The sequence below is a fragment of the Vibrio sp. 1069 genome (assembly GCF_033340555.1).
Genome location: NZ_JAWOWP010000010.1, coordinates 115,343 through 173,013 on the forward strand (window position 1 = coordinate 115,343; position 57,671 = coordinate 173,013).

Below are 57,671 nucleotides of genomic sequence, written 5' to 3' on the forward strand. Positions count from 1 at the left end.
CGGTCATCGCAGGGAAAGCGGTATCTTTTGTGATGCCAGCGTTGTTTACGACGCCATAGTAAGCGCCGTGTTCGGCGATATCGGCTTCTAGCTTCTCACGACAATCTGCACGGTCACTGATGTCGAATTGGATAAGACGACCGCTACCACCATGCTGTTCGATGGTGTTTAGGGTGTCTTGCGCGCCTTGTTGATCGCCCATGTAATGGATAATGACTTGGAAACCATCTTTGGCTAATTGAACGGCAATGGCTTTACCGATGCCTTTGCTGGCACCTGTAACGAGGACTTGTCGGGTCATTGTTGACTCCTGATTTTCATTTCTTGTAATTTTTCTTCTGATGGAACGTAAACGTTCAATTGGCAAGTCGCTACAACAGTTCCTTGTAGCTCAATACGGGCTGAAAAAACCGCCATACCGTTATCTTCCATAACTTTTTCAGCATACACATCGAGCACCTGTCCGCGAGAAAACGTATCGCATTCAGACGTGTATCGACGGCTACCAAGCAAAAAGCCAATCGGTGGCGCTTGTTCCTTCATTAATGCGTGGTAACCAGACCACGCCGCGACAGATTGCGCCATAAACTCAATGCCAACGTAAGCTGGCACAGTTTGAGAGGCCGAGTCGAAGAACGGGTTGTGTTCTGCGATATCAACCTGGCAGTGAATCGTATCTTGTTGAACATCCAAAGCACGATCGACCAAGATCATTGGTTTGTCGTGTGGCAAAAGTTGTTCGATGGGAGGAAGTTTAGTCATGAGCGTAACCAAAAATAAGACTAATATTATTGCCACCAAAAGCAAAAGAGTTGCTGAGAATCGCTTTGTTACCCAGTTTGGTTGGCGTCTCAACTAACGATATATGGATATCGTCTGCTTTGGTTTCGCAGTGTTGTATTGGCAAATCAAGGTTGTACTTGAGAATATGCCAAGCGATCGCGGCTTCCGTTGCACTTGCTGCGCCTAATGTGTGTCCGGTAAGTGGCTTTGTCGAGCTTACGGGAACGGAGTCACCAAAGCAGCGATGAATGGCTTTGCTTTCCATCGCATCGTTTAACGGCGTTGCTGTGCCATGCGCGTTGATGTAACCAATGTCTTGCGCTGTAAGTCCTGCATTGGCCAACGCTTTTTTCATCGCTTCTTCTGCGCCTAACCCTTCTGGATGTGGTGCGGAAATATGGTGTGCGTCTGAGCTGTCGCCAGCTCCGAGAAGAGCAACGGGCGCAGGTGTTTTGCTTAGCAACATTAATGCTGCGGTTTCACCGATATTGATGCCGTTGCGATGTTGGTCAAACGGCTTACAAAGGGTATCGGATAGAGCTTCTAAACCGTTAAAGCCGTTTAGTGTGAGGCGACAAATGGTATCCACACCACCCACAATAACTGCATCAACAATGCCAGAGCGAATCAGGCGTTGCGCGGTTAAAAAGACACGGCCACTAGAAGAACAGGCGGTTGAAACTGAGTAATGTGGGCCGCTCAAATCAAAGTAGGCGGCAATAAAATCGCTGCAGTTGCCAAGCTCTTGTTTGGTGTAATGGTAGTCGGCAGGAAAATTACCCTTTGCCAGCTTTTCACCAAATGCGATTTCGCCATCTGAAATGCCAGATGTGCTGGTGCCGATCACGACTGCGATACGGTCACGACCATATTTAGCAATGGCGTCACGCACGTCGCCTTCGATTTGCTGCAAAGCCGAAAGTGCGAGGCGGTTGTTTCTCGTATCAAACTGGCTGAGTGCGGGTGGTAATTGCGGTAACGTCTGTGCGATTCGACCGATTACTGTTTGGCGGCCTGAATTTAAAATATCTCGGTCAACCACCATGTTGGATGGCTTCGCTCCCGATAAACACTGGTGGATGAGCGCATCATCTTGTCCCATGGCAGAGTGAAAGCCACAGGCCTGAATATACAAAGGTTGAGAAGAGCGAATAGGCATATTGTTATTCTAAATTGTTCTTAATTAATCTGATGTTGCAGTGTTTGAATAGAAATTGAAAACTGATGTTTGAGGTGATGAAAATCAATCTTACCCTCTAACTTGTTAGAAGAGCTGTATTGAATCTCAATGATCTTTTCACCGTCGCTATCAAAGATGGCGCGAGAATTATTTTTATCAATAATTCGCCACCTTACCTCATTTAACGATCCTTCCCAAGCGGAACTCGGCCAGAGCGTGATCATCAGGTTAAATAATACCTGTTCTGGCTGCGGTAGCGAACCTTGTAAACCGTTGAGCACTTCGGTTTGAATTTGTTCTCCATCGTAAGACAGTGAGAGTACTCTTGTCCCCCAGGATGAAAAGCCTGCCAACACCACTTCGTTGTTGGTCACTTGCAGTTGTACCGGAAGTTGCTCAGATGTGGTTTTACCATCTATTGCCCAAGAAGCCGTAATTAACTGACTGGCAGACAACTGATAGCCCAAGCTTGCGGGAGTGGGCAAGCTAACTTGGGTGTGCTCGGCAATGTCGACCAGAGGCGTCGATTGGTGAGGGACCAAGCTGCATGCACTTAAAAACAGACTCAGTACGATTAACGTCGCGCAGCGAAAAGCATGGTTAAAAATCATGACGTCGTTTCCTCTGTTTTAATCGCAATCGGAGAGAGCAGCCAAGCAACAAAAATACCACTTAACACCGTAATGCCGAAACTGTGAATCGCGTGAGTTTGGCTGAGTGATAGCAACCCAAATGACAGCACAGTGGTTATTGCCGAAAGGGTGATCGCCAATAGTGTGCTCACGCTGCGGGCTTTCTCGGCAAAGAACAGAGTGTAATCGATCCCGATACCAAGAATGAGCACCAAGCCAAGCAAGTTGAATAGGTTTAATGTTGTTCCCATCGCGACTGCCGTTGCCAGACCGCAGGCGCAAGCAATCAATGATGGCAGTAAAACTCGCCAACTGTGTTGCAGACCGTACCGCTTGATTAATACCAGAAAGATCACAGCACTGGCGGCTGCCAATAGTTCCATGATTTTGATTCGGTATTCACCAAATAGGGCGGATATTTCCTCAGCTTTGTTTAGATAAACAACATCAGACTGCGATTTGGCAAATGCCTTAACAACGGCGGAGTCTTGCAATTGGTTTAACACCACTACCGTTGCAGATTTTCCTTTGATCTTACCCAAATGGAGAAAACGCACAGGCGCTGATACTGGGTTTTGCAAGTACTGATCAACCGTGACAGGGATAAAGTCGGCGTCCATTTTAGGCTTTTTACTTAAGCTCAGTCCGGAAGCTAGTGGGCTGGATTGTGTCGCGTAAAGATCGCGAATCAATTGATAGTCTTGTTGCTGACGCTCCACCGAGCTCAAGTAGCGGCTCAGACTTTGGTAGCTTTCGATGGTGCTGTCCGCTTTCCACGCTTCTAATGTTGGCGTCAAAGACTCCAGCTTTTTCATTAGGTTTTCGTCATCGTCGGCGGTAACGACCAACATTTGCTGCGAAGATTGCATGCCACTAAGCGTCGTAATCAAGGTTTCTTGCTGCTTGAGATCGTTCGGCATCGTTTGCAGTAGACGAATGTCGTCATCGTAGTTCAATTGCAGCAAGAAAAAGCCACTCGCAACCACACATAACATCGGCAATCCGACTTTAATTCGAGGTTGATTCCAAAGCGTTAACCATTTCGCCAACAGTGATTGTCCCGGTAATGTCGAAATGGATCGCGATGGGTTACGAGCCAGTATCGGATACCAAGCCACCACGGTGACGTAAGCGGCAATCAGACCAATGGATGAAAACAGAGCAAGCTGCTGCAAACCAGGAAACGGTGCCACTAACATGCCCAAATAGCCGATCAAGCTGGTGATTAAGCCAAGTGTGATAGCTATGAAAATATGCTTTAATCCTTGCTCGCTATCCCATTCATTTCCCGCCGCAAGACGTTCGGTTAGGTAGTGGAATGCGTAGTCGATAGACACGCCGATTAAACTTGCGCCAAACACTAAACTGAACAGATGGACTTTTCCAAAAATCCACGTTGTCACTGACAACGCAACGAGCAAACCAATGGTGATGGAAAGCAGTGCCAGAGACAGCGGCATCACACTCCGAAAGACCAGCAAGAACAATGCAATGATACCGAGTAGAGAGAATACACCGATGGTGCTGATCTCCGATTTTGCACTTTGCGTACCAAAGTCGGCGTAAAATAGAACGCCAGTATGTGCGACTTCAGCGCCATATTTCTGCGCGACGCTTTGTTCTAGCGCTTGAATATCAGGGACTGCAAGCTGCCCAGTTAGGCTATAAGGCGAGTCTTTTAGTTCGGCAGTAATAAGCAAGTATTGAGCATCGCCTTTTTCGACGGACAGATAGCCGTTATCCAATCGGAAAGAGGACGATTGCTGGGTAACTTGGCTTAAATAATCACGAAATAGCAAGAAAGGGTCATTTTGTAACTCTTGCCCAGTCACCCCAGAAAACGGGTTGTACAGCGACTGAATCACATGCTGCACTTGCTGTTCTGGATTTTGGCTTAAACGCTCTCGTTGTTCAGGCGTCAGCAATTGGAAGCGGTGCTTAAAGTAGTAACTCGCCCAAGCTTGCTGTTCTTGAGGTGAGATTTTTCCTACCACATCGCGAAAATGATTACTTTGGCGTAACCCCTTATCAAATTCAGCGGCCGCTGCAAAAAGGGCATTTTTGTCCGGCGCTGTGATCACGAAAATGACTTTGTCGCTCATACTTGCCGAGACCGACTCAAAGGCTTGCTCAGCCACCGGGTTTTGTTGGTTCTTCGGCAGCAGTTTTAAAATGTTGGTCTCAATCGGAGATTCTGCACTCCAAACCCATTGTTTGAGTAGCAACGCGCCCGCTAAAACAACGAGATTGAGCCAAACCAGAGCAAAGGTGTGAGTGCCAAGACTGAGTTTAGAAACGGAATTGAGCGTCTTCGGCATCCGTGAGTTCCTGAGGTAGAGAGGTCTGGTTCGTAAACGTGATTTCGGTTTTATCGCCGCGCAGCTCTTGTAGGGTTAGGCGATCAATGTGCGTTTTACCGGAAAGAGTGATGGATTGAAACACCGCATTTAATGGCGACTGTTTGGGCACTAAAACGAGCTGCCAATGATTGTTCTCAACTGAAAAATCGAGTGTGAATTGTTCTTGCAGTGCAGAAGTATCCCCGTGGAACACGGATAAAAACACATGGCTAAAGTAGAACGCCATTGGGTTTTCTTCTGCAGAGATCGTTTTCGGAGCTTGGTCGGCAAAAGTCTGACGAAGTTTGTTTTCCGTCAATACCAAATTGACTGCGAAAGGTTCTGTTTGTTGCCACAACAAGCCATGTGTTTTGCTCAGTGTGAACTGACCTTTAGAGGTTAAAGGTTGACTAAACATTTCCAGATGACGCTGCTGCGTAAAATCTCCGCGTACGATTTCATGCTGAGACAACTGCTGTTGAAGCGACGCCAAATCCGTTACGTTTGCTGTCGGTGTGGCCAGTGCTGGAACAGAAAATATCAACAAAAAAGAGAGTAACCACTTTTGCATTAGTTCCGGCTCCCATGGTTGTGCCATTGCTCTACTTTATCTAAAAAGACTGCTGGAGACACAAAGCACATCTCTTGCTTTTCAATGGATACGGCGACTTGCGTTGTATGCGCTTTGCACATACGTTGATTCGTTTCGGCGTCGTAAATCACGTAATCCACACGTAAGCGGTTTTCCCACTCCGTGAGTTGCGCGGTAATACGAATGGTGTGATTAAACGGAATCGCCTTCACGTATTTAACGCGCGTATCGATGATCGGCCACATGTACCCAGAGTCTTGCATATCGCGATAGCTGTATTGGAGCTTCTCCATCAGCACACGACGCGCTTCTTCAAAATATCGAAAGAAGTTGCCGTGATAAATCACACCCATCGGGTCAGCATCTTGGAATGAGGTGACCATAGTCACCTCCGCTTCTAATGGGTAGAGAACCTGCTCTTGCATTATACCTCCACGTAGAGTGGCCAATGACGTTGCTGAATGCGTTCAATGAAATGACGCAAATCTTGTTCTAACGGGCGATCTTCAATCACAAACTCAAACTCGCTCAGTACGGCGTCACGAATTACTCGCAAACTCTGACTCATGTGGTGTTCGTCCAATTCGTTATGACGGCGACGAATCTCAACCGCTTGAACGCTTGCTAGGAGTGAAGCCGCAGCAACTTGCTCTGTTAACTCAAGTACGCGTAAGCAATCACGAGCCGCGATGGTGCCCATGCTCACTTTGTCTTGGTTGTGACATTCGGTTGAGCGAGAAAAAACGCTTGCTGGCATGGTGTTTTTCAACGCTTCTGCCGTCCAAGCTGAGATACCAATCTGAACCGCTTTAAAGCCGTGGTTGATCGGTTTACGCTCGCCTTCTGCACCGGTTAAGTTAAATGGCAGGCCGTTATTGAACTTGTAATCCATCAATTGCGCCATCTGACGATCCAGCAAATCAGCTAAGTTGGCAATGTTCACTTTCAACGTATCCATCGCCATTGCGATATGACCACCGTAGAAGTGACCGCCGTGCAGAACGCGCTCATTGTCGCCATCGATGATTGGATTGTCGTTGGCACTATTTAGTTCATTCTCAATCAATTGACGTAGCCAAGGCAGTGAGTCTTGCACCATGCCAATGACGTGTGGCGCACAACGTAGCGAGTAACGATCTTGCAGTCGGTCGCTATTGCGTGGCGGACGCTCAGCATTGAGATCATCACGCAGCCAAGCCGCAACTTGCTGTTGACCAGGATGAGGTTTTACCGCAAACAACGCTTCATCAAAGTGGAAGTCATTACCTTGCATACCCACAGAGACCATCGCGGTAATCTTGGTGCACAGCTGCGTTAGGTATTCTGCGCGTTTGTAGGCAAGACAGGCGAGGGCAGTCATCACGGATGTACCGTTCATTAACGCCAAACCTTCTTTTGGTTTTAGGCGAATTGGCTCAATGCCCAGCTCTGCAAACACTTCTTGTGTTGGTCGCACATCGCCTTTGTAAAGCACTTCACGCTCGCCAATTAAGGTCGCTGCTAGGTAAGACAGAGGCGTTAAATCGCCACTTGCGCCCACAGAGCCTTCTTGTGGAATACGCGGCGCAATATCGTGATTGATAAGCGTAACGATTTGGTTCAACAGACCGTGAGACACGCCAGATACGCCTTGCGACAATGAACATAAACGTGTCGCCAACACCGCACGAGCTTGCTCATGAGAAAGGATTTGACCTAAGCCACAGCCATGGAAGCGCGTAAGGTGCAACGGAAGTTCATCCACAAGAGCAGGTGGAATCGCCACAGTGCATGAATCGCCGTAACCCGTGGTCACGCCGTAAATAACGCCTTCTTCCTTCAGTAATCGTTCCAGAAACGCCACGCCACGATCAATTTTCGCGGTAAATTCTGGCGAGGTGTTCATGTGTGCCTTTGCACCTTGAGCAATGGCAACGACATCTTCGATGGTTAAAGATTGGGCACCAAAAGTGATGTTGTGATTATTGTTGTTTGTCATGTGGCTGATTACTTAAAGTCCAGAAGTTAAAAAAGTTGTACCACTGTAACGGCGCTTGCAGTGTGTGGTGTTCTAATCTTTGTGCGTACTGTTGAACAACGTGTTCTAGTGCCTGCTGACGTTCCTTGCGCGGTAGCGTGATTTGGTCACTAAAGTGTTCAAAGTACACATTAAAATGCGGAGTGTTTGCTTCATCGTCGCGTAGGCCGAAGAGTAGATAAACCGGCGCTTTTAATACCGAGGCCAGCATGAATGGGCCTTGCGGAAATGGCGCTGGTTTACCAAGAAAATCTGCCCAAACGACACGATTTTCTTTGCTGGTAGAAGTGCGATCGCCAACGATCACCACCCATTCGCCTTGCTCGATTTTTTGTTGAAGCAGAATCGCGGTGTCTGGTCCCATTGAGCTGACTTGAATCAAATTCAGTTCCGAGTTTGGGTTTACCGCCTTCATTACCGCATTAAATTGTTCAGCGTGTTGGGTAAATACCAAGGCGTTGATTTTGACATGAGAGTGTCGACGACCAAGCGCGCGGCAGAGTTCGATATTGCCAAGGTGCGAGCCTAAAATGAGCACGCCTTGTTTTTTCTGCGCCATCTCTTCGAAATGATGCTGGCCGTGAATGGTTAGGTTATCGACGTTAAAGTCACCTTGCCAGGCAGCCAGTTTGTCGAGCATGGTTCGCCCAAAGGAAAGCAGATGATGATAGCTGTCCAACTGCTTTGGCAGTGCGATGTTCTGCTGCGCTGCGTAGTGCTGTAAGTTGTTCAGGTAAACCTCAGACGCTTCACGGGCAGATTTACCCGTGAAGTGGTAGTAGCGCATGACTAGCTTTAAAATCAGGTCGAACGCTTTTCTACCGAACAAGCGGTAAACCGCGAGCAAGGTTTTGATGCCTAAAATCGTGCCTTGTTCTTTTCGTTTCGACCAGTGGGCATTGCTGTCGTCTGTGTGACGGCGCTTTCTGGCGAGTAGCGAGGGTATACGCGGCAACATGCCAAAAAATAGGCGAGTGTGCATCCAGCTTATCTTGACGTTATCCCACAATGCGTCGAAGTGGGAAATGCCACCTTCAGGGTAGATCACGCGCGTTGGAACAAAATCAATATCGACGCCTTCCCAGTACATTCGCACCAGAATCTCGATATCAAAATCCATGCGTTTGCCGATGTTGTACTTGTTCAACACGGCGACCGTTTTCGCCACTGGGTAGGCGCGAAAACCGCACATGCTGTCTTTGATAGACAGTGACAAGGTTTCTATCCACACCCAAATGTGCGTAGCGTAGCGACCATACAGACGGGCTTTAGGTACGCTCGCGTCGTATATCGGTTGGCCAGAAATCAGGTTATCTGGTTTTGTTTCGCTGGCGCTGAGCAATTTTGGTAGTGCTTCTAGGTCGTGTTGACCATCTGCGTCGATTTGAATGGCGTGCGTAAAACCAAGTTGGTGAGCTTGATGTAGGCCAGCCATCACCGCGCCACCTTTACCTTGGTTTTCGCTCAAACTAATCAGTTTTATCAGCCCTTGCTCACTCAACGCTGAAAGCGCTTGTTTGGTGTCTTCATTGCTGCCGTCGTCCACGACAAGCACTGGCAAATCGAAAGAGGATAACGACGCAACCACGTCTGCAATTGTGCTGCCGTGGTTGTAGCAAGGAATTAAAAAGCAGGGACGGTAATCACTCACGTGACTCACCCAGTTTCATTTTGCCTGAAGAGTGAGTCACCAAGGTTTCACCGTTTTTCGATGTGTACTTAAAGGTCAATTTCTCGCGCTCATTGTCCCAAGAGAGTGAGAGACAAACGTCGGCGTTTGGCAGAATCGGCTCTTGAAATTTGATGACTTCCATTCCTTTAAATACCTTGGGAGTGTTCAAATATTGAACGGCGCAGAACAACGCCCAGTCAATTTGAGTGACGCCGGGTAAAAGAGGAAAGTGACTGAAATGACCTTGGAAATCTAAGATGTCAGCATCCACACGCAGCGAAAGCTCCGCGGTGTGGTCACTCACTTCAATATTCTGAATGGTTGGTTTTCTTTTATCCATGTTACTAGCTTTATTGGAATAGTTTTTCAATTTCAGCAACTTGGCGTTTGCCTTGGCTGTTCAATGGAATTTCGTCGACCACTCGGAATTTTCTCGGGATAGCGATCGGTTCTAGCCAATTGCGCAGTGCCTTGCGAAGCTCAAGCCAAAATTTGCCTTTACCAAGTTCATTAAGCACATCGCTGCCTTTATCGTTAAGTACGATGATCGAGACTAACGTGAGGCGACCAGATTCTTCCATTGGGATCACCACGCTTTCTTGAACCCACGGCAATTGCTCTAAACGTTTTTCCACTTCGACAAGGGAAATACGCTTTTCTTCGACTTTGACGATTCGGTCAGTGCGTCCACGCAATTCAAAAGAAATACTATCATGGAAATAGCATTCATCCGCAGTTTGGTACCAAGTGTTTTCATCAATGTGTGGCGAGCGGAGCTTTAAACAATTCTCATGGTTACGCTCGGCTTCAACACCAGGGAATAACGTCCAAGGAGTGCTGGCTACGTGCTGCTGACGGTAAGCGATGCCGCCGGTTTCTGTGCTGCCAAAAACTTCAATAGGAAGTGACCCAAACAACTGCTGGCTGTGCTGCGCCGCTTGGTTTGGCAAAGGGCCACCAGAAGAAAATACACACCGAATCGCAACCGGATTGTGCTCTTCACTGAGTCGTTTTAGTAACGCAGGGCTGCTTACTAGCGTGGTGTCAGCATCAGCGTGATGGACAATTTGCTCTGGGAACTCAAGGTTGTGTGCTGAAAATGGACGTGCAGAGCACAAAGGCCACAATACGCGGAACAGCAAGCCGTAAATGTGTTGATGAGAAACGGTGCTTTCAACGCGTGTGCTGGCAACCGTGTCGCCCCATAGGTTATCTAGAATAGAAACTTCGATGTCGAGCTGTTTCAGCGTTTTTGCAATGGCTTTTGGTGTGCCGCTTGAACCCGAAGTGAATAGCGTTACCGGTATTTCCGCCAGGTTTAATTCACGCCAAAAATAAGGTTGTTTGGCCTCTGACTCGTTAATCACGGTGGTTTCTAGCAATGATTGAGCTTCGATCAAAAGCGAGCTCACCAGTTCTGGAACCGAGACATCGGCATCATGCAGCAACAAATCGTAGTGCTCACTGAGCTCTTTGAGTGCTTCTGGTTGGTAATTACCAGGTAATACAATGGATTTTCCTGCATAACTACAAGCAAAAAAGCCAACGGCAAACAGGTAGCTGTTGCCAAAACACAACGCAATGTTTTGCGTTGGTTGGGTTTCTAACTGCTGAGCAAGTGTTGCGACGTGCTGCTGGAAATCACCCCACGTGATAACCGTGTCGCGCTCGTAAGAGACTGGGGATTGCTCAGACCTCTCTGCGATGAACAAGGTCGCTAGGGAGGTAAAGCTCGAATACGTTGTATTCATACGATTAGTGTTCCTTTCGAACAAATTGACGCACGATCCATTCTCCAGCGAACAAGCCACCAGCAAGTAAGTAGCTGATGAGGCCGTTATAAAGCGTCCATATTTTTACTGGTAGGAAACAGGTATAGAGTGCAACAGCAGCGTTGAGCGTAAAAAAGGCGCACCAAACCATCGTCACTTTGCGAGTGTAAGTCACGCCACTAGCCGGAAGGTCGGGTTCTTGCAAGCGAGCAAGCCTCTCTATGATCGATTGCGGCTGTTTTAAGCTCAGTCCAAATACACACAGCATACATACATTGACAACGACAGGGTAAAACTGAAGCCACCCATGTTGTTTAAACACCATGCCAAGCGTAATTAGGACAATGCCAACAGCGCCCGTAACGAGCGCCAAGAACTTAAACTCTTTTAGTGGGGTCTTATTTGCGACGAAAACACGCAAAAGTAACGCAGCAATTAACAAGCCCCCAACTAAGTTCAAGCCAAATTTATCTATACCGAAATAGACGGCGAAGGGGTAGGCAAACAGTACAATTGCAGACAGACCAGTCAGCAATTGGCGCATTAACTTTCCTTCAATAACTCAGTAACAGCGTTAACCACATCGTCGACGGTTCTTACTGTACTAAACTCTGCCGGCTTGATTTTTTTGCCAGTGACATTCTGTAGGTGTACGACCAAATCAACGGCGTCAATGCTATCAAGATCGAGATCTTGGTATAAGTGCGCATCTGATTGAATGTCGGCTGCATCAATTTCGAACAGCTCAACAAGCGCATCTTTAACTTGTTCAAATACTTGATCTTTATTTACATCAGTCATGAATATACCTACAACTTATTCATTAGTTTGAGAAGAAACGTATTTCGCTAGATTTGCTACAGACGCAAAGTGTTCGCGCGTATTTGAGTCGTCGGCATCAATAACGATGTTGTATTGTTTTTTTATTGCGAGTCCAAGCTCAAGCGCGTCGATAGAATCTAAGCCAAGTCCATCACCAAAAAGTGGTGCATCCGTTTCAATATCATCTACGGTTAAATCTTCAAGGTTTAAAGCATCAATAATAAGTTGCTTAATGTCGTTGTGTAACTGTTCCACTGGGACCTGCTTATTAATAAAAGTTTTCTGGAAAAATGTTTTCAGCTAGGTGCTGTTGTAAGCGTCGCGCCGCTATTGTCGGCGACGTAGTTTGCTTTATAAAGGGGGTAATCTCAACTTTATCCTTAACTTCAACCCTGAAAAAGGGCTTTGTTGCCGGTACTTGATACCATTTTTTCTCTTTTGTGAGGAAACTTGGCGTTACCGTAATATGGACAACTCTTAAATCTCGTTCTGTTCTTACCGCAATTTGTGCTGCACCGCGTTGTAATTTCGGCTCTACACCTGGTGTTGTTCTTGTTCCTTCAGGAAATATAAGCAACACGTTGCCTTTGTTAAATCGTTCATCACAAAGTGCTAATAAATCATCCGGTGCTTCATTGGGAATATATCCGGCTGCTTTTACGATGTGCTTCATAAAAGGATTCGACCATATTGCCGATTTTACTAAACAGTCGCAGCGATTTAATTGTGAAGCAATGAGAACGTAATCGATTAAACTAGGGTGGTTGGCAACAATTAAACAATTACGATCTTGTTGAAGAATATCGGCACCAATAATTTGATAATCGATTGCGCCACTTAGCTTCATCAATTTACAAAATGTGTTGAATGAATATCGAATCGCACCCTGAACTTTATATTCGCGTTCCGTTTGGTCTGAAACAAAAATACGAATGGTCGGAATAACAATGAAACTCAGTACTAAACCACCTAACCCAAATACTGAAAAACAAAAGCCTGTTGCTAGCACACGCCAATACTGATTTAAGCGAGTCATTTTTTGTGCCATTCCCAAGCTTGATGCGGAGCGAAAATAGTCCACTGGCTTTTATCTAACAAGTATTGTTGCAAAAATACTAAACCTTGAGGAAGAGGATGACCGGAACGTTCTGCGTTTATGGAGCTTTGTATCGCGAAATTGTCTCCATGAGAAAGTATTAAGCCAAGTCCAAACCCTTGGTATTGTTGGTTTTCATATTCTAAATAAGAGTCAGGCATAGGCTCATCAAAATCAACAAGCAGTACTTTTTTGTCAGGATTGTCGGACAAAAACAGCCATGCTTCTAATATTGCGCTTTGGAATGTGTTTTCTGCCGCAGCGATAGAAGTTAGGGGAATGGGTTGTTTAGTTGCGATAGTGGCAAGCCCTGCGGCGGTATTGTGCACCGATTGAGAAAAAGCCATCGGAGACGCCTCTTCTCCATTAATTATATCTTCAACTAGTGCGACGCTGCGATGCAGTTCACCATGACGGCTTGAAAATACAAGGTAATCAACTTGATGTTGATTAAGCATTTCGATTGCAGTTTGTACCGCCAGTTTACTGAGTGGGCTCATTCTTCTGCGCATCATCGCAGGAATATTTGCAACATTGATTTTGCCATCTTCTGGCCATTTTATCTCTGTTGCCCATTGTTTCCATTCATTGGATTCGGATAAACCGAATGAATTCGCTGTCCACGCATCAATATTGAACGAAATGTTGATCTTCGAGTTTGGCATATTGGGTTAAATTGTTTATTTTACAGCTCGATACAAATTGGGGTTGACCCAAATTCACAATAAAAAGGAAATTATCATGTCGCGTTTTAAGCTGTATGTCTCGTTATTATTAACTTTGCTTCTTGTTGGTTGTGGACGAGTACAACCTGTAATGAATGTGGAGGATACTCCAGTTGCTTATGATCTTCAAAATAAACAAGTAAAAATGGCCATAGTGCAATCAGCAACTAACCGAGGCTGGACGATCGAAGAAGTAAGCCCTGGTGTTCTTATTGCAAAAATCCACGTTCGTAAACACTCTGCAGAAGTAAAAATCCCATACAATAATAAATATTACTCAATTATTTATCTCAACTCAGTAAATCTCAAAGCAAGTGATGGCAAAATCCACCGCAATTACAATCGTTGGGTAAACAACTTGAATGTTGATATTCAGCGAGCTATTGCATTGTTGGGCAATCAATCTCAACAATAAAACTATTAATTGCAGTTAGGTTTTTCCGTGTTAAATCAAAATAATGACCCTTTTAATGCTTTTGAAGCGAAGACAGAAGCTCAGAAGTTATCTTTTGCACCAATCGTGTTCCAGACCGCCAAAACGCTTCGAGATTTAGGTATTTTAGCCGCTTTAGACAGCGCTGGCGCACAAGGCATGAGTGCCACAGATATTGCCGAGAAAACGGGAGTATCAGAATATGGTGTTAAAGTACTGTTGGATATGGCGATTAGTGCGCATATTGTTTTATGGGAACGACCTAACTATTCGCTTGCAAACCTTGGTTTTTACCTTCTTCATGATGGTATGACGAATGCAAACATGGATTTTACGGCAGATGTTTGTTACGCCGCGATGATGCATTTGACGGAAGCAATTCAAGAAGGTAAACCGTCTGGTTTGAAAGAGTTGGGCAATTGGGAGACCATCTATCAAGGTCTATCGACGTTACCAGAACAAGCCAAACAGAGCTGGTTTAAGTTCGATCATTTCTATTCGGATCGCTCGTTCCCACTTCTGCTTAAAGAGGTATTTGCAAGCAAGCCAAAGCATCTTGTGGATATTGGCGGAAATACGGGAAAATGGGCGATTCAGTGTTGTAAACATGACCCTGACGTTCAAGTGACGATTGTTGATTTACCGCAACAATTAGAAGTAGCGATGAAGAATGTTTCAGAAAACCAGTTCGTCGAGCGTGTACGTCCATACCCTGCAAACATGCTTGATAAAGCACAAACATTGCCTGAGCATGCTGACGTATGGTGGATGAGCCAGTTCTTGGATTGCTTTTCCCCAATTGAGATCCTCAATATCCTTAAAAAAGTTAAAGCCCAGTTAACGAAGGGAGATACTATTTACGTATTGGAGCTGTTTTGGGATGCTCAAAAATACGCGGGAGCTTCCTATAGCCTTAATGCCACTTCTCTTTATTTTACCTGTTTAGCTAACGGTAATAGTCGCTTTTATCGCAGTGATGATTTCTTAGAAATTGTCGAAGCGGCAGGTTTATCTGTCGTTGAAAGAACCGACAATATTGGCCTTGGTCATACCTTATTAAAACTACAAGCAAACTAAATTCAGAATGAAAACAGAGCTCAAGCAAGTTGTTGTCGTAGGAGCGGGGCCATCAGGTTCAACCGTTTCTGCCTTATTAAAATCGCGTGGCATAGATGTTGTTGTCTTAGAAAAAGCGACTTTTCCACGTTTTTCCATAGGAGAAAGCCTACTCCCTGCATGTATGGAAGTTGTTGAACAAGCAGGAATGACCAATGCAGTAAAGCAGTTTGGCTTCCAGTATAAAGATGGTGCTGCATTTCGTCGTAATGGCGTATACACCCAGTTCGACTTTACAAACAAATACACGCCAGGACCGGGCACGACGTTTCAGGTTCAACGTGCCAGCTTTGATAAAGTATTGGCAGATAGCGCTGAAGAGCAAGGCGTAGAGATTCGCTATCAGCATGAACTGCTCAATCTAGTGTTTGAAGGGAAAAAGTCTCGATTAGAAGTGCTCGACTCAAATAAGAAGGCTTATCAAATCGAAGCAGATTTTGTGTTGGATGCAAGTGGCTTTGGGCGTGTTTTGCCACGCTTGTTGGAGCTAGAAGAACCTTCTTGTCTTCCGCCTAGAAAAGCGATCTTTACCCATATCGAAGATCATATCTCTCCCCAAGAGCCGGAATACGACCGCAACAAAATTTTAATTTCAGTTCATCCTGAAAATCACGACGTATGGTACTGGCTAATCCCATTCTCTAATGGTACTTGTTCGTTTGGTGTGGTGGGTGAGCCAGAATTTTTCGAACAATACCCAGAAGATAAGATTGCAGCGTTGCAGCAGTTAGCCAATGAAGAGCCGGGTTTGGCTTCTTTGTTGCGAAATGCGAATTACCCGAATCCAGCAGGCGAGTTGGGTGGCTATTCTGCTAACGTCAAACGTTTAGCGACAGAGCACTACGCGTTGCTTGGTAATGCAGGTGAGTTTCTTGATCCTGTATTTTCATCGGGTGTCACTATCGCCATGAAATCGGCAGAGTTTGCAGCGGACTGCGTGGTTCGTCAGCTGAATGGTGAAAAGGTTGGTTGGCAAGAAGAGTACTCGCAACGCTTAATGGTGGGAGTGAACACATTCCGCACTTATGTGGAAGGCTGGTACAACGGCACGTTGCAAGATGTGATTTTCTATCAAAACCCGAACCCACGTATTAAACAGATGATTAGTGCGATTTTGGCTGGATATGCTTGGGATACGAATAATCCTTACGTAAAACAAAGTGAGCAGCGTTTGTCGACGCTTGCAGAACTGGTTCGGGAAGCTGAACTGTAAGAATATACATTCGCTTATCCGAGAATCAGTAAACCTAGGTCTTACCAAAAAAATTGGTAAGACCTTTTTAATGCCTCTTTACTTTTACTTCTAGCGTGTTGGAGACACATTGACCACTTACATCGGTGTGTATCGAATTTGAGAATTTTTATGGTGACATTGATCACATCTAGAATTCCTGTTGCTGATATTTATATTAAATTTGTAGGAAATGGATTACATTCTGGGAGTGTTCCCTACATCTGGCTTCGTTGTGAAAACGGTTTATAAGCAACTGTATAAGTTAGTAAAGTTCCAAAAACTACACCAAAAAAAAGACAAGTTTCTTACCAAATCAATTCGCTTGGTGAGTTCGAGCCATCGACTACGCCAAACGCTTCCTCTACTTTCTAAAATTGTCGAAGAACATGACGCATCAACGGTCTCTTCGATTGCAGATCCCGAGAACGCGGTAGCGTGGGGAGGTAAAGTTTCTCCAGAGTTCAAATCTAAAGTCATCCGTATTAGTAAAGAGCTAAAGATCAATCATAATCATCTTATGGCGTGCATGGCATTTGAAACTGCTGAAACTTTCAGTCCAAGCATCAAAAATGGTTCCGGAAGCGGGGCTACAGGGTTAATTCAATTTATGCCCTCTACCGCAGAGTCATTAGGAGTGAACACAAAGACTCTTGCGAGAATGAGCGCGCTTGAACAACTTGACTATGTGAAAGCGTACTATTGGCCCTATCGAAATAAAATTAATAGCTTAGAAGATGCTTACATGGCCATTCTCTACCCTGCTGCGATTGGTAAACCGCCGTCTTTCGTTTTGTTCAGACAAGGCTCAATTGCCTATCGACAGAATGCAGGTATCGACCGCCACAAAACGGGGAAAATCACGCTTAATGATGTTTCCTACAAAGTGAGGAAAAAATTAGAAAAAGGTTTGCAGCCCAATTTCATGGGCTAAGATTGTGTCATGTTCCTAGTTTTTCGCGCATGAATCCTTCTGTTACTTCACGGGGATTCTGATACACTACGCGCCCATTTCCTCTGTTGAGACCTTTCTATGCCATTTTCTAAGCTTGGTTTAAGCGCATCGATTGCTGATGCAGTAAAAGCGCTAGGTTATGAAAAAACCACATCTATCCAACAAAAAGCCATTCCAATCGTATTGCGTGGCCGCAATTTAATTGCAGCAGCGCAAACGGGCACAGGTAAAACGGCCAGTTTTGTTCTGCCAATCTTAGAAAAGCTTAGTCGAGGCGAAACGCAACGTAAAAAACGCGCTCGTGCGATTATCCTAACGCCAACACGCGAACTTGCGCTTCAGGTTCATCAAAGTATTGAAGCTTATGGTAAAAACTTACCATTACGCTCAATGGCGATGTTTGGTGGTGTGGATTATGCACCACAAAAACAAGCCTTGATCGAGGGTGTCGATATTGTGGTAAGCACGCCTGGGCGCTTGATTGATCTGTACGGTCAACGCGCGATTCACTTTGATGAAGTGGAAATGCTAGTGCTTGATGAAGCCGACAAAATGTTGGATATGGGATTCATCGATGCGATCGACAAAATCGTCGACTGTATGCCAGAACATGTGCAAAGTTTGCTGTTCTCAGCGACGTTATCTAACCCTGTTCGTGACTTGGCGAAAAATGCGATTATTGATCCTGAAGAGATCACGATTGCAAAGCACAGTGCCTCAAAATCAAATATTAAACAGTGGATCACGACCGTCGATAAAGACATGAAGTCGTCGCTGTTAAGTCACTTGCTTAAAGAAAATGACTGGTCGCAAGTACTGGTATTTATTGAAACTAAACACGGCGCAGCCAAACTGGTAAGCCAACTTGAGAAACGTGGCATTGTGGCAGAAGCATTCCACAGTGGCCGTAATCAGCGTGTTCGCCAGGAATTAATAGAAAAGTTTAAAGCGGGTGAAATCCAGTACTTAGTCGCAACCGGCGTTGCTGCGCGCGGTATTGATATTGATAATCTGCCAGTTGTCATCAACTACGATTTACCTTACCCAGCGGATGAGTATGTACATCGTATTGGTCGTACAGGTCGTGCTGGCGCGAAAGGTGAGGCGATATCACTGGTTTCAAAAGACGACTTTAAGAACCTCTGCATGATTGAAAGTCGTTTAGGGCACTTGCTAGAGCGAGTGGAAATTGAAGGTTTTGCGCCAAGAAAGCCAGTACCAGTTTCAATTTTAAATTACGTGCCTAAGAATAAACGTAAACCGCACGATAAGCGCGAATCAAAATAGCCAGTTTATCCCATGATCTAAAAGCCGCATTCTTGCGGCTTTTTGCGTTTTTAGGCATCCAATTATGTAGCTATCGCGACGGTTTCTATTCGGTAATGAGGAAAAAAGTTAATCAGTGTCATACGCTTAACACGTAAAGTGAATCAAGGTGCGTTAAGCTTTTGTCAATTATCTGTCCGCAGGTTTGCACAAGGTAAGGAATGGGCGCAAACTTTTTTGCTTGCTAATGAATGCATAAGATGGGGCACAAATGAAAACAGGTGATAAGCAATTCGCCGTTATTGGTCTTGGCCGATTTGGTTTGGCAGTGTGTAAAGAGTTACAAGATTCAGGCGCTCAAGTTTTAGCCGTTGACATCAACGAAGACAGAGTTAAAGAAGCCGCCAGTTTTGTTAGTCAGGCGGTTGTGGCTAACTGTACTCACGAAGAGACGGTTGCTGAGCTCAAACTTGATGATTACGACATGGTGATGATTGCCATCGGAGCGGATGTCAATGCCAGTATTCTTGCGACATTGATTGCTAAAGAGGCGGGAGTAAAGTCAGTATGGGTTAAAGCCAACGACCGCTTCCAAGCTCGTGTTCTGCAAAAAATTGGCGCAGACCACATTATCATGCCTGAGCGTGACATGGGGATACGTGTCGCGCGTAAAATGCTCGATAAACGGGTTCTTGAGTTCCACCCATTAGGCAGTGGCTTAGCTATGACGGAGTTTGTGATTGGCTCTCGTTGGATGGGTAAGACACTAAGTGATTTGGCTCTGTGCAAAGTCGATGGCGTGCAAGTGCTAGGGTTTAAACGGGGCCCAGAAATTACCAAGGCACCTGACCTTAATACCGCACTAGAAATTGGTGACCTAATTATTGTGGTCGGCCCTCAAGATGCGCTCGCAAATAAATTAAAATCGCTATGACGTATTTTCATCAGAAAGGTGTTTTTTACGCACCAGATGGTAAACAAGAGAAAGCGAAAGGCAACGAACCGCGAATTATATTGCTCAGTTTTCTCGGTGTTTTACTGCCTTCTGCGGTATTGCTAACCTTGCCAGTTTTTTCTGTTACGGGCCTGTCGATAACGGATGCTTTGTTTACCGCAACGTCCGCTATTAGTGTGACAGGGCTTGGTGTTGTCGATACTGGGCAACACTTTACGCTTGCGGGTAAAATCTTGCTGATGTTTTTAATGCAAATCGGTGGGTTGGGGCAGATGACTTTGTCGGCGGTCTTACTCTATATGTTCGGCGTGCGTTTGAGTTTGCGTCAACAAGCGCTGGCGAAAGAAGCATTAGGGCAAGATCGGCAAGTCAATCTAAACCGACTAGTAAAGCGGATTGTTGTTTTCGCGCTTGTTGCAGAAACGATCGGGTTTATTTTTCTCTCTATCCGCTGGGTCCCTGAAATGGGCTGGAAGACTGGTATGTTTTACGCCTTGTTTCATGCAATTTCTGCATTTAACAACGCTGGGTTCGCGCTGTTTTCTGACAGTATGATGAGCTTTGTGAATGATCCGTTGGTTATCTTTACACTGGCGGGGCTATTCATTTTTGGCGGGCTTGGTTTTACTGTTGTGGGTGACATCTGGCTAAACTGGCGCAAAGGTTTCCACTTTTTGCATCTTCACACCAAAATCATGCTGATTGCGACACCGATATTGCTCTTAGTCGGAACGATGATGTTTTGGTTACTTGAGCGAAGCAACCCAAACACAATGGCGTCTTTACCTGCAACAGGGCAATGGTTGGCGGCATTCTTTCAATCTGCGAGTGCTCGAACGGCAGGGTTTAATAGTGTTGACTTGGCGTTGTTTACCCAGCCGGCCTTACTGGTCATGATTGTTCTAATGTTAATTGGAGCGGGTTCCACCTCAACGGGGGGCGGTATTAAAGTTTCCACATTTGCTGTTGCGTTTATGGCTACGTGGACCTTTTTACGCCAAAAGAAACATGTGGTTATGTTTAAGCGAACCATAAATTGGCAAACTGTGACTAAGTCATTGGCAATTATCGTTGTGAGCGGAGCCATCCTGACAAGCGCAATGTTTTTATTGATGCTTACCGAGAAGGCCAGCTTTGATAAGGTTATGTTTGAAACCATTTCCGCATTTGCCACAGTGGGGCTCACCGCCGGTTTGACTGCGGAACTTTCTGAACCTGGTAAATACATTATGATCGTGGTGATGATCATTGGTCGTATTGGGCCGCTCACGCTTGCCTACATGTTGGCACGTCCTGAACCTACCTTGGTCAAATACCCAGAAGACGCCGTTCTTACAGGTTAATATAGCGTTCAACAATGGCCGCGCGACCATTACGAGCATTGATTAATAGCAGTGCTCGTACATTTATAGAATATGTGGAATGTTGCCCAGTTTTACCTACAAATTCGTAGAAGTTCATTTCTTCTTCCTTTCGTTTCGATACTATTCATTCACTCAATTTATATTCTCAGAAGCTACGCTCATAACAGCGTTTTGGAATCCGACGCTTTTGTAGTGTGACACCAAACTACGTCGTGTTATCTGAGCGAATTGATACCAGCCTTCGTCAATAGTCACTCAGTCTTACTCTATGCCCATAGGGTTACTTTGTGTTTGTTGTGCTTGGTATTAATTAACGAATCGAAAAGATGGAGTCGTACTTTGAAATTCAACACACTCGCCATGGCTATGCTAACTGCGCTTCTTGCAGGGAAGAGCATGGCAACTACTCCGCCATCACCGGTTTGGCATACTATTGCGTTGAGCGATGGTAGTTCCAGTGAGGCAATTCTACGTGGAACGGCAGATTTCCACTGGTTTGAAGATAAGCAGGGCAATGCCTTACTTCAGGAAGACGGCGTTTGGTTTTTCGCGCGGATTCAGCGCGAGTCAGACACGCCAATATTGATCTCGACAGGTGTGGTGAAAACGCAGTCGAGTGAGCCACCTGAGTCGGCGAGGTTTCGCCCGGATTTACAAGTTAAACCGCAATTATCTTCTCTAAAAACCATTGAACCGATGGCACGAAAAAACCTACTGCGTTCGGCGCAAGGTTACCAGGCGATGAGCAGTTCAACGGTGAAGCAGCAGCCCCTATTGGTTGTGCAAGTTTCGTTTGATGACCAAGCAATGGTGCATGATTTTGAGCAACGCGTATTTAATACCAATGGTCAAAGCGTTGTGGATTACTTTGATAAAAACTCTCAAGGTAAATTCAAAGTTGTTCCTGCACTTGAGAGTTACGGCACCGCCAATGACGGTGTGATAGATGTGACTGTGGCACAAAGCCACCCTAACTGTCACTCTAGTTCGACTGATAAGACATGCACCGCCAAGTTGAATGCGGTTTTCACCGAGGCTTATCAAAAACTGGATCCATACTTTAATCTTTCGGCCTACGACAGCAATCAAAATGGTACCGTAGAACCGTCAGAACTCTCTGTCATGTTTATTTTTGCGGGGGGCGATCGTTCAACAGGGGTTCTCAACCGTCCTGCTATTTGGCCGCACAAATTCTCTCACGATGATGTCACACTAGATGGTAAAAAGATCACAGACTATTGTGTGTTCGCTGACTATCAAGTTGATCATCAAGCGACCTTGGGCGTGATCGTACACGAGCTTGGCCACTTAATGCTTGGCTTACCGGATTTGTACGCAAGGAACAGTGATGCCTCGATCGGCTCTTGGGGCGTGATGGGTGGCGGTTCATGGGCGCAGAAACCGGGAGATTCATACGCTGGTGACACTCCGGTGAACATGAGTGCATGGAGCAAACACGCTGCTGGTTTTGTTGTACCAACGGTAACTCATGAAAGTCCAGCGCCTATTTCTGTGAACAACGACGATGTCAAGCTGGTGTATCTCGACCCGTACTTGAAAGAGTTTGGCCCACGTGTTTACTTGGAAAATCGCACCTTTAGCGGTTACGACCGAGCATTGGCGGCTGAAGGTATCCTGGCGACGTCGGTCAATGTCCAGAACCGCTTTAATGATGTTGGCGCGATGCAGGTTCAAATCATGCAGGCTGATGGTCTGAATGAGTTAGAAAATGATGGTAGGAGTGACGCTGACGATTTATACCCTAATGGTGGCAATGTCATTTCAGATACATCGACCCCGGGTCTGAGAACGATCACAGGGTTTGATACTGGGGTTCGTATTTCCAACATTGCCAGCAACACCAACGGTGGTAGTTTTTCTCTTGAACATACAAACGAACCAAATAAATCAGCATGGCTGAACTCTCTTCACCAAGGTTATGTGTACGCGAGTGGGAGTAACACTCTGGCGGTGTCACTGGACTTGAATAGTGATACAGAGCTTGATGGCCTTCAACTTTACGCGCAAAGAGATAGCGCTCAAAGTGACATGACTTATCGAGTTTGGCGATTCCCATTTTCTGGAAACATTGGCTATCGATTAATATTGAATCAAAACAACGCTGAGCTTTTACAGCAAGGTAACTTCCAAAAGTCATCTCGAATTTTATTCCCTCAATCAAGCCAATTGAGTGCGGGTCAGCATTTATTGGTCGTTGAATTGGAAGGCGGTCAATTTGATGCAAACTTTGACTTCGGCCGCTTGCTAAAAACTGAAAAAGCCTCCCTACCTGTAATGTGGACTGGTGATTACAGTGAGATTGGCACGTTTGGTCTAGAAAAAGCCGGGTTCTCTTATATTCCGTTTGCAGCATTATTAAATGTGGATGCGAGCAACTTGGTTGAAGCGAGATCTGATTCGTTACAAACCAATAAAAATACGCCAATCAAACTGAACCTGATGGACAATGATTTCATGGCGGTAGGGTATCAGTTCAATGTGGACATTGTGCAGAAGCCTGAGCACGGCACCATCTCTGGCAACCAGTACCAACCTGAAACTAACTTCGTTGGTCTGGACACTTTCCAATATCGTTTGTTGTCGGTTGATGGTGCGTACTCATCTTCAATCGTGAATGTGCAGGTGGAAGTGCTTGGCAGCAACGAAGCGCCAGTGGCCGTGATTGATGTTGATAATAAAGACATGACGGTTGGGCAGCGAGTCACGTTGTCTGCGTTAAATAGTACGGATGCTGATGGTGATGTGTTGAGTTATAAATGGGAGCAGTTGGCTGGCACTTCAGTTTCTCTTGGCAATGCAACCAGTGTTAGCACAAGCTTTACGGTGCCTCAAGGTGCAAAAGCGGGTGAGGTTCTGACATTCCGTTTAACCGTGACTGATCCTAGTAATGAAGCGTCCAGTGCTACCGTCGATTTAACCATGAAAAACGCAGCGCCACTTACGCTTGCAGATACGGCGACCGTTGCCGTTGGTGAAAGTATTCTGATTGATGCAGCGAGCAATGATTCGGATGTGAACGGCGATAAACTGGTTGTAGAAAGTGTACAGAACGTAACGGGTGTGGGAAGTGCGAGTGTAGAGAATGGCAAAATCCGTTTTCAAGCACCGGATAGCCCTACTGACGGCATCAAGCTGCAATATACGGTTTCAGACGGTCATGGTGCCACTGCTACGGGTGAAGTTATCGTGACGGTTGTTGCTTCTTTGAAGACAACGACATTCAAGAACTCAGAAGGTAGTGGCAGTGTTTCTTATTGGGCTTTGATGTTACTTGCAACATTAGGCTGGCGACGTCGCGTCTAAAACGGTATTGAATTGCGGTATAAGCCACTCACATTGGGTGGCTTATTTTTTATCTGATTTATTTTGGTTTCGTTCTCATTATCTTATGAGATGTGTTTCTCATTATTTTTAAAGCGATTTTTCTACTCTGCGGTTACCCTAGGGGCCGATTTTTATGAACTAAGGATGTTATATGTCTACCGAGGGCTTTTCTGTTTCGGAAATATGCCGAGAAGCGGCAGTGATGGTCAGAAGGAATCTACTCGCAATTGTTATTGCTTGTATTCCGTTGATTATCGTGCACTCAATTTTTGCTTTTATGTATCCTGAAATGACGGGGCAAGATCAAGCGAACGTTCAAGAAGGCAATGTCTCAGGATTTTATTTCGTCACAATTATTTTGTACCCACTTGTTGCCGCTATGGCGGCTGTGCGTGTGCATCGAATTTATTTAGTCGGTGATTACATGCACTCGGCGTTGGATGTATTTCGTTTGTCAGCGCGAGAATTCCGTTTCATAGGCTGGTGGATACTGTTTGGACTGATGATGATGCTCGTTATTGGTATCCCGATCTTTGTGTTGTCGTTTATCTACATTGCAGAAAGTGGTGAAGCCGACTTTGTTGCTATGGCTATTATCACAACGATTGCAAGCGTTCCTGGCTATTGGGTAATGGCGCGATGGTCATTTGTGTTGCCAGCGACTGCAATGGATCATCAACCGCGCAGTTTGCGTCGTTCGTGGAACCAGAGCAGAGCATACAACAAACAAGTATTCATTTTGATGGGACTAATTCCATTGGGTGCGGGCTTGCTCAGTCAGCTGATCTTTAGCCACTTTACGAATCTCTTTATGTTGAGCCTCGTCGGTGTGGCCTATGGTATTTTTGGCGCGTACCAGCTGGCATTGTTATCGTTGAGCTATAAAACGGTAGTGGATATCGAACGCGCTCGTTTTGATACGCCATCACAGCCACCAAAAACGGGTGAAGAATTTTCCGCTTAACCCTTTGATCGTTTTTACATGCTACCTCCGTTTAGGAGACGGTCTGCGGCAGGTTGATACCTTCCTGCCGCCTTCGCGTTATTCACGCAAAATACCCATGCCCATTTCATGGCTGAATGACAGGGACATTCACACGTATACTCACAACAGTACTTCTTTTTATTAAGGAACCCTACATGTCCATTTGGCAACGGGTCAATTTCACCCATCGCTTTAGTCAATTACCGTCAGCGTTCTATACGTTGGTCGAGCCACAACCCTTGGACAACACTCGCTGGGTCGCTTGGAATGGTGAGTTTGCACAGCAGTTTGGTTTACCAGAAGAGCAAAACGATGAGTTATTGGCGGTTTTTTCCGGGCTAAGTGAATTCGAACAATTTCGTCCTCTTGCGATGAAATATGCAGGCCATCAGTTTGGCGTTTACAACCCAGATTTGGGCGATGGACGTGGATTACTGTTGGCAGAAATTGAGCATCAGGATGGTACTTGGTTTGATCTTCACCTCAAAGGTGCAGGGCTAACGCCTTACTCGCGAATGGGAGATGGGCGAGCGGTATTACGCTCGACTATCCGTGAGTACCTGTGCAGTGAAGCCATGGCAGGCCTTGGGGTTCCCACGACACGTGCTCTCGGTATGATGGTCAGTGATACACCTGTTTATCGAGAAAAAACGGAATCGGGCGCTTTGTTACTTCGAATGGCTGAAACCCACGTTCGATTCGGTCACTTTGAGCATTTCTTTTACACCAACCAGTTAGCAGAGCAGAAGCTGTTGGCGGATAAGGTGATTGAGTGGCACTTTGCTGATTGTGCATCGGTGGAGAAACCATATGCCGCGATGTTTGACGCCATCGTGACTAAAACAGCCGAGATGATCGCATATTGGCAAGCTTTTGGTTTTGCGCATGGTGTGATGAATACCGATAACATGTCAATTCTTGGGCAAACTTTTGATTATGGTCCGTTTGGCTTTCTTGATGATTATGAGCCGGGATACATTTGTAATCATTCAGACTACCAGGGTCGTTACGCATTTGATCAACAGCCTAGAATTGCGCTTTGGAACCTGTCAGCACTGGCGCATGCGCTATCGCCACTCGTTGAACGAGAAGGTTTAGAATCGTCGTTGAGTCAATTTGAAGTTCATTTAAGCCAGCAGTTCAGCCGCCTCATGCGTGAGAAGTTGGGCTTAAAAACCAAGATAGCGGAAGATGGGCGTTTGTTTGAAGCTATGTTTGAGCTTCTTCACCAGAACAAAACGGACTACACTCGCTTCTTCAGAACACTTTCAAATCTTGATAATGCGCCTTCCCAAGCCGTAATCGATTTATTTCTCGACCGAGAAGCTGCGCGAGCTTGGCTTGATCTGTACTTAGCTCGGTGTGAGCTAGAGGTTGATGAACTAGGGGGCCTGATTTCAACCGAACAGCGTTGCAAACAGATGCGTCAAGCCAATCCCAAATACATCTTGCGTAACTACTTGGCTCAGTTGGCGATTGATAAAGCGGAAGAAGGGGACCTTAGCGAATTACACCGATTGGCCGAACTGTTAAAACGCCCATTTGATGAGCAACCCGAGTTTGATGATTACGCGAAATTGCCGCCGGAATGGGGGAAGAAAATGGAGATAAGCTGTTCTTCATAAATGGGTCATTTTCCACCCATTTGTATCTTTTTCTTGGGTGGAATTCACTCGTTACACTTCGGATTCATGTTAATGGGCCATGTTAATTTATTGAAATACATATAAATTTTAACATGGTCCATTAATTGCTCTTTGTTGAACATCCGTACCCATCGCCTAACACCTAGTTACTCATGGACGGGATGGGATGTGATTCAACAAGGAGAATAATAATGTTTAAGCCTCTAACTCTACTATCTGTCTCTGCACTTGCTGTTACCAGTTTTAATGCTGCCGCAAATTGTGACCCGGGTGAAACGGTCATCAAGTTTAGCCATGTAACGAACGCGGACAAACACCCTAAAGGCATCGCGGCTTCGTTACTTGAAAAGCGCGTCAACGAAGAGATGAACGGTAAAGTCTGTATGCAGGTGTTTCCTAACTCAACACTTTATGATGATGACAAAGTGTTGGAAGCGCTACTGAATGGTGATGTTCAACTCGCTGCTCCTTCTCTTTCTAAGTTTGAGAAATTCACCAAGAAGTACCGCCTATTCGATCTTCCTTTCTTGTTCGATGATGTCGACGCGGTTGACCGTTTCCAAAACTCGGAAGCGGGTGAAAAGCTGAAAAATTCAATGAAACGTCGTGGCCTACAAGGCATTGCGTTTTGGCATAACGGCATGAAGCAAATGTCAGCCAACAAGCCGCTCATTTCTCCAACTGATGCTGAAGGACTTAAGTTCCGTGTTCAAGCCTCTGATGTACTCGTTGCTCAGTTTGAGCAGCTAGGTGCTAACCCACAAAAAATGTCGTTCAAAGAAGTTTACGGTGGCTTGCAAACTAAGGTTATTGATGGTCAAGAAAATACTTGGTCAAACATTTACGGCAAAAAATTCTTCGAAGTTCAAGATGGCATTACGGAAACGAACCACGGAATTCTGGATTACTTAGTTGTGACGTCAAACGACTTCTGGAAAAACCTACCAGATGATCAGCGCGAGCAGTTAAATACCATTATTCAAGAGGTAACTGCGCAGCGTAATGCTGAGTCAACCAAAGTAAACCTTGCGAATAAGAACAATATCATCGAAGCCGGTGGTGTGGTTCGTACTCTAACGCCAGAACAGCGCCAAGAATGGGTCACTGCACTTCAACCAGTATGGAAGAAGTTCGAAAAAGACATTGGTTCTGACCTAATCGAAGCCGCTTTGGCGTCTAACCAAAAATAATAACACCTAGCACATTTAGCCCTCTCAAACTAAGGGGGCTCTTTCCCTCTACAGACGACGTGATGTAATTATGGAACAGACTTTTTTTGCCAAGGCTGGACGAATCACCGATGCCATTGAAGAGACTTTGATTGCTTTCTTCTTGGGTGCCATGACCTTGCTGACCTTTGCCAATGTCATCTTTCGTTATGTCTTTAACGACAATATTCTTTGGGCGCTTGAGCTCACCGTTTTCATGTTCGCATGGATGGTGTTGGTTGGCGCATCTTATGGTGTGAAAAAACACTTTCATATTGGTGTCGATGTCATTATTAACATCGTTCCGGAAGGTAAACGAAAAGCCCTGGCGCTTTTTGCAGCAATGTGTTGCTTAGCCTTCTCTATTTTGCTGTTAATTGGCGCTTGGAACTACTGGTATCCGTTCGCTACTGACCGAGCGTGGTATGAAACGGACGATATTCCGATGCCTGAAATACTCCAGTTCATGGCCGACTGGTTAAATGAGGGAGAGCGTTATGAAAAGCTGCCACGTTTTATTCCTTACTTCGCTTTGCCACTTGGAATGGCGCTACTAACGTTTAGATTTGTTCAAGTCACGTGGCAAATCGCTACTGGTAAGCTCGATCGCTTGATTGCAGGACATGAAGCGGAGGAAGAGCTCGAATCTCTTAAAGCTGAGATGAGTGACGCTGAAGACGTAATGGCTCCAAAGGCCTCGCAAGACGCTAAAAACAAGGAGCAATAAGCCATGGATATCTTATTTCTATTTTTGATGGTAATTGGCTTTATGCTGGTTGGCGTGCCAATTGCTATTTCGCTGGGTCTTTCCAGTGTTCTTTTCCTTTTAATGCATTCGGATGCCTCTTTAGCGTCAGTTGCTCAAACGCTGTTTAATGCATTCGCGGGCCACTACACGCTATTGGCTATTCCATTCTTTATATTGGCTTCAAGCTTTATGTCGACGGGTGGCGTAGCAAAGCGGATAATTCGTTTCGCCATTGCCATTGTAGGCTGGTTCCGCGGCGGTTTGGCGATGGCTTCGGTTGTAGCGTGTATGATGTTTGCCGCGTTGTCAGGTTCCTCACCTGCAACGGTTGTTGCCATAGGTAGTATTGTTATCGCAGGTATGATCAAAAACGGTTACTCAAAAGAGTTTGCCTCTGGGGTAATTTGTAACGCAGGTACGCTAGGGATTTTGATCCCACCTTCGATTGTGATGGTGGTGTATGCAGCCGCAACGGATGTGTCAGTTGGACGTATGTTCCTTGGTGGTGTGATTCCCGGTTTGCTGGCGGGTGTCATGTTGATGATCGCGATTTACATTGCCGCGAGAATCAAGAACCTTCCAAAGCAACCTTTTGTCGGTTGGAAAGAAACTTTTGATGCCGCCAAGGATGCAAGCTGGGGCTTGTTGTTGGTCGTCATCATTCTTGGTGGTATCTATGGCGGTATCTTTACGCCGACAGAAGCCGCTGCGGTTGCTGCTGTGTACTCATTCTTTATTGCTAACTTTGTATACAAAGACATGGGGCCATTTGCAGACAAGAAAAACACTAAACCTGCGCTCGTTAAAATCTTCCAAACCTTTGTTCATAAAGACACGAAACACACCCTGTATGAAGCGGGCAAACTCACCATCATGCTGCTGTTCATCATTGCTAATGCCTTAATTTTGAAGCATGTTTTAACGGAAGAACGCATCCCGCAAATGATCACCGAGTCGATGCTCTCGGCTGGTCTCGGACCAATCACTTTTTTGATTGTGGTGAACGTCTTGTTGCTGATTGGTGGTCAGTTCATGGAGCCATCAGGCTTGTTGATCATTGTTGCGCCGCTCGTGTTCCCAATTGCGATTGCATTAGGTATAGACCCAATTCATTTGGGCATAATGATGGTGGTGAATATGGAGATAGGAATGATAACGCCGCCCGTGGGTCTTAACTTATTTGTGACCGCTGGTGTTGCCAAAATGTCGATGATGAACGTAGTGAAGGCAGCATTACCCTGGGTTGGAGTGATGTTCTTGTTCCTAATTATCGTCACATATGTACCATGGGTTTCGACTTGGTTGCCTACTACCTTGATGGGGCCGGAGATCATTACCAAGTAATGGAAGCCAGAAAGTAGAAAGAGGTGTGAGAATTCACACCTCTTCGTCTATTGACTTGTAACAAGTTTTGCGCGGGTCTGAATTAATTCGACGTTCATAGTGTCGCCACCTCTTTTTATTTTTACGACGCTCTTCACCGAATCTTCTCTCTTCTTGATAGCAACCGTCTACGAGCACGGTATCTGTAACAATCGGTATTCTCACTTTTTCGTTCATATCTATAACAACCATGATAAACCCGTTGTTAAAAATTATGATTCAAGTTGAATATAATGCCAGCTATTTGAACGTGTTTTATTTGTAAAGGTCTTTATTTATTTGGTAGCGCTGCATCTTGTCGTAAAGGGTTTTTCTTGGCACATTCAATTGGCACATTGTCTGTTTAATACTACCGTTGTTTTCTAATAAAGCGCCTTCAATGGCTGCTCTCTCAAACTCCGCCACTTGCTCTGCAAGGCTTGAGGAAGACTTAGCGACTGGGTTTGATTCTCCCAACTGAATTAACTTACCCAATAGCACAAAACGCTCTGCAGCATTTCTGAGTTCTCGAACATTGCCAGGCCAGTCATGGCTCATCAGTTGCGCTAGATCTTGGGGTGACAAGCTAGGTGAGCTTTTGCCATAACGTGAAGCTGCTACCAACAGAAAGTGGTGAAAGAGGGCTGGAATGTCTTCTTTTCGTTCGCGTAGTGGCGGGAGATCCAAGGTCACGACATTGAGCCGATAATAGAGATCCTGACGGAAAGTACCTTCTTCAGCTGCGTGTTTTAAATCGACCTTTGTTGCGGCAATCACTCGAATATCTAAAGGCAATAATTCATTTGAACCGACACGCTCAATCACGCGCTCTTGTAATACCCTCAATAAACGAATTTGGGCTTGGATAGGCATCGACTCGATCTCATCCAAGAAAAGTGTGCCGCCTTGTGCAAACTCAAATTTACCGATACGACGGCTTTCGGCGCCAGTGAATGCGCCTTTTTCATGGCCGTAGAGTTCACTCTCAATTAAGTTCTCTGGAACCGCTCCACAATTTACGGCGACAAAGTTTTGGTTCCGGCGAGAGCTTTGCTCATGTAAAGAACGAGCGATTAACTCTTTCCCTGTACCGGTTTCACCAAACAATAAAATATCGGCGTCGGTATCGGCGATTTGGGTGATGGTCTCTCGTAATATTTGGATGCTAGAGGTTTCACCAATAACTCGTGGACCAAGGGTTTTACTGGCTTTAAGTGACAGGCGCAGTTTTTCATTTTCATTGGTTAGTTTGCGCTTCTCAATCGCCCGCTTAACCGTTTCAACCAAATGCTCTGGCGCAAAAGGTTTCTCAATAAAGTCGTAAGCGCCTTGATGAAGGGCTTGCACTGCCATGGAAATATCACCGTGTCCAGTGATCATGATGACGGGTAAGTTTGCATCGCGTTGAGTCAAAGTTGTTAGCATATCCATACCAGAAATGCCCGGTAAACAGATATCAGTGACCACGACGCCAGCTTCTTCTCCTTGCTGCATCGCTATTAAAGCCGATTCTGCATCCACAAAAAACTTGGCGTCGATATCCGCAAGTTCAAAGGTCTGCTCTATAGCGAGTCTGAGATCGGCCTCATCATCAATAAAAAACACCTGACACATGATCTTATCCTTTTGATGGTTCAGTGTTGTAAGAAGTGATAGGTAAACACAATGAGAATCGAGCGCCGCCTTGTTCTCGATTATGGGCACATAATTTTCCATTCATACTGGCTAAGATTTGTTGCGAGATAGAGAGACCCAAACCTAAACCGTTCAGTTTAGTGGTTAGAAACGGCTCACATAAATCAGAAAGTGAGAAAGAGCCAAGTCCTGGGCCATTATCATCAACATGAATCCAAACTAAATCAGTGTGCTCATCGTGTTCTACAGATAATTCTACCTGTTTGTCTTGTTGTTCTTTGAGTGCTTCTATCGCATTAGTCAGTAAATTGACCAACACTTGCTCCAGTTGAATAATATTGATCTGCACTTCAACATCATGCTCTGGCAAATTTGTTTCTAACGTGACGCGCCCTGATTTAAATGCGGGCTTCATCAGTTCTTTTACAGAGGCTATCACAGGGAACAATCGAGATTGAGCCAACTCGTCACCACTGGTTTTTTTGGCGAAAGAGCGAAGTTGCTGACTGATATTTGCCATACGGTCAGTGAGAGCAGAAATGCGAGTGAGATTATCTTCCACTCGCTCATATTTTTCTTTTTTTAGAAACAGCTTGCCGTTCTCCGCAAAGCTACGAATTGCCGCAAGTGGATTATTCAGTTCATGGCTGATACTGGCCGACATTTGTCCTAACACCGCGAGTTTCGCTGCTTGCACCAATTCGTCTTGAGTAACGCGTAAAGTTTGTTCGGTATCGATACGCTGTGCGATCTCCGCTTGCAACTCGGCAGTCCGTGCCATTACTTGATATTCCAACTTTTGATTTGCTTCTTGTTGAATTCGTTCAAGTTGCAAGTGACGCTGTTGACGGTGATAGATAAGCTGACCAATTAAAAACAAAACCATGAATGCTAGAGTGAGTACAAAGATGTAACCCATGGTGAACCAAACGATCGACTGTTTAGGAGACAGCACACGAATTGTCAGTTTGAGTTCGGGAAGGGGCAGCGAAGAGACCACCAAGGTTCCTTTATTGTATGGGTAACCCTGTTTAAGCTCAGAATGCACCTCGTCCAAACTACCCACTAATCCAAGCGTTTCAATTGGCGCATCAAGATATTGTTGGCTTGCCCAAACTTGCTTTTTCTCTTTTTTTGTCAGTGGTTGTAAGCTTTTGAGTAGCCATTCACTTCGGCTACTCATGAAAACAATTCCGTATGGGTCGCTGGCGACAAAAACACTGTTTGGTTGCTGCCAGTTGTCCTCTATCTTACTTAGGTCCATCTTCACCACGACGACACCAAGTACACCGCCAGCGTATATGATGGGATAAGAATAGTAGTAGCCACGTTTACCAGATGTTGAGCCCAGTGCGTAGTATTGGCTTCTTTTGCCTACAATGGCTTGTTTGAAATAAGGGCGAAATGCAAAATTTCGCCCGATAAAGGAGCGCTGTTTACGCCAGTTGCTGGCCGCGATCGTTGTACCCCATTGATCGATTAAGTACGTATCCGCTGCTTCAATCACGCCATTAACGGATTCTAAATACCGATTAGTGATTTCCAGTTGCGCACTGTTGTTGGGGTGCAGAAGCGCTTGATAAAGTGGATCATCTTTAGCGAGAAGATTTGGGATATGGGCGTACTTATCGAGTTTATTTTTTATATGGCCAGAAAATTGCTCAAGCTGTGATTGGTGTTTATCAAGTAGAGATTGATAACTGGTCTGCCAAACCCAATGGCCACCGATAATTGCGCACAGGAAATAGAAAGCAAAAAATGTCAGCAGAATCCGTTTTTTTTGCGACATCCTTACACTCCTTACAACTTCCTTTGGTCACGTAAGAAAATGTTAATAGTTTGTAGGAAGGATTAGGGATTTAGTTTTCAACTCTGTGGAGTAAAACAAGAGCAAGATCTCTTTTTAGGCTTTTCGATAAAAAAACCGGTCGATTCTCTTGAAAAAGTCGCTATTGTCCCCATTCTAGATATGCTGGCGATGCTTAGACGGTGTCTGAATCGCATTTTTGAAGAAAAAATGGGTCAGCATTCGAGAATTTAGCGCAGACAATGTCCACATAGTGGCTATTGGCTCGACAGGGTTGCGACAGATCGCTAGAATGTCGCGTCTAAAAATTCTGTCCTGAGGCTAATAGGAGATACCTTTGGTTATTTTATCGAAGATATCACTGATTAGTCCGGTACTGACAACCAGTATCGATACTCGATTTTAAATTAGGTGTTCGGACAGAACACTACACAAGGATGAAGCGTAAGCTCCTCTGAGTTTCGCTCATACGCTCGGAAAACCGAGCCACTTTAGAGGTTTATATATAATGCAAGTTACTGTTGAAACGCTAGAGGGCCTAGAGCGCCGTCTAAACATTACTGTTCCAGCTGCAAACATCGAAGACGCTGTAACAGCTGAACTACGCAACATCGCTAAAAACCGTCGTTTCGATGGTTTCCGTAAGGGTAAAGTGCCTCTAAAAATGGTTGCTAAGATGTACGGCAAAGCAGTACGTCAAGACGTTCTTGGTGAAGTAATGCAACGCCACTTCATCGAAGCTATCGTTAAAGAGAAAATCAACCCAGCTGGCGCTCCAACTTTCGCTCCTGTAGAGAACAAAGAAGGTTCAGACCTAGTTTTCACTGCAACTTTTGAAGTTTACCCAGAAGTTGAGCTTAAAGGCCTAGAGAGCATCACTGTTGAAAAACCACTAACAGAAGTTAAAGATGCAGACGTAGAAGAGATGATCGATACTCTACGTAAGCAACAAGCAACTTGGGTTGAAGTTGAAGAAGCAGCAGAAGATGGCAAACGCGTAAGCATTGACTTCGTTGGCTCTATCGACGGTGAAGAGTTCGAAGGTGGTAAAGCTGAGAACTTCCCTCTAGAAATGGGTGCTGGTCGCATGATCCCTGGTTTCGAAGACGGTATCGCAGGTAAAACTGCTGGTATGGAATTCGACATCGACGTGACTTTCCCAGAAGATTACCACGCTGAAAACCTAAAAGGTAAAGCAGCTAAGTTCGCAATCAAAGTGAACAAAGTTGAAGCTCGTGAACTACCAGAACTAAACGACGAGTTCGTTGCTAAGTTCGGTGTTGTTGAAGGTGGTGTTGAAGCACTTAAAGCTGAAGTTCGTAAGAACATGGAACGCGAACTTAAGCAAGCTGTTAAGAACCGCATCAAAGAGCAAGCGATTGACGGTCTAGTTGAGCAAAACGACATCAACGTACCATCAGCGCTTATCGAGCAAGAAATCCAAGTTCTACGTCAACAAGCTGCACAACGCTTCGGTGGTAACCCAGAAGCTGCTGCTCAGCTTCCACGTGAACTGTTCGAAGAACAAGCTAAACGTCGCGTAGTTGTTGGTCTTCTACTAGGTGAAGTAATCAAATCTGAAGAGCTAAAAGCGGACGACGAGAAAGTTAAAGCTCTAATTGAAGAAATGGCTACTGCATACGAAGATCCATCAGAAGTTATTGCTTACTACGAGCAAAACGAAGAAATGATGAACAACATGCGCAACGTAGCTCTAGAAGAGCAAGCAATCGACGCGATCATCGCTAAAGCACAGGTTTCTGAGAAAGAAGTAGGCTTCAACGAGCTACTTAACCAACAACAACCTGCTGCTTAATAAGCAATATCTTGCGTAGAAGGTTGACTTAACGTTAACTATTCTGCTAACAATGGTCCGTATGATAGTCATCATCCGGGCCATTTATTTTAGGGACATAAGAATATGAGCTACCAAGAAAAAAATGCAATGTCGCCAATTATGGACGCGCTAGTACCAATGGTGGTTGAACAAACTTCCCGAGGCGAACGCTCTTACGACATCTACTCACGTCTGCTGAAAGAGCGCGTGATTTTTTTAACGGGTCAAGTGGAAGACCACATGGCAAACCTTGTCGTGGCTCAGCTACTTTTCCTAGAATCTGAAAATCCAGATAAAGATATTTTCCTATACATCAACTCGCCAGGCGGCAGCGTAACAGCTGGTATGTCTATTTACGATACCATGCAGTTCATTAAGCCAAATGTCAGCACTGTGTGTATGGGTCAAGCATGTTCAATGGGTGCCTTCCTGCTTGCAGGTGGTGCGCCAGGTAAGCGTTACGTACTGCCTAACTCTCGTGTAATGATCCACCAACCATTGGGTGGTTTCCAGGGTCAAGCTTCTGATATCCAAATCCATGCTCAGGAAATCCTGACGATTAAACAGAAGCTAAACAAGTTGTTAGCAGAACATACAGGCCAACCTCTTGAAGTCATTGAGCGCGACACTGATCGTGATAACTTCATGTCATCAGAGCAGGCTGTGGAATACGGTATCGTGGATGCAGTGTTAAGCCACCGTGGCGAGTAATTAGCCAGCGCATTTTGGCAAAAATTGATATACACTCATTCATGAAGAGTAAAGGCTAAGAGGTTAGCGAATGACAGATAAAAGCAAAGAAAGTGGCAGCGGTAAATTGCTGTACTGTTCTTTCTGCGGCAAAAGTCAGCACGAAGTTCGCAAGCTAATCGCAGGTCCGTCAGTGTACATTTGCGACGAGTGTGTCGACTTATGTAACGATATTATTCGCGAAGAAATCAAGGATGTTCTCCCTAAGAAAGAATCTGAAGCGTTACCAACGCCAAAACAGATCCGTGAACACCTTGATGACTATGTGATCGGGCAAGATTACGCGAAAAAAGTGCTCGCAGTTGCGGTATATAACCACTACAAGCGTTTACGCAATGGTGATACAACGAGCGAAGGTGTGGAGCTTGGTAAGAGTAACATCCTTCTAATTGGTCCTACAGGTAGCGGTAAAACACTACTTGCGGAGACATTAGCTCGATTCTTGGATGTGCCATTTACAATGGCAGACGCGACGACACTAACCGAAGCCGGTTACGTAGGTGAAGACGTTGAAAACATCATCCAAAAGCTTCTGCAAAAATGTGATTACGATGTAGCTAAAGCGGAACGCGGCATCGTTTACATTGATGAAATTGATAAGATTTCACGCAAAGCTGAAAACCCATCTATTACGCGTGACGTATCTGGTGAAGGTGTTCAGCAGGCGCTACTAAAACTTATCGAAGGTACGGTTGCATCGGTTCCACCTCAAGGTGGTCGTAAGCATCCTCAGCAAGAATTCCTACAAGTGGACACATCTAAGATCCTGTTCATTTGTGGTGGTGCTTTTGCTGGCTTAGACAAGGTGATTGAGCAGCGTGTTGCAACAGGTACAGGTATTGGCTTTGGTGCTGAAGTTCGTTCGAAGAATGAATCGAAGACGGTAGGTGAGCTATTTACTCAAGTTGAACCTGAAGACTTAGTGAAGTACGGCCTCATTCCAGAATTCATTGGTCGTCTACCTGTAACAACAACACTGACTGAGCTTGATGAAGAAGCGTTGATTCAGATCCTATGTGAACCGAAGAACGCACTGACCAAGCAATATGCAGCATTGTTTGAGCTAGAAAACGCCGAACTTGAATTCCGTGAAGATGCGCTGCGCGCTATCGCGAAAAAAGCAATGGAGCGTAAAACAGGTGCTCGTGGCTTACGCTCGATTCTTGAAGGCGTGCTACTTGAAACCATGTACGAATTACCATCTGCAACAGACGTTAGTAAAGTCGTGATTGATGAGTCCGTCATTAATGGCGAGTCAGAGCCACTGCTTATTTACAGTAACGCAGACAATCAGGCAGCTGGAGCAGAGTAAATTCAGCCATAATGAAAAAGGAGGTAAGTAATTACCTCCTTTTTTTATTTCTCTTATTGAATCCAAACAATTAGCCCCCATATACTGCCTTAAGTAATACGTTAAACGTGAAAGCGGAAGAGAGAATTATATGAACTTGGAACGTTCCGAGCGTATCGAGATCCCGGTACTACCTCTACGTGACGTAGTGGTCTACCCACACATGGTTATTCCATTGTTTGTTGGTCGTGAGAAATCGATTAGCTGTCTAGAAACGGCGATGGAAACCAACAAACAAGTTCTTCTTGTGGCACAAAAGCAAGCGGATACTGACGAGCCTACGGTTGACGACCTATTTGACGTAGGTACGGTAGCCACCATTCTCCAGCTCTTGAAGCTTCCGGATGGCACAGTAAAAGTATTGGTCGAGGGCCAGCAGCGAGCAAAAATCAATCACTTTAAAGAGAGTGACTTTTTCCTAGCGGAAGCTGAATTTGTTGTTACGCCAGAATTGGATGAGCGTGAGCAAGAAGTGATTGTTCGCAGCGCGATTAATCAGTTTGAAGGGTTCATTAAGCTAAACAAGAAGATTCCACCAGAAGTGCTAACGTCACTTAATGGTATCGACGAAGCCGCACGCTTAGCGGATACCATTGCGGCTCATATGCCGTTAAAGTTGGTGGATAAGCAGCAAGTGCTTGAAATTGTTGACGTCACTGAGCGTCTGGAATTCCTGATGGGCCAGATGGAATCAGAGATCGACTTGCTGCAAGTTGAAAAACGAATTCGTGGTCGCGTTAAAAAGCAAATGGAAAAATCTCAGCGTGAGTATTATCTGAATGAGCAAATGAAAGCGATTCAGAAAGAACTTGGTGAGATGGAAGACGCACCAGACGAGTTCGAAACGCTACAGAAGAAGATTGACGAATCAAAAATGCCTCAAGAGGCACGTGAAAAGACAGAGCAAGAGCTGCAAAAGCTTAAGATGATGTCTCCAATGTCTGCTGAAGCAACAGTGGTTCGTAGCTACATCGATTGGATGGTCAGCGTTCCTTGGGCTAAGCGCTCAAAAGTTAAGAAAAACTTAGCGAAAGCAGAAGAGGTTCTTAATGAAGATCACTACGGTCTAGAACGCGTCAAAGAACGTATCCTTGAATACCTGGCTGTTCAAAACCGTATCAACAAGCTAAAAGGTCCTATCCTTTGTCTTGTTGGTCCTCCTGGTGTAGGTAAAACGTCTCTTGGTCGTTCAATTGCTTCAGCTACAGGCCGTAAGTATGTTCGTATGGCGTTGGGTGGTGTGCGTGATGAAGCGGAAATTCGTGGTCACCGTCGTACTTATATCGGCTCATTACCAGGCAAATTGATCCAGAAGATGTCGAAGGTTGGTGTGAAGAACCCGCTGTTCTTATTGGACGAAATCGACAAAATGTCTTCCGATATGCGTGGTGATCCGGCATCGGCTCTACTAGAAGTACTTGATCCTGAACAGAATAACTCGTTCAACGATCACTACCTAGAAGTGGATTACGATCTCTCTGACGTTATGTTTGTTGCGACATCGAACTCGATGAACATCCCGGGTCCATTGTTAGACCGTATGGAAGTTATTCGTTTATCTGGTTACACCGAAGACGAGAAGCTGAACATTGCAAAACGTCACCTTGTTGATAAACAAGTGAAGCGTAATGGCTTGAAAGCGGATGAGATCGTCATTGAAGATTCTGCGATTATTGGCATCATTCGTTACTACACGCGTGAAGCGGGTGTCCGTAACTTAGAGCGTGAGATTTCTAAGATCTGCCGTAAAGCGGTGAAGAACATCTTGCTGGATAAGGACATCAAGTCAGTAACGGTAACGATGGACAACGTAAAAGAGTACTTAGGTGTTCAACGTTTCGATTACGGTAAAGCGGATGAAAGTAACCGAATTGGTCAAGTAACTGGCCTAGCTTGGACCGAAGTGGGTGGCGATCTATTAACGATTGAAACTCAATCAATGCCAGGTAAAGGTAAGCTGACACAAACGGGTTCTCTTGGTGATGTGATGCAAGAGTCTATCCAAGCAGCAATGACAGTGGTTCGCTCTCGTGCAGAAAAGCTAGGTATCAATACTGACTTCTACGAGAAGAAAGATATTCACGTACACGTCCCGGAAGGCGCGACACCAAAAGATGGCCCAAGTGCGGGTACAGCAATGTGTACAGCATTGGTTTCTTCTCTAACAGGCAACCCTGTGAAAGCAGAAGTAGCGATGACGGGTGAAATCACACTGCGTGGTGAGGTTCTACCTATCGGCGGCCTAAAAGAGAAGTTACTTGCGGCACACCGTGGTGGCATTAAGACAGTGCTAATTCCAAAAGATAACGAGCGTGATTTGGAAGAGATTCCTGATAATGTTATCGCGGATCTGGAAGTTATCCCTGTACAGTGGATTGATGAAGTACTGAAAGTCGCACTAGAGCGAGACCCGACGGGCGTTGAGTTTGAGTCTCAAAAATAGTGATGTGTAGCAAAAATAAGTAAAAGTTTACGCTGATAAGCCCAAAAAGGCTTGTCAGCGTTTTTTTTGGGCGCTAAGTTAGTTTCGATAGCTGCCAGCCCTTGATGAATAAGGGGTGGAGCATATTTTCTTAACAATGGAACGAAAGTCATCACAAAAATAATCACAGATGACACAAAGGGGAAATTACAGTGAATAAAACTCAGTTAGTAGAACAAATCGCAGAAAATGCAGATATTTCTAAAGCGTCAGCGGGTCGTGCTCTAGATGCATTCATCGAAGCAGTAAGCGGAACTCTTCAATCTGGTGATCAAGTCGCTCTAGTTGGCTTTGGTACATTCAGCGTTCGTACTCGTGCTGCACGTACTGGTCGTAACCCAAAAACTGGTGAAGAAATCCAAATCGCAGAAGCAAAAGTACCAGCTTTCAAAGCTGGTAAAGCACTGAAAGACGCTTGTAACTAATCACGGCGTTATTTCTGTAACCGGCCATTTGCTTAACTTTTGCTCAAACAATAAGTTTCGAACAAAAATTTACAAACTTCGAGCCGAACTTTCTTAAATTATGCGCATCATACTGATGCGCATTTCTTTTTCTGATATTATTGCGCCATTATTTCTATTAGATAGAAGCAGTAGGCTTCAATTGTGGAGAGCAGTTAAATTATGATGGATCGACTACGCGAAGGCGTGAATAGCATCGCGGTCAAAATTATCCTTGGACTTATCATCCTGTCTTTCGTATTTGCAGGTGTAGGTAGCTACATCGTTGGTGGTAGCAACAACTCTGCAGCGAAAGTCGGTAACACTGAGATTCCTCGTGGTGAGTTCGAGATGGCATACCAAAATGAGCGTAACCGTATGCAAGCTCAGTTGGGTGACTACTTCTCTCAAATGCTGGCTGACCCTGCATATGTTGAATCTTTCCGCAAATCCGTTTTAGATCGAATGATCAATGACGTGTTGCTTGACCAACAAGCTGAAGCTTTGGGTCTGCGAATCAGCGACACTCAAGTGCGTAGCATGATTCTAGACATGCCTCAGTTCCAATCTAATGGTCAGTTTGATCAAGAGATCTATCAAGCTTCTTTGCGTCGTGCAGGCTTTTCGCCAGACTCTTTTGCTGAGTACATGCGTCGTGAATTGGTTCGTGAGCAACTGCTGAATGCGCTACAAAACAGTGAATTTATTCTGCCGGGTGAAGTACAAGCAGAAGGCAAGCTGTTCACTCAAACTCGTGATATTCGCACGATTCAGATCGACTTAGCGGAGTTTGCGAAAAATATTGAATTGACCGACGAAGAAATTCAAGAGTACTACAAAGCAAACCCAGACAACTTTACACGCCCAGAGCAGGTTAAAGTCTCTTACATCGAACTGTCAGCTGAAGCGCTAAAGGAACAAGTTAATGTTTCTGATGCTGAGGTGAAAAAGTACTACGACGAGCACTTAAACAAATACTCTTCAGAAGAGCAACGACGTGTCGCTCACATTCTTGTAGAAGGGGACGATGAAGCAAAAGCGCAAGCTATCCTAGACGAGCTAAACGCGGGTGCAGATTTTGCGACGCTTGCTCAAGAGAAATCTGACGATTTTGGCAGCGCTGAAAACGGTGGTGACCTAGGTTGGATTGAGCGTGATGTGATGGACCCTGCTTTTGAAGAAGCGGCATTCGCACTGAAGAATCCTGGCGATACGTCGGGTCTAGTAAAGTCGGACTTTGGCTATCACATTATCAAGCTTGAAGAGCTAAAAGATTCTGTGGCGAAGCCATTTGAAGAAGTCGCTGCTGAAATCAAACAAGAGATGGTCGACCAACAAGCGATCGATCAATTCTACGAGTTGCAAAATGAGCTTGAGCGCGTAGCGTTTGAATACCCAGACTCATTGTATGATGCTTCTCAAGCGGTTAACCAAGAAGTGAAGACAACGGACTTTATTTCTCAGGTTGATGCACCTGAAGTGCTTCGTAGCCCTGCGGTAATGCAAGCTATCCTAAGTCCTGAAGTTAAAGAAGATGGCCTAAACTCTGAAGCTATCGAAGTTGCGCCTGAGCATATTATCGTTGTTCGTGTTGAAGATGCGCGTGACGAGACAGTTCTTCCACTAGAAGAAGTGAAAGATCAGGTTGTTGCAGAGCTATCTCGTGTTAAAGGTGAGCAAGAAGCGATGGAACTTGGAACACAAGTCGTTGCGGCATTGAAAGAAGGTAAGACGAACGTGCTTGCTGAAAACAATCTTGCCTTTGGTGAACAAGAGACAGTAGATCGTCGTTCTCCGTTAGCAACAACGGTATTCGCGATGGCAAAACCAGTCGATGGTAAACCAGTATACGGTCAGTCTAAAGATCTTGAAGGTAACATCATTATCATCGAGCTTGATGCTGTAAACGCAGAGCTAGATAGTGAGTTAGAAGATCAAGTTGCGATGCAAATGCAGCGTGCATCTTCTCAGCAAGATTTATCATCTGTACTAGCCGTACTGCGTGCAAATACTGACATTGAGTACTTTGTTGTGAGCAACTAAGCACAATTAGTGTAATTTGTATGTTGAATAAAACGGACCGCATAAGCGGTCCGTTTTATTTTTGTCTTTATGAACTTCAATCATCAATAGGCATTACTTAAATTAGTGCGCGTTTAAGTGATAGCGGCCGTTGTGAATTCCGGGTCATCTCAGTTTGTTAAATGCATAACCATATTGCTTTCCATTGCAAACTTGATAGTGACTCGCTCTCGATGACTGTTTTTAGCCTACTATTTTGGAGATTGTATGTTCAATATGAAATGGATTTTGACATTGTGCTTATTTGTTTGTGCACCTTTTAGCATGGCTGCGGATTCAGCCACTGACAAATATGAAGGAATTGAAATTACTGTAAATATCAACACGGCCACTGCTGAAGAAATTGCGACCATGTTGAAAGGTATAGGTGAGAAGAAAGCGCAGAGTATAGTGGACTACCGCGAGGAACATGGCCCTTTTAAAACGGCAGCAGATTTGAAGAGCGTAAAAGGCATTGGTGAAGCGACAGTTAAGAAAAACGAAGACCGCATTTTACTGTAGCTTGATGTATTGCAGATATTGAGTCTGAATTCAGAACAATATCTGCTTCCCTATTACTGCTTTCCCGAACCAGCACCTCTTTCGTGGTTCGGGATTTTTATCCGAATAAACGACGGCGAAGGCCTTTTTCCAGTAAAGCCATTACTAACCCACCGAGTGCGCCAAACATATGAGCATCAATAGCAACGTTTGCACCGATAAGCTCAGCAGTACTGCTTGATGGGCCATAGACCTGCTCCCATGCTACTTTGGCGATTAGCCCTCCGACTAACAACACACTGCTTCTTCTACTTTCAAAGACTTCTCTGAGCGCCCAAAATCCAAACAATCCGTGTAATACGCCGGATAAACCCACGTACACCGACATGTTGGTAAACAAATTCAGCGCACCAACACATGCACATAAGATTGAAAAAACGATAAGGAAGTTACGAGTGCTTGGGCGAAAAATAAAAGTAATGATCCACAATCCGGCGAGGTTCATTCCTAAGTGCGCAAAGTTGGTATGTGTGAGATTTCCTGTTACGATTCGCCACCATTCACCATGGCGTATATTGTAGCTGTGCCACTCGGTTAGGCTTGCCATTGGTTCAAATTGAAGTATCAAACAGATCACGCTGATAATACTCAGCAAGGTATAAAGGTTCACTCTATGTCTCGTTATTGTTCTCGTTGTGGAAAATCGCAAAAAGCGTGTATTTGCCAATGGATTGTACCGCTGGCAAGCGAGGTAGAACTTATCATTCTTCAGCACACGAGTGAAGAACATCGTCCGCTTGGTACGGCACGGATTCTCAATTTGAGTTTAGATAACTGTATTTGTTTGATAGGAGAGGACTTTTCTTGTGATGATGTCTTAAATCACTTATTAGCGGATGAGTCATATCAACATTTTGTTCTTTACCCATCAGAAGGGTCACGATGCATTTCTGAAATCACTCAAGCGAGTCATAGTGTATCTAAGAAAATACGTTTGATTTTGCTCGATGGTACGTGGAAAAAAGCGTACAAAATGTGGCAACTCTCAAGCAACTTACATCCACTCCCAACCGTGCAGTTGCCTAAGCAACTACAAGGGCACTACACCATTCGTAAGGCGCCCTCTGAGAATAGCTTATCGACAGTCGAGGCAGGTTATCATTCGCTTCGCTTGCTTGAACCCGAGCGAGACTTTACACCGCTTATGCATGCCTTTGAAAATATGATCGAATTCCAAATCGCCCAGATGCCTCCGGGCGTTTTTGAAAAGAATTATTTGAAAGGTTGAGTGTTACTAAAGAACGATGGAAGAGAAAAGTTGGCGGTGTAGCTTTTGTGCGTGACCATCGGTCATTGCAGAAATGTAATCGGCGATGACCCTCATCTTATTGCTTTCGCTCTTCGCCTGACACCACAGCTCTTTTGTATGAACGGGTAGTAAGCGCTCTGGGTCTGCTGTTAACGCTTCAAAAATATCCATAATAATTTGCTGACCCTTATACTCAACGATCTGGACCTGCGGGACTTGGATAACGAAGGTGCTGACAAAGTGCTTGAGTACGTCAAGTGCACGTGCCATCTGTGGTTCTAAACACGCATTCCAAGAAAGTAAAGGGTTATTAAACGGCTCATCCACCGTTTTGATTGAAATGCTGGTCAGTAGCGCGTTAACCATACCACCGATGGCATCTTTCCGCTCATGGTGCTTACCGCTAAATAGCATCTGTCCGATGGAATCGATATGAGCTTCAAACCACGGGTCGCCACAGTCCGCTAATTGACTTGCTGCGCCTTCTTGCCATTGCTGACGTGTCACCATACCAAGTACGATTGCATCTTCTAAATCATGAACACCGTAGGCGATATCATCTGCTAGCTCCATGATTGAGCAGTCGATTGATTTAAAACGCGTTTTACTGTGCTCAAACTCCGATTCTGGCGTTGAACGCATCAGACTAAGCAATGCCTTGTCGTTGTCAGAAAGCGGTGCAATTACCCAATCAAATAAGTCTTTATCACAATCATAAATGCCTTTAGCTGGGCTCCAATCTTTTGCTTTTAGTTTACGTTGATGCTTGGCTGGTTGAGGCAACTTGACGGAGCGTGTTTGACTAATGAGGGCAGGGTACTTAATCAAACCAAACAGCGTGCGGCGTGATAAATTCATTCCGAAATGCTCGGTATAAGGCTCTAACTTAGTGACGATACGAAAGGTTTGGGCGTTCCCCTCGAAGCCGCCATGTTCGCGCATTACGTAGTTTAGAGCGACTTCTCCCCCATGACCGTATGGAGGATGCCCGATGTCGTGAGCCAAACATAATGAATCAATTAAGCTGTCTGATGGTAATAGTTCACGGAACTCTGGTTGTTTTTTCTTTAACTGGGCGACGATACCGGTCCCGAGTTGCGACGCTTCTAAGGAGTGTGTTAACCGACTGCGGTGAAAGTCTTCCAAGCTATTGCCGTGTACTTGGGTTTTTGCTTGTAGGCGTCGAAATGCAGCCGAGTGAAGAATGCGTGCTCGGTCTCGTTGGTACGGGCTCCGATGGTCGTCTCGACGGATTTTATGCTCATCATCATGGCGCTCTTGCCATTGCGGGTGTAATTCAAACGACACGATTATCTCCGTAAGCTAACTGATTTCATCTAACGATAATTCGAAACTTGGGGCAAAGGTATTGAGAAAGTAATCCATTTCAGGCGTTTTGCGTTCTTGCAAAGTGACGTCTAAGCGTTTTTTTGCCAGAGCGAACTCATGGTTACCGGCGCTTAGTTCTTCAAGACATTTTAAATAGGCACAGATGGAATCGGCTTGCTTAACGATTTTTGCGTCCTCTTCGTGTGCAGAGTGAGAAAGAAGATAGGGAGCAAAATCATCTTGGAACTCTTCCGGTAACATTGAGAGTAATTTTTGCTCCGCTGCTGATTCTATCTTCTTATATTCTTTGGCAATTTCAGGGTTGTAATACTTCACTGGAGTCGGAAGATCACCCGTTAATACTTCACTGGAGTCATGGTACATGGCAAGAATCGCGATGCGCTCTGGATTAAGGTTACCGCCGAACTTTTTGTTTTTAATTAGGGCAAGGGCATGAGCGACAAAAGCAACTTGTAAGCTATGCTCTGAAACGTTTTCTGGTGAGACGGACCGCATTAAAGGCCAGCGTTGGATCAGCTTCATTCGAGCCAGGTGGGCGAAAAAATGGCTTTCTTTCATGGCTTTCTCCGTTTCTGGTGTAAAAAAGGAACTCACTAGGAGTTCCTCTAAGCATATGAGAGATCAGCACTAATTACTACCAGTGATTCATTACTGGCTGTAGGTTGATAGGAATCTTTCAAAACGTCCAATGGCGATTTCTAGATCTTCAACGTGCGGTAGTGTCACGATGCGGAAGTGGTCTGGTTTTGGCCAGTTAAAACCAGAACCTTGCACCAGTAAGACCTTCTCTTGTTTTAAGAAATCTAAAACCATCTGCTGATCGTTCTTGATGTTGTACATTTTAGTGTCGATTTTCGGGAAGAGGTACATCGCACCCTTAGGTTTGACACAAGAAACACCAGGAATTTGATTGATCAGTTCATACGCTCGGTTGCGCTGCTCTAATAAGCGTCCGCCAGGTAAAATCAGTTCATTGATACTCTGGTACCCACCTAACGCGGTTTGAATGGCATGTTGCATTGGTACGTTTGCACATAAACGCATCGATGAAAGCAGCTCCAAGCCATTCACGTACCCTTGAGCCAGATGTTTAGGCCCCGTTAGGAACATCCAGCCACCACGGAAACCACAAACACGGTAGGCTTTTGAAAGGCCATTGAATGTCATGACTAGCACGTCTTCAGTGAGTGTGGCGACTGAGGTATGTGTTGCACCGTCGTACAACACTTTGTCGTAGATCTCATCTGCGAAAATGATCAGTTTGTGCTGGCGTGCTATCTCAATGACTTCAAGTAGGAAGTCACGGCTGTATACCGCACCTGTCGGGTTGTTCGGGTTGATCAGAACAATGCCACGTGTCTTTGGTGTGATTTTCTTTTTGATGTCTTCAAGGTCTGGGTACCAGTCAGCCTCTTCATCACATAGATAATGAACCGGCTTACCACCAGATAGTGCAACTGAAGCTGTCCATAACGGATAGTCTGGTGCTGGGATCAGCATTTCGTCGCCATTGTTTAATAGCGCTTGCATGGCCATTACGATCAACTCAGACACGCCGTTACCTACATACACATCTTCGACATCTAGCGAGCGTATACCTTTACGCTGATAGTGTTGGACCACAGCTTTACGAGCAGAGTAAATACCTTTGGAATCACAATAGCCTTGAGAAGTCGGCAGATTACGAATCACGTCGACTAAAATCTCATCAGGGGCGTCAAAACCAAATGGGGCAGGGTTACCAATGTTTAGCTTTAGGATTTTATGCCCTTCTTCCTCCATGCGCTTAGCATGTTTGAGTACAGGACCCCTAATGTCGTAGCAGACATTGTCGAGTTTTGACGACATCCCAATATTTTGCATTGTTTAATTCCTAAAAATTCGTTAATTTCTTTATTAAAATACAATAATTTGTTTTTTATTAGAATATATATCTGTAAATAATCTGTCTGTTGGTTAAGTTTTGCTCGCTTGCTATCACAGGATTTCGCAAAAGATCGCATACGACCTTGATTTGCTTTGGGTCTAAACTTAGAGTAGCCGTCAGTTACCATTTATCCTCACATACAACGAGGTTGATTTGTCACAGTTCCATCAAGCCGTAAAGAGAATTATCGAGCGAGTTCAGCAATCGGAAGGCAATCAAACACGTCTGGTCGAGCCCCTTAGCGAGAAACCTAATTTCTCATTTATTGATTGGCTTGATGCACAACCACTTTTCCCTAAGTTTTATTGGCAGTCCCGCGATACACGTGAAGAGGTCGTTGCACTAGGGCAATTGCACGCTTTTGTTGAGCCAGGTCCTGCTTATACCATTCTAGGTGAAGGGCAAAGAGTCTGGGGCGGGCGCTCTTTTGATGGACAGCATGAGAAGAATCGTCGCTGTATGCCTTCTTTTTTCTTTTTGCCTCAAATTGAGTTAATTCGTTTTGACCAACAGTGGTCTCTCGCAGTTAATATTTCAGAAGACAAAGCGCGAACTCTAGCTGGGTTGAATAAACTGGTTTGTGAGGTCGCGGCCTTAGCTCCAATTTCGTCTCACATCCGCTCTATTGTTCACACGCCAAGTCAGCCTCAATGGAATGAGTTAGTTCATAAGGTTCTGACTGGTATAGAGAATGATGATTTTAAGAAAGTGGTTTTAGCGCGTCGTTCTACCGTGCAGCTTGATAACACATTAAGTGCTGCACAGCTACTTAAAGCAAGTTACTTAAATAACCATCATAGCTTCCATTTCATGCTGAGCTTAGACAGTAAGCACTGTTTTATGGGGTCTACGCCAGAACGTTTGTATTCTCGCGTAGGGCATGAGCTACATACCGAAGCGTTAGCAGGTACGATTGGTCGGGGAGACAATGCCACTCAAGATATGGAGTTGGCGAATTGGTTATCCCAAGACCAAAAGAACCTCAACGAAAACCAGTATGTGGTGGACGACATCATTGATCGTCTATTACCGCATTCTGAAATTGTTGAAGTGGAAGCTGAACCGAGTTTGGTCAGACTACGAAAAGTGCAGCACCTTAAGCGAAATATTCACGCTAGTCTAAGAGCGGGGATAAATGGTGTTCAGTTGTTATCGGCGCTTCAGCCAACAGCGGCGGTTGCTGGCTTACCCCGACAAGAGTCCATGCAGTTTATTCTTGATAATGAGCCCTTTGCACGCGGCTGGTACGCGGGGTCAATGGGTTATATAAGCCATGAACGAGCAGAGTTTTGTGTCGCAATCAGAAGCGCGCTTGTGCTCGGTGATCAAGTACAACTGTTTGCGGGCGCAGGGATAGTGCCTGGTTCTGTGGCAGAACATGAGTGGGCAGAGCTTGATAAGAAAATGTCGACGTTACTTACGCTGATTTCTGATCATCCGCCATTGGGAGTCGCATCATGAGTCATGACCAAGCGGTGCTCAATCGAGTTTGGTCAGAAACCATATTGATTGAGCTTCAGCGATTTGGCGTTAAGCATGTTTGTATCGCTCCCGGATCTCGTTCTACTCCTTTAACTTTAGAAGCGGCAGAACAGTCCGACTTTTCCATTCATACTCATTTTGATGAGCGTGGACTGGGCTTTATGGCTCTTGGTTTAGCGAAAGCTACTCAGGAGCCAGTGGCAATTATCGTTACCTCTGGTACGGCAGTGGCGAACCTATTACCGTCGGTTGCCGAAGCCAAACTTACTGGTGAAAAACTGGTGCTGCTGACAGCAGATCGTCCAGTAGAACTTGTCGGCTGTGGTGCAAACCAAGCGATAAATCAATTGGGTATTTTTTCACATCATGTTTCGGCCAGTTTGAATTTACCAAGCCCAAATTTAGCAACGTCGCTTAACTGGTTGCTTACTTCAGTTGATGAAGTGATGTTTACGCAGCAATTGCAGGGTAGTGCTGTTCATATTAATTGTGCATTTCCAGAGCCTTTGTATTCCAACGGCGCAAAAGCGGATTATCAAACCTACTTAGATTCGGTCGCCGGATGGCGAAAAGGAAGCGGCACTTATACTCAGCGTTTTAGCCATTTGTCACAGGCGAACATCCCGTCTTGCTCAGACAAAAAAGGGTTGGTTGTGATTGGCAGCTTACCGCTTGAACAAGCGCAGTCGGCGCAGGCGTTTGCACAAAAAATGGGATGGCCGGTACTTGCAGACCCGCAAAGTGGTCTCAGTTCGGATTGGGCGCATTACGATGTATGGCTTCAACTTCCCGAGTTCGTAAACGAGCTTGAGTCTTGTGAACTTATTATCCAATTTGGTAGCCGAATTATCTCAAAACGTTTGAATCATTGGATTGATAAACAAGTTTCGCAGAGTCAACAAGATAAAGACGTTCAGTATTGGTATGTCTCACCTTGTATGGACCGGAATAACCAAAATCATCTGGCGCAAATGCACTGGGTTGAGCCTCCTCAAACGTGGGTTTCTCGCATTAGCTCTGAGAAGTCAATATTTGCTGGGTGGGCTGATAGGTTAGCGAATGACGTTAAGCGAGTTCATCAACGTATCGAAGAAGCCTTCCTATCTGATTCAGCGTCTGCCGTTGACGAAATTGCGCTGGCAGCAGACATCAACGAGCGCACAAAGAACGTAGATGTTTTCTTGGGTAATAGCTTGTTTGTTCGGCTTGTTGATATGTACGGAAAATTGGATGGTGTAGAGGTTTTCACTAATCGAGGCGCGTCAGGGATTGACGGTTTGTTTGCTACGGCATCAGGCGTGCAACGGGCAAGAGGTAATCCGTTACTGGTGTATATTGGTGACACAGCAGCACTTTATGATCTCAATTCTCTGGCGCTATTTTCTCACAATAAACTGCCGGCGGTACTTGTTGTTACTAATAATGACGGCGGTGCGATTTTTGATATGTTGCCAGTACCACCAGAGCGCAGGACGACATATTATCAAATGCCTCATGGTTATCAGTTTGAACACGCGGCAAAGCAGTTTGGTTTGGCGTATTTGCATGTTTCTACACTGGAGCAATTCCAATCATCTGTAAAAGAGCATTTATGTCACCGCCAAGGAACGTTGCTGGTCGAGGTTCAAACCCCACCTAATCAAGCTGCTGAGACACTCAAGGCATTTAATAAGAGTCTGAATGCTTTACTTTGAACGTTTCCCTGTATTAGAAAAACACCAAAGTAGAACGTTGCCCACTTTGGTGTTTTTGCATGGTTTGCTTGGTAGCGGTGAAGATTGGCAATCGTGTATCAACGCGTTACCCGAGTATGAACGTGTTACGGTTGACCTCCCTGGTCATGGGCACAGCCAATCTATTTCTTGCAGCGATCTGAATGATTGCTGCAAACTTCTTGGTTCCACACTATCTTTATTATTTCCCTCACAACAACCACTTATTTTGATTGGTTACTCTATGGGCGGCCGCATTGCGATGCATGGTATTGCCCATCAATGCTTTCCAGATCTCAATATTGCGGGCGCGATTGTTGAAGGGGGAAACTTCGGGCTTCAAACTGAGTCAGAGAAACAGGTGAGATTAGAGAATGATGCTCGCTGGGCAATGCGTTTCAAAACTGAACCACTTGAACGTGTTTTGAACGATTGGTACCAACAAGCGGTGTTTTCTTCACTAAACCATGAGCAAAGACAAACATTCATTGCGAAGCGAAGTGATAATCTTGGCTCAGCGGTGGCGAATATGTTGATGGCGACATCGTTAGCCAAACAGGCATATTTGTTGCCCTCACTGCAAAAGCAGAACATACCAGTGTATTACTTGTGTGGTGAGAAAGACCAAAAATTTAGCCAACTGGCACAACATAGCGGGTTGGCGTATCGACAAGTTGAAGGCGCTGGTCATAACGTCCATCAAGAGCAGCCCAAACAGTTTGCGATACATACCAAGCAAATAATTCAGTCTCACTTTGGTGAGAGTAACGAGAACAATGGGAATCACCATGGCTAAAACAGTAGGCATTTCTGAAGAAGAACTTTACGCTCCGGTTCAATGGAAAGATTGCGGCGAGAAATACGAGGACATTCATTACCATAAGTCTGAAGATGGTATCGCGAAAATCACCATTGCGCGTCCTCAAGTGCGTAACGCGTTTCGTCCTCAAACGGTAAAAGAGATGATTGATGCGTTGGCAGATGCGCGTTACGACTCTGGTGTTGGCGTGATCATTCTGACAGGTCTAGGTGAAGACGCATTCTGTTCTGGCGGCGACCAGAAGATCCGTGGCGACTATGGCGGCTATAAAGATGACCAAGGTACGCATCACCTAAACGTATTGGACTTCCAACGCGATATTCGTACTTGTCCAAAACCAGTGATCGCATCGGTAGCGGGTTGGGCTGTTGGCGGTGGTCACGTTCTGCACATGATGTGTGACCTAACGATTGCAGCTGACAACGCTCAATTTGGTCAAACAGGCCCTAAAGTGGGTTCATTTGATGGCGGTTGGGGTGCATCTTACATGGCTCGCATCGTAGGCCAAAAGAAAGCTCGCGAAATTTGGTTCCTATGTCGTTTCTACAATGCTCAAGAAGCGGTAGACATGGGCCTAGTAAACACAGTTGTACCACTAGCGGATCTAGAGAAAGAAACCGTTCGTTGGTGTCGTGAAGTACTACAGCACAGCCCAATGGCATTGCGCTGCCTGAAAGCTGCATTAAACGCAGATTGTGATGGTCAAGCGGGTCTGCAAGAGCTAGCGGGTAACGCAACGATGATGTTCTACATGACTGATGAAGGCCAAGAAGGTCGTAACGCCTTTAACGAGAAGCGTCGCCCAGACTTCGATAAATTCCCTCGCAACCCATAATCCGTCTAAATGAGGAGCGTGTTAGCTCCTCTGTTCCTTTTTTCCTGAGCGCCTCGCCCTCTGGGAGGCTGGTGGGATTGCTCGTCAGAACGCTCAAATATAAGGCATTACATAGGACTTGAATTATGCGTGAAGCGAAAATTTATCGTTATAGCTTGCCCATGGATAGTGGTGTCATCCTACGTGACAACAAGCTAACCGAACGTGTTGGTTATGTTGTTGCGCTTTCTGAAGGTGACCAAATAGGGTTTGGAGAAGTCGCTCCTCTTCCTAGTTTTAGTTTAGAGAGCACCGAAGATGCGGGTGTTCAGCTACAAGAACAGGCGGAACGTTGGGTAGCAGAGTTGGATGTGGATTATGCCAATATGTACCCGTCGGTTGCGTTTGGTTTATCGATGGCACAGCTTGAATTAGCTGGTGGCTTACCACAACAAGGTAAATACCAAACAGCGCCACTATGCACTGGCGACCCAGATGAGCTCATTCCAAAGCTGAACGAAATGGAAGGTGAGAAAGTCGCTAAGGTGAAAGTTGGACTTTATGAGCCAATTCGCGATGGCATGCTTGTGAACCTTTTTCTTGAATCAATCCCTCAATTAACGCTTCGACTCGATGCCAATCGCGCTTGGACACCAGAAAGAGCGCAGCAGTTTGCTAAATACATTACTCCGTCTTTGCGTCAGCGCATTACTTTTTTGGAAGAGCCGTGCCGCTCTCCTGGCGATAGTCTCTCTTTTGCGATTAATACTGGTATTGCTATCGCTTGGGATGAAACATTGCAAGATGCGGTTCGTCGTGAAGATTTCCGTCTTGAAGATCTAACTGGAGTGAAAACGATCATTATCAAACCCACACTCATTGGTTCAGTGGATTTTTGTATTACACTGATAGAGAAAGCGAAGTCACTAGGGATGAAAGCAGTGATTAGCTCGAGCATTGAATCCAGTCTCGGTTTAACTCAATTAGCGCGCTTTGCCCAATGGCAGCTGCCTGATGAAGTTCCAGGTTTGGATACGATTGGCTTATTCAAAGCTCAGCTAGAGCAGGGCTGGCCTAAGTGTGAACTTCCCGTTCTTCCTCTAAAAGACCAGGAGATTGTGTGGCATTCTGCGTAGACAATATTGCGAAGGCACCATGGAAATATTGGGCTCAAACGAGCCCTTTTTCTATTGCACTCAAGACATCAACAGAAGTTTTAAACTGGCAACAACTCTCGAAGCGTATTGACCAATACACTCACTATTTGAATGACTTGGGTGTAACTCGGGGGGATGTGCTGACTTTGGTTGGCAAGAACCAAGTAGAAACACTGTTGTTTTATCTTGCCTCCAAACAGTTAGGCGCGCTCGCTGCGCTGACCATGGAACAACCACTAGATAAGTTGCAGGGTAAGCTTGCTACACTTTACAGGCCTGATCAAACTCGGTTTATCTGGTTTTCTCAGGAATGCGCTTCGACCTTTTCTGAACATGATATACAAAAACTCAAGGCAACATTGCTTTCACCGCCTGTAGTATCACCGCAAGAGAGTGATTCGTTGACTGAAGATAGCTATCATCATGACCGGCTCGCTTCAGTAGTATTTACTTCTGGCTCTACAGGTGAGCCTAAAGCTGTGGTTCATACACATCGACAGCATCTTGCGTCTGCAGAGGGCTTGTTGCAGGAGTTCATTTTCACTCAGCAAGATGCTTGGCTGTTATCGCTTCCGCTGTATCACGTCTCTGGATTAGCGATTGTCTATCGTTGGCTATATGTCGGAGCAACACTAAAAGTCGGTTCAGGGAAACTTGTTGATGATGTTCAGGGCGTATCACACGCTTCTTTGGTTGCGACTCAGCTCAAACGGTTATTGGATGATGATGCACATTTGTCATTGACACATGTGCTACTGGGCGGCAGCCACGTTGATCACGAGTTGGCACTACGAGCAACAGGGCAAGGCATTGAGACATGGTTAGGTTATGGGATGACGGAGGCGGCCTCTACCGTTACCGCAAAGAGAATTGACAGCACCAGTAATGCTGGACATGTATTGAAGCACCGTAAGATAAAATTAGTTGACCAACGCATTTTTATTGGCGGTAAGACATTAGCGGCAGGGTATTTCCATCAAGGACATGTTACCCCATTTCTGGATGAGAAAGGCTGGTTTTACAGCAAGGATCTTGGCGAGTGGCAAGGTGATGAATTAAAGATAATCGGCCGTGCCGACAATCAGTTTATCTCTGGTGGTGAGAATATCCATTGTGAAGAGATTGAAGCCGCTTTGAACCAAATTGATGGTGTAGTGCAGAGTATAGTGGTTCCAGTCGAAGACGCGGAGTTTGGTCATAGACCAGTAGCTGTGATTCAGACCAATGGATTGCGCAGCAAGTCGGAGTATGACCAGCACTTACAATCAAAGTTAGAGAAGTTTAAATGGCCAGTGGAATACCATGTAATGCCACTAACTCTACTAGAAGGTGGGATCAAAATTTCACGTAAGGCCGTGAAAGAGTGGCTACTGTCATCACTTCAGCATTAGTCAATTTTGCTATGTATTAGTCATAAAGAGAATTTCGTATCCTTATAACTCTGAATCATAATTATGCTTCTTCGTGGAGAGAAAATGCATAAGGTTCAGGATGGCAAAGCTAGTTTTAATTGCGGCAGTAGCACTACAAATTGGTATCGCGATAAGTAGTGAAGGGCTAGCCCGCTCTCTTGCAGAGCTAACGGCATTTTTGATCGCTATTGCGTTGGTCGTTATATACAAAAATAGCAAACGGGAAATACCGTCCCCTCAACGCGATAAGCAGACCACCAATATCTAAAACAGTAACCAACTTAGAGAAGTGGTCGAAATTAACACCCACAGAGTCACACCAAACAACAGCGGCTTAGCTCCAGCTGACTTTAGTTTTGAAATTGAAATGCTGCAACCTATCAAGAACAGACATACAACCAACGCTTGCTTTGCTCCAATGAAAATGCCGTGATAGACTATTTCAAATTGAGGAAAGAAGTCGCTAAACGCGATAGCTGCACAGTACCAAAAAATGAAATAAGGGATAGCTAGTTTTTTCTTTCCATTCTCTTTTTGGCCTCGTGAAAAGATGACGGTACTGATCAAAGCAACAGGAATGATCCATAAAGCGCGCGCGAGTTTCAATGTTGTTGCCGTCGTTAGTGCTTCTTCCCCATAGGCCGAGGCAGCCCCGACAACAGAAGATGTGTCATGAATGGCAATCGCAGCCCATGTGCCAAACGTGTGTTGATCTAGCCCTAAAGCATGTCCAATCACAGGAAACACAAAGAGTGCAATGGAGTTCAGGACAAATACCGTTGCCAGTGCTAATCCAATCTGCTCGTCTTTCGCTTTAATCGCCGGTGCCACAGCAGCAATTGCGCTACCACCACAAATTGCAGTACCTGATGAGATTAAGTAAGCGGTTACTCGCTCCAATTTAATTACCCTGGCAATGAGAGTGCCCATGATCAGTGTGCCTGTAATAGTGGCGATGATCAGGCCGATACCATCCGATGTGACTGCAAGTGCTTGCTCAAAGTTGATGCCAAAGCCTAAGCCAATAATCGAGTAAGACAGCAGCTTTTTAGTAAAAGAAGCGATGGGCAGCTCGGAAGGCACAAAACCAAAACTTGCGAGTAGAAAACCGATAACTAGAGCAATAGGAGAGGAGGCAAGGGGGGTTAAACAAAAAAGTAACGCCAATCCAAACAGGAGGTAGTTTCTATTCAAGGTTTTTATTCGCTGTTGTGAATGAAAGGGAGAGTATATCGCACTGGGTGTGGTCAGTTTGTCTTAATGATTTGAACACATGTTCAGTTATCCTAAACATGTGTTCAAGTGTATTTATCGCCAGTCGCCTCTGAGTTGATGCACTTTATCGAACATTGTTTTTGCCGTTGCCTCATTTGGTGGCACCGGTTGTCCTGCTTCAATTTCTAGCTTTGACCAAAATCGAGTCGGTAAGCCACAGCATGCGCGACCTTTTGCGCGGCTGAAATAGCTTCCCCATAAGCCTTTAAGTGCAACAGGTATGACGGGTACTGGGCTACGACGTAGAATGATATCAATACCGCGCATGAATTCATTCATTTCACCATCTGAAGTTAATCTTCCTTCAGGGAAAATACAGACGATATGACCTTCGCTTAGCGCGGCTTCCACATCGTTAAATGCACGTCTAATAGAGCTTCTGTTACTCGCTGAAATTGGAATTACCCCAGTTCGACGTAAAAAGCGCCTTAATGGAGGTAGGTTGGCGTAATCTTCCTCCATCACAAAACGAATCAACCTTGGGCATACTGCACTAAGTAGCAATGCATCCATGTAGCTTACATGATTACATACAATCAATGCCCCACCATGCTCGGGTAGGTTGTGTAGATTCTTATGCTTAACTCGATAGATGGTGTGCGTAAGCATCCACATGACAAAGCGAACTACAAAAATAGGAATTTGCAAAAAGATGTAAGCGGCAACTAAGAAATTTAAAATGGCTAACAATGCAAACAGCTGAGGAATTGTCATCTTGATTACACTTAGGCACACAATACCTAAGACAGCGCTGCCGACCATAAACAGAGAGTTAAAAATGTTGAGCCCTGCGATGACTTGAGCACGTTCGGTTTCCTTTGCTCGATGCTGCATTAATGCGTAAAGAGGCACAATAAACAAACCGCCCGAAGCGCCAATCATTAATAGGTAGAAAAATAATGGCCAAAAAGGCTCATATCTAAAGAAGTCTACAAAGTTATGGAAAACAGGTAGATCATTGGGAATGGAAGTGGCCATTAGGTACCCAAATACCGTAATGCCAAAGGCACCAATTGGCACAATACCGACTTCGATACGATGGTTTGAGATCCAATTGCAAAGTAGCGACCCTAGCGCGATACCAATGGAAAATAGAGCGAGCAAGAAAGACACCGCACTCTCGGTGCCATTTAGGTAAATCTTAGTGAAATTCGGGAATTGTGTTAGATATGCGGCGCCTAAAAACCAAAACCAACTTATTGCCATTATGCATTGAAAAACAACTCGATCGGATTTGGCGATAGAGAGCGTGTGTTTGGTTTGCTTGTATGGTTGCCAACGAAAAGAGAGATTGGGAGCGCT

Annotated in this window: 53 protein-coding genes (2 of these 53 running past the window's edge); 28 read left to right on the forward strand and 25 right to left on the reverse strand. The window is 45.2% G+C overall.

Translation table 11 applies throughout. The features are described 5' to 3' along the window. The 16 genes in view from fabG to R7040_RS15850 are tightly spaced (at most 20 nt apart) and all read right to left on the reverse strand, a layout consistent with a single transcriptional unit that may run on beyond the window. Nucleotides 1-301, reverse strand: partial view of a 3-oxoacyl-ACP reductase FabG gene (fabG, locus tag R7040_RS15775; protein WP_182016613.1) — the 5' portion only. The gene continues 425 nt to the left of window position 1, outside the view; only the first 301 of its 726 coding nucleotides appear in the window; it begins with the start codon at nt 299-301; its stop codon lies off the left edge, out of view. After that, nucleotides 298-762: a hotdog family protein gene (locus tag R7040_RS15780; protein WP_017634799.1), complete on the reverse strand. Its 465-nt coding sequence runs from the start codon at nt 760-762 to the stop codon at nt 298-300. The genes fabG and R7040_RS15780 overlap by 4 nt, the downstream gene beginning before the upstream one ends. Then, nucleotides 755-1,942, reverse strand: a complete 1,188-nt coding sequence (locus R7040_RS15785) for a beta-ketoacyl-[acyl-carrier-protein] synthase family protein (RefSeq protein WP_054578011.1) — start codon at nt 1,940-1,942, stop codon at nt 755-757. The genes R7040_RS15780 and R7040_RS15785 overlap by 8 nt, the downstream gene beginning before the upstream one ends. A 20-nt stretch (nt 1,943-1,962) precedes the next feature. Further along, a complete protein-coding gene (locus R7040_RS15790) occupies nt 1,963-2,574 on the reverse strand; it encodes a DUF3261 domain-containing protein (protein WP_054578010.1) in 612 nt (203 codons plus the stop codon). Next, on the reverse strand, nt 2,571-4,913 hold the full coding sequence (locus R7040_RS15795; RefSeq protein WP_064376296.1) for an MMPL family transporter: 2,343 nt from the start codon (nt 4,911-4,913) through the stop codon (nt 2,571-2,573). The genes R7040_RS15790 and R7040_RS15795 overlap by 4 nt, the downstream gene beginning before the upstream one ends. Continuing rightward, nucleotides 4,885-5,505 carry a LolA family protein gene (locus R7040_RS15800; RefSeq protein WP_064376295.1) on the reverse strand — a complete coding sequence of 207 codons (621 nt, stop codon included), beginning with the start codon at nt 5,503-5,505 and terminating at the stop codon, nt 4,885-4,887. Before R7040_RS15800 ends, R7040_RS15795 begins: the two co-directional genes overlap by 29 nt. Beyond that, on the reverse strand, nt 5,505-5,951 hold the full coding sequence (locus R7040_RS15805) for an acyl-CoA thioesterase (protein WP_064376294.1): 447 nt from the start codon (nt 5,949-5,951) through the stop codon (nt 5,505-5,507). Before R7040_RS15805 ends, R7040_RS15800 begins: the two co-directional genes overlap by 1 nt. Continuing rightward, a complete protein-coding gene (gene hutH / locus R7040_RS15810) occupies nt 5,951-7,504 on the reverse strand; it encodes an HAL/PAL/TAL family ammonia-lyase (RefSeq protein WP_064376293.1) in 1,554 nt (517 codons plus the stop codon). The genes R7040_RS15805 and hutH overlap by 1 nt, the downstream gene beginning before the upstream one ends. Continuing rightward, a complete protein-coding gene (locus R7040_RS15815; RefSeq protein ID WP_165935336.1) occupies nt 7,488-9,194 on the reverse strand; it encodes a glycosyltransferase family 2 protein in 1,707 nt (568 codons plus the stop codon). Before R7040_RS15815 ends, hutH begins: the two co-directional genes overlap by 17 nt. After that, nucleotides 9,187-9,555 (reverse strand): 3-hydroxyacyl-ACP dehydratase, encoded by a 369-nt coding sequence (locus R7040_RS15820; RefSeq protein WP_132936503.1) that lies wholly within the window; start codon nt 9,553-9,555, stop codon nt 9,187-9,189. The genes R7040_RS15815 and R7040_RS15820 overlap by 8 nt, the downstream gene beginning before the upstream one ends. 10 nt (nt 9,556-9,565) lie before the next feature. Further along, nucleotides 9,566-10,966 (reverse strand): AMP-binding protein, encoded by a 1,401-nt coding sequence (locus tag R7040_RS15825; protein ID WP_213967342.1) that lies wholly within the window; start codon nt 10,964-10,966, stop codon nt 9,566-9,568. 4 nt (nt 10,967-10,970) lie between these two features. Further along, complete coding sequence (locus tag R7040_RS15830) at nt 10,971-11,531, reverse strand: hypothetical protein (RefSeq protein WP_132936505.1); 561 nt, start codon at nt 11,529-11,531, stop codon at nt 10,971-10,973. Then, entirely contained in the window at nt 11,531-11,788 is a 258-nt protein-coding gene (locus tag R7040_RS15835) for an acyl carrier protein (RefSeq protein ID WP_025766966.1), read from the reverse strand. Before R7040_RS15835 ends, R7040_RS15830 begins: the two co-directional genes overlap by 1 nt. A gap of 15 nt (nt 11,789-11,803) precedes the next feature. Beyond that, nucleotides 11,804-12,064, reverse strand: a complete 261-nt coding sequence (locus R7040_RS15840) for a phosphopantetheine-binding protein (protein WP_005382278.1) — start codon at nt 12,062-12,064, stop codon at nt 11,804-11,806. Between the two features lie 13 nt (nt 12,065-12,077). Further along, nucleotides 12,078-12,845, reverse strand: a complete 768-nt coding sequence (locus R7040_RS15845) for a lysophospholipid acyltransferase family protein (protein WP_005388305.1) — start codon at nt 12,843-12,845, stop codon at nt 12,078-12,080. Continuing rightward, a complete protein-coding gene (locus R7040_RS15850) occupies nt 12,842-13,570 on the reverse strand; it encodes a beta-ketoacyl synthase chain length factor (protein WP_054865733.1) in 729 nt (242 codons plus the stop codon). Before R7040_RS15850 ends, R7040_RS15845 begins: the two co-directional genes overlap by 4 nt. A 76-nt stretch (nt 13,571-13,646) precedes the next feature. Between R7040_RS15850 and R7040_RS15855 the strand changes: the two genes are divergently transcribed. The 13 genes from R7040_RS15855 (at nt 13,647) to R7040_RS15915 (ending at nt 30,226) form a co-directional block, all read left to right on the forward strand. Beyond that, entirely contained in the window at nt 13,647-14,045 is a 399-nt protein-coding gene (locus R7040_RS15855) for a hypothetical protein (protein WP_005382272.1), read from the forward strand. Nucleotides 14,046-14,072: 27 nt separating this feature from the next. After that, complete coding sequence (locus R7040_RS15860) at nt 14,073-15,140, forward strand: class I SAM-dependent methyltransferase (RefSeq protein WP_053307501.1); 1,068 nt, start codon at nt 14,073-14,075, stop codon at nt 15,138-15,140. 7 nt (nt 15,141-15,147) lie between these two features. Next, nucleotides 15,148-16,392 carry an NAD(P)/FAD-dependent oxidoreductase gene (locus tag R7040_RS15865; RefSeq protein ID WP_025766964.1) on the forward strand — a complete coding sequence of 415 codons (1,245 nt, stop codon included), beginning with the start codon at nt 15,148-15,150 and terminating at the stop codon, nt 16,390-16,392. Nucleotides 16,393-16,603: 211 nt separating this feature from the next. Further along, nucleotides 16,604-17,344, forward strand: coding sequence for a transglycosylase SLT domain-containing protein (locus R7040_RS15870; protein ID WP_132936508.1), 741 nt, complete (start codon nt 16,604-16,606; stop codon nt 17,342-17,344). Nucleotides 17,345-17,443: 99 nt separating this feature from the next. Then, nucleotides 17,444-18,652 (forward strand): DEAD/DEAH box helicase, encoded by a 1,209-nt coding sequence (locus tag R7040_RS15875; RefSeq protein ID WP_318081533.1) that lies wholly within the window; start codon nt 17,444-17,446, stop codon nt 18,650-18,652. A gap of 250 nt (nt 18,653-18,902) precedes the next feature. Next, on the forward strand, nt 18,903-19,565 hold the full coding sequence (locus R7040_RS15880; protein ID WP_064353720.1) for a potassium channel family protein: 663 nt from the start codon (nt 18,903-18,905) through the stop codon (nt 19,563-19,565). Further along, nucleotides 19,562-20,929: a TrkH family potassium uptake protein gene (locus R7040_RS15885; protein WP_064353721.1), complete on the forward strand. Its 1,368-nt coding sequence runs from the start codon at nt 19,562-19,564 to the stop codon at nt 20,927-20,929. The genes R7040_RS15880 and R7040_RS15885 overlap by 4 nt, the downstream gene beginning before the upstream one ends. Nucleotides 20,930-21,289: 360 nt before the next feature. Then, nucleotides 21,290-24,274 (forward strand): M6 family metalloprotease domain-containing protein, encoded by a 2,985-nt coding sequence (locus tag R7040_RS15890; protein WP_198039101.1) that lies wholly within the window; start codon nt 21,290-21,292, stop codon nt 24,272-24,274. Nucleotides 24,275-24,446: 172 nt separating this feature from the next. Then, a complete protein-coding gene (locus R7040_RS15895) occupies nt 24,447-25,259 on the forward strand; it encodes a hypothetical protein (RefSeq protein ID WP_005382260.1) in 813 nt (270 codons plus the stop codon). Between the two features lie 176 nt (nt 25,260-25,435). Further along, nucleotides 25,436-26,905 carry a protein adenylyltransferase SelO gene (locus tag R7040_RS15900; RefSeq protein ID WP_318081534.1) on the forward strand — a complete coding sequence of 490 codons (1,470 nt, stop codon included), beginning with the start codon at nt 25,436-25,438 and terminating at the stop codon, nt 26,903-26,905. A gap of 212 nt (nt 26,906-27,117) precedes the next feature. Then, nucleotides 27,118-28,116 (forward strand): TRAP transporter substrate-binding protein, encoded by a 999-nt coding sequence (locus R7040_RS15905; RefSeq protein ID WP_017634784.1) that lies wholly within the window; start codon nt 27,118-27,120, stop codon nt 28,114-28,116. A gap of 70 nt (nt 28,117-28,186) precedes the next feature. Continuing rightward, nucleotides 28,187-28,861 carry a TRAP transporter small permease gene (locus tag R7040_RS15910; protein WP_005384308.1) on the forward strand — a complete coding sequence of 225 codons (675 nt, stop codon included), beginning with the start codon at nt 28,187-28,189 and terminating at the stop codon, nt 28,859-28,861. Between the two features lie 3 nt (nt 28,862-28,864). Then, nucleotides 28,865-30,226 (forward strand): TRAP transporter large permease, encoded by a 1,362-nt coding sequence (locus R7040_RS15915; protein WP_005382255.1) that lies wholly within the window; start codon nt 28,865-28,867, stop codon nt 30,224-30,226. Between the two features lie 33 nt (nt 30,227-30,259). Here R7040_RS15915 and R7040_RS15920 read toward each other — a convergent pair whose 3' ends face one another. The 3 genes from R7040_RS15920 to R7040_RS15930 all read right to left on the reverse strand — a co-directional run bounded on the left by R7040_RS15920 (nt 30,260) and on the right by R7040_RS15930 (nt 33,668). Then, a complete protein-coding gene (locus tag R7040_RS15920) occupies nt 30,260-30,442 on the reverse strand; it encodes a hypothetical protein (RefSeq protein ID WP_021034161.1) in 183 nt (60 codons plus the stop codon). A 78-nt stretch (nt 30,443-30,520) separates the two neighbouring features. Further along, the gene (locus R7040_RS15925) at nt 30,521-31,858 is read right to left on the reverse strand and encodes a sigma-54-dependent transcriptional regulator (RefSeq protein WP_017819922.1); all 1,338 of its coding nucleotides are present in this window, start codon (nt 31,856-31,858) and stop codon (nt 30,521-30,523) included. A gap of 4 nt (nt 31,859-31,862) precedes the next feature. Beyond that, a complete protein-coding gene (locus R7040_RS15930; protein ID WP_017819921.1) occupies nt 31,863-33,668 on the reverse strand; it encodes a sensor histidine kinase in 1,806 nt (601 codons plus the stop codon). Nucleotides 33,669-34,194: 526 nt separating this feature from the next. Between R7040_RS15930 and tig the strand changes: the two genes are divergently transcribed. From tig to R7040_RS15965, 7 genes are all read left to right on the forward strand, one after another. Beyond that, a complete protein-coding gene (gene tig, locus R7040_RS15935; RefSeq protein WP_005382251.1) occupies nt 34,195-35,502 on the forward strand; it encodes a trigger factor in 1,308 nt (435 codons plus the stop codon). A gap of 105 nt (nt 35,503-35,607) precedes the next feature. Next, nucleotides 35,608-36,234 (forward strand): ATP-dependent Clp endopeptidase proteolytic subunit ClpP, encoded by a 627-nt coding sequence (gene clpP, locus R7040_RS15940; protein ID WP_005382347.1) that lies wholly within the window; start codon nt 35,608-35,610, stop codon nt 36,232-36,234. Nucleotides 36,235-36,304: 70 nt separating this feature from the next. Then, the gene (gene clpX, locus R7040_RS15945) at nt 36,305-37,585 is read left to right on the forward strand and encodes an ATP-dependent protease ATP-binding subunit ClpX (RefSeq protein ID WP_005382345.1); all 1,281 of its coding nucleotides are present in this window, start codon (nt 36,305-36,307) and stop codon (nt 37,583-37,585) included. 130 nt (nt 37,586-37,715) lie between these two features. Then, a complete protein-coding gene (gene lon, locus R7040_RS15950; RefSeq protein WP_318081535.1) occupies nt 37,716-40,067 on the forward strand; it encodes an endopeptidase La in 2,352 nt (783 codons plus the stop codon). Nucleotides 40,068-40,258: 191 nt separating this feature from the next. After that, nucleotides 40,259-40,531: an HU family DNA-binding protein gene (locus R7040_RS15955; RefSeq protein WP_005382341.1), complete on the forward strand. Its 273-nt coding sequence runs from the start codon at nt 40,259-40,261 to the stop codon at nt 40,529-40,531. A 201-nt stretch (nt 40,532-40,732) separates the two neighbouring features. Further along, the gene (gene ppiD, locus R7040_RS15960) at nt 40,733-42,592 is read left to right on the forward strand and encodes a peptidylprolyl isomerase (protein WP_005382334.1); all 1,860 of its coding nucleotides are present in this window, start codon (nt 40,733-40,735) and stop codon (nt 42,590-42,592) included. 255 nt (nt 42,593-42,847) lie between these two features. After that, on the forward strand, nt 42,848-43,132 hold the full coding sequence (locus R7040_RS15965) for a ComEA family DNA-binding protein (RefSeq protein WP_064353730.1): 285 nt from the start codon (nt 42,848-42,850) through the stop codon (nt 43,130-43,132). A gap of 97 nt (nt 43,133-43,229) precedes the next feature. On the opposite strand, the gene rrtA is transcribed toward R7040_RS15965, so the two are convergent. Continuing rightward, complete coding sequence (gene rrtA / locus R7040_RS15970; protein ID WP_005382331.1) at nt 43,230-43,781, reverse strand: rhombosortase; 552 nt, start codon at nt 43,779-43,781, stop codon at nt 43,230-43,232. Nucleotides 43,782-43,784: 3 nt separating this feature from the next. Between rrtA and R7040_RS15975 the strand changes: the two genes are divergently transcribed. Next, nucleotides 43,785-44,399, forward strand: a complete 615-nt coding sequence (locus tag R7040_RS15975; protein WP_054575199.1) for a tRNA-uridine aminocarboxypropyltransferase — start codon at nt 43,785-43,787, stop codon at nt 44,397-44,399. A gap of 6 nt (nt 44,400-44,405) precedes the next feature. Here the strand turns inward: R7040_RS15975 and R7040_RS15980 are convergent, their stop codons facing one another. The 3 genes from R7040_RS15980 to R7040_RS15990 form a co-directional block, all read right to left on the reverse strand. Continuing rightward, entirely contained in the window at nt 44,406-45,728 is a 1,323-nt protein-coding gene (locus R7040_RS15980) for an anti-phage deoxyguanosine triphosphatase (RefSeq protein WP_064353724.1), read from the reverse strand. Between the two features lie 15 nt (nt 45,729-45,743). Further along, nucleotides 45,744-46,328 (reverse strand): 5'-deoxynucleotidase, encoded by a 585-nt coding sequence (gene yfbR, locus R7040_RS15985; protein ID WP_062730721.1) that lies wholly within the window; start codon nt 46,326-46,328, stop codon nt 45,744-45,746. Nucleotides 46,329-46,418: 90 nt separating this feature from the next. Continuing rightward, nucleotides 46,419-47,633 (reverse strand): pyridoxal phosphate-dependent aminotransferase, encoded by a 1,215-nt coding sequence (locus R7040_RS15990; RefSeq protein WP_005384283.1) that lies wholly within the window; start codon nt 47,631-47,633, stop codon nt 46,419-46,421. A 217-nt stretch (nt 47,634-47,850) separates the two neighbouring features. Here R7040_RS15990 and R7040_RS15995 point away from each other — a divergent pair, with 217 nt between their 5' ends. From R7040_RS15995 to R7040_RS16025, 7 genes are all read left to right on the forward strand, one after another. Next, entirely contained in the window at nt 47,851-49,158 is a 1,308-nt protein-coding gene (locus tag R7040_RS15995; RefSeq protein WP_064353725.1) for an isochorismate synthase MenF, read from the forward strand. After that, nucleotides 49,155-50,873 carry a 2-succinyl-5-enolpyruvyl-6-hydroxy-3-cyclohexene-1-carboxylic-acid synthase gene (gene menD, locus R7040_RS16000; RefSeq protein WP_318081536.1) on the forward strand — a complete coding sequence of 573 codons (1,719 nt, stop codon included), beginning with the start codon at nt 49,155-49,157 and terminating at the stop codon, nt 50,871-50,873. Before R7040_RS15995 ends, menD begins: the two co-directional genes overlap by 4 nt. Then, nucleotides 50,860-51,687, forward strand: a complete 828-nt coding sequence (gene menH, locus R7040_RS16005; protein ID WP_213899478.1) for a 2-succinyl-6-hydroxy-2,4-cyclohexadiene-1-carboxylate synthase — start codon at nt 50,860-50,862, stop codon at nt 51,685-51,687. Before menD ends, menH begins: the two co-directional genes overlap by 14 nt. Continuing rightward, nucleotides 51,680-52,546, forward strand: coding sequence for a 1,4-dihydroxy-2-naphthoyl-CoA synthase (menB, locus tag R7040_RS16010; RefSeq protein WP_005382318.1), 867 nt, complete (start codon nt 51,680-51,682; stop codon nt 52,544-52,546). Before menH ends, menB begins: the two co-directional genes overlap by 8 nt. Nucleotides 52,547-52,671: 125 nt before the next feature. Beyond that, nucleotides 52,672-53,661 (forward strand): o-succinylbenzoate synthase, encoded by a 990-nt coding sequence (gene menC / locus R7040_RS16015; protein WP_176310857.1) that lies wholly within the window; start codon nt 52,672-52,674, stop codon nt 53,659-53,661. Then, nucleotides 53,646-55,073 carry an o-succinylbenzoate--CoA ligase gene (menE, locus tag R7040_RS16020; protein ID WP_176310858.1) on the forward strand — a complete coding sequence of 476 codons (1,428 nt, stop codon included), beginning with the start codon at nt 53,646-53,648 and terminating at the stop codon, nt 55,071-55,073. Before menC ends, menE begins: the two co-directional genes overlap by 16 nt. Before the next feature lie 100 nt (nt 55,074-55,173). Continuing rightward, complete coding sequence (locus tag R7040_RS16025) at nt 55,174-55,362, forward strand: hypothetical protein (protein ID WP_017634658.1); 189 nt, start codon at nt 55,174-55,176, stop codon at nt 55,360-55,362. Here the strand turns inward: R7040_RS16025 and R7040_RS16030 are convergent. After that, nucleotides 55,359-56,288, reverse strand: coding sequence for a YeiH family protein (locus tag R7040_RS16030; RefSeq protein WP_141135613.1), 930 nt, complete (start codon nt 56,286-56,288; stop codon nt 55,359-55,361). The genes R7040_RS16025 and R7040_RS16030 overlap by 4 nt on opposite strands. Before the next feature lie 114 nt (nt 56,289-56,402). Next, on the reverse strand, nt 56,403-57,671 hold the 3' portion of the coding sequence (locus tag R7040_RS16035; RefSeq protein ID WP_213893666.1) for an MFS transporter. The gene runs 606 nt beyond the window's last position; 1,269 of the gene's 1,875 nt are visible here — the last part of the coding sequence; its start codon lies beyond the right edge, outside the window — the gene reads right to left on this strand; the stop codon is at nt 56,403-56,405.

Excerpts from the sequence above, each read along its gene's own strand:
- R7040_RS15990 (WP_005384283.1), bottom strand. The coding sequence starts at position 47,633 with ATGCAAAATATTGGGATGTCGTCAAAACTCGACAATGTCTGCTACGAC.
- R7040_RS15895 (WP_005382260.1), top strand. The coding sequence starts at position 24,447 with ATGTCTACCGAGGGCTTTTCTGTTTCGGAAATATGCCGAGAAGCGGCA.
- R7040_RS15930 (WP_017819921.1), bottom strand. The coding sequence starts at position 33,668 with ATGTCGCAAAAAAAACGGATTCTGCTGACATTTTTTGCTTTCTATTTC.
- R7040_RS15975 (WP_054575199.1), top strand. The coding sequence starts at position 43,785 with ATGTCTCGTTATTGTTCTCGTTGTGGAAAATCGCAAAAAGCGTGTATT.
- R7040_RS15800 (WP_064376295.1), bottom strand. The coding sequence starts at position 5,505 with ATGCAAAAGTGGTTACTCTCTTTTTTGTTGATATTTTCTGTTCCAGCA.
- R7040_RS15825 (WP_213967342.1), bottom strand. The coding sequence starts at position 10,966 with ATGAATACAACGTATTCGAGCTTTACCTCCCTAGCGACCTTGTTCATC.
- R7040_RS15920 (WP_021034161.1), bottom strand. The coding sequence starts at position 30,442 with ATGAACGAAAAAGTGAGAATACCGATTGTTACAGATACCGTGCTCGTA.
- R7040_RS16025 (WP_017634658.1), top strand. The coding sequence starts at position 55,174 with ATGGCAAAGCTAGTTTTAATTGCGGCAGTAGCACTACAAATTGGTATC.
- R7040_RS15900 (WP_318081534.1), top strand. The coding sequence starts at position 25,436 with ATGTCCATTTGGCAACGGGTCAATTTCACCCATCGCTTTAGTCAATTA.
- R7040_RS15850 (WP_054865733.1), bottom strand. The coding sequence starts at position 13,570 with ATGCCAAACTCGAAGATCAACATTTCGTTCAATATTGATGCGTGGACA.
- R7040_RS15915 (WP_005382255.1), top strand. The coding sequence starts at position 28,865 with ATGGATATCTTATTTCTATTTTTGATGGTAATTGGCTTTATGCTGGTT.
- menB (WP_005382318.1), top strand. The coding sequence starts at position 51,680 with ATGGCTAAAACAGTAGGCATTTCTGAAGAAGAACTTTACGCTCCGGTT.
- tig (WP_005382251.1), top strand. The coding sequence starts at position 34,195 with ATGCAAGTTACTGTTGAAACGCTAGAGGGCCTAGAGCGCCGTCTAAAC.
- menD (WP_318081536.1), top strand. The coding sequence starts at position 49,155 with ATGAGTCATGACCAAGCGGTGCTCAATCGAGTTTGGTCAGAAACCATA.
- R7040_RS15820 (WP_132936503.1), bottom strand. The coding sequence starts at position 9,555 with ATGGATAAAAGAAAACCAACCATTCAGAATATTGAAGTGAGTGACCAC.
- yfbR (WP_062730721.1), bottom strand. The coding sequence starts at position 46,328 with ATGAAAGAAAGCCATTTTTTCGCCCACCTGGCTCGAATGAAGCTGATC.
- R7040_RS15965 (WP_064353730.1), top strand. The coding sequence starts at position 42,848 with ATGAAATGGATTTTGACATTGTGCTTATTTGTTTGTGCACCTTTTAGC.
- R7040_RS15905 (WP_017634784.1), top strand. The coding sequence starts at position 27,118 with ATGTTTAAGCCTCTAACTCTACTATCTGTCTCTGCACTTGCTGTTACC.
- R7040_RS15855 (WP_005382272.1), top strand. The coding sequence starts at position 13,647 with ATGTCGCGTTTTAAGCTGTATGTCTCGTTATTATTAACTTTGCTTCTT.
- menC (WP_176310857.1), top strand. The coding sequence starts at position 52,672 with ATGCGTGAAGCGAAAATTTATCGTTATAGCTTGCCCATGGATAGTGGT.
- R7040_RS15845 (WP_005388305.1), bottom strand. The coding sequence starts at position 12,845 with ATGACTCGCTTAAATCAGTATTGGCGTGTGCTAGCAACAGGCTTTTGT.
- R7040_RS15910 (WP_005384308.1), top strand. The coding sequence starts at position 28,187 with ATGGAACAGACTTTTTTTGCCAAGGCTGGACGAATCACCGATGCCATT.
- R7040_RS15835 (WP_025766966.1), bottom strand. The coding sequence starts at position 11,788 with ATGACTGATGTAAATAAAGATCAAGTATTTGAACAAGTTAAAGATGCG.
- R7040_RS15870 (WP_132936508.1), top strand. The coding sequence starts at position 16,604 with ATGGATTACATTCTGGGAGTGTTCCCTACATCTGGCTTCGTTGTGAAA.
- menH (WP_213899478.1), top strand. The coding sequence starts at position 50,860 with ATGCTTTACTTTGAACGTTTCCCTGTATTAGAAAAACACCAAAGTAGA.
- R7040_RS15885 (WP_064353721.1), top strand. The coding sequence starts at position 19,562 with ATGACGTATTTTCATCAGAAAGGTGTTTTTTACGCACCAGATGGTAAA.
- clpP (WP_005382347.1), top strand. The coding sequence starts at position 35,608 with ATGAGCTACCAAGAAAAAAATGCAATGTCGCCAATTATGGACGCGCTA.
- R7040_RS15805 (WP_064376294.1), bottom strand. The coding sequence starts at position 5,951 with ATGCAAGAGCAGGTTCTCTACCCATTAGAAGCGGAGGTGACTATGGTC.
- ppiD (WP_005382334.1), top strand. The coding sequence starts at position 40,733 with ATGATGGATCGACTACGCGAAGGCGTGAATAGCATCGCGGTCAAAATT.
- R7040_RS15925 (WP_017819922.1), bottom strand. The coding sequence starts at position 31,858 with ATGTGTCAGGTGTTTTTTATTGATGATGAGGCCGATCTCAGACTCGCT.
- R7040_RS15875 (WP_318081533.1), top strand. The coding sequence starts at position 17,444 with ATGCCATTTTCTAAGCTTGGTTTAAGCGCATCGATTGCTGATGCAGTA.
- R7040_RS15865 (WP_025766964.1), top strand. The coding sequence starts at position 15,148 with ATGAAAACAGAGCTCAAGCAAGTTGTTGTCGTAGGAGCGGGGCCATCA.
- R7040_RS15785 (WP_054578011.1), bottom strand. The coding sequence starts at position 1,942 with ATGCCTATTCGCTCTTCTCAACCTTTGTATATTCAGGCCTGTGGCTTT.
- R7040_RS15830 (WP_132936505.1), bottom strand. The coding sequence starts at position 11,531 with ATGCGCCAATTGCTGACTGGTCTGTCTGCAATTGTACTGTTTGCCTAC.
- R7040_RS15790 (WP_054578010.1), bottom strand. The coding sequence starts at position 2,574 with ATGATTTTTAACCATGCTTTTCGCTGCGCGACGTTAATCGTACTGAGT.
- lon (WP_318081535.1), top strand. The coding sequence starts at position 37,716 with ATGAACTTGGAACGTTCCGAGCGTATCGAGATCCCGGTACTACCTCTA.
- clpX (WP_005382345.1), top strand. The coding sequence starts at position 36,305 with ATGACAGATAAAAGCAAAGAAAGTGGCAGCGGTAAATTGCTGTACTGT.
- R7040_RS15795 (WP_064376296.1), bottom strand. The coding sequence starts at position 4,913 with ATGCCGAAGACGCTCAATTCCGTTTCTAAACTCAGTCTTGGCACTCAC.
- R7040_RS15880 (WP_064353720.1), top strand. The coding sequence starts at position 18,903 with ATGAAAACAGGTGATAAGCAATTCGCCGTTATTGGTCTTGGCCGATTT.
- R7040_RS15780 (WP_017634799.1), bottom strand. The coding sequence starts at position 762 with ATGACTAAACTTCCTCCCATCGAACAACTTTTGCCACACGACAAACCA.
- hutH (WP_064376293.1), bottom strand. The coding sequence starts at position 7,504 with ATGACAAACAACAATAATCACAACATCACTTTTGGTGCCCAATCTTTA.